The 55,704-nt window shown below is 58.7% G+C and carries 56 protein-coding genes and 5 pseudogenes (1 of these 61 only partly in view); 27 read left to right on the forward strand and 34 right to left on the reverse strand.

Annotation, left to right across the window (positions count from 1 at the left end; all coding sequences use genetic code 11):
- Window positions 1-187: 187 nt before the first annotated feature.
- Window positions 188-583 (reverse strand): PRC-barrel domain-containing protein, encoded by a 396-nt coding sequence (locus OCK02_RS24095; RefSeq protein ID WP_263815237.1) that lies wholly within the window; start codon window positions 581-583, stop codon window positions 188-190.
- A gap of 313 nt (window positions 584-896) precedes the next feature.
- Between OCK02_RS24095 and OCK02_RS26285 the strand changes: the two genes are divergently transcribed.
- Window positions 897-1,136, forward strand: a complete 240-nt coding sequence (locus OCK02_RS26285; protein ID WP_412178913.1) for a DUF1515 family protein — start codon at window positions 897-899, stop codon at window positions 1,134-1,136.
- Window positions 1,137-1,796: 660 nt separating this feature from the next.
- Here OCK02_RS26285 and OCK02_RS24105 read toward each other — a convergent pair.
- Window positions 1,797-2,198, reverse strand: a complete 402-nt coding sequence (locus OCK02_RS24105; RefSeq protein ID WP_412178914.1) for a septal ring lytic transglycosylase RlpA family protein — start codon at window positions 2,196-2,198, stop codon at window positions 1,797-1,799.
- A gap of 147 nt (window positions 2,199-2,345) precedes the next feature.
- Between OCK02_RS24105 and OCK02_RS24110 the strand changes: the two genes are divergently transcribed.
- A complete protein-coding gene (locus OCK02_RS24110) occupies window positions 2,346-2,636 on the forward strand; it encodes a YMGG-like glycine zipper-containing protein (RefSeq protein ID WP_263815238.1) in 291 nt (96 codons plus the stop codon).
- A 138-nt stretch (window positions 2,637-2,774) separates the two neighbouring features.
- On the opposite strand, the pseudogene OCK02_RS24115 reads toward OCK02_RS24110, so the two are convergent.
- The 6 genes and pseudogenes from OCK02_RS24115 to OCK02_RS24140 all read right to left on the reverse strand — a co-directional run.
- A pseudogene (locus tag OCK02_RS24115) lies at window positions 2,775-2,992 on the reverse strand (hypothetical protein); the annotation flags it as partial.
- Between the two features lie 61 nt (window positions 2,993-3,053).
- Window positions 3,054-3,410: a hypothetical protein gene (locus OCK02_RS24120; RefSeq protein WP_263815239.1), complete on the reverse strand. Its 357-nt coding sequence runs from the start codon at window positions 3,408-3,410 to the stop codon at window positions 3,054-3,056.
- 352 nt (window positions 3,411-3,762) lie between these two features.
- Window positions 3,763-4,491, reverse strand: a complete 729-nt coding sequence (locus OCK02_RS24125; protein ID WP_263815240.1) for an SOS response-associated peptidase — start codon at window positions 4,489-4,491, stop codon at window positions 3,763-3,765.
- A 27-nt stretch (window positions 4,492-4,518) separates the two neighbouring features.
- Window positions 4,519-4,743, reverse strand: a complete 225-nt coding sequence (locus tag OCK02_RS24130) for a hypothetical protein (RefSeq protein ID WP_263815241.1) — start codon at window positions 4,741-4,743, stop codon at window positions 4,519-4,521.
- Window positions 4,744-5,407: 664 nt separating this feature from the next.
- Window positions 5,408-5,644 carry a hypothetical protein gene (locus OCK02_RS24135; protein WP_263815242.1) on the reverse strand — a complete coding sequence of 79 codons (237 nt, stop codon included), beginning with the start codon at window positions 5,642-5,644 and terminating at the stop codon, window positions 5,408-5,410.
- A gap of 122 nt (window positions 5,645-5,766) precedes the next feature.
- Window positions 5,767-5,989 (reverse strand): annotated as a pseudogene (locus tag OCK02_RS24140) (DUF3008 family protein).
- A 305-nt stretch (window positions 5,990-6,294) separates the two neighbouring features.
- Here OCK02_RS24140 and OCK02_RS24145 point away from each other — a divergent pair.
- Window positions 6,295-7,511 (forward strand): IS3 family transposase gene (locus tag OCK02_RS24145; protein WP_412178919.1). Its coding sequence is split into 2 segments (ribosomal slippage): window positions 6,295-6,624 and window positions 6,627-7,511, totalling 1,215 coding nucleotides; the frame shifts between segments, so codons are not numbered across the junction.
- 81 nt (window positions 7,512-7,592) lie between these two features.
- Here OCK02_RS24145 and OCK02_RS24150 read toward each other — a convergent pair.
- The 3 genes from OCK02_RS24150 to OCK02_RS24160 form a co-directional block, all read right to left on the reverse strand.
- A complete protein-coding gene (locus tag OCK02_RS24150; protein ID WP_263815243.1) occupies window positions 7,593-7,871 on the reverse strand; it encodes a hypothetical protein in 279 nt (92 codons plus the stop codon).
- Between the two features lie 123 nt (window positions 7,872-7,994).
- Complete coding sequence (locus tag OCK02_RS24155) at window positions 7,995-8,906, reverse strand: sialate O-acetylesterase (RefSeq protein WP_263815244.1); 912 nt, start codon at window positions 8,904-8,906, stop codon at window positions 7,995-7,997.
- Window positions 8,907-9,416: 510 nt separating this feature from the next.
- Entirely contained in the window at window positions 9,417-9,857 is a 441-nt protein-coding gene (locus tag OCK02_RS24160) for a pyridoxamine 5'-phosphate oxidase family protein (RefSeq protein WP_263815245.1), read from the reverse strand.
- A gap of 163 nt (window positions 9,858-10,020) precedes the next feature.
- Between OCK02_RS24160 and coxB the strand changes: the two genes are divergently transcribed.
- The 5 genes from coxB to OCK02_RS24185 are packed head-to-tail and all read left to right on the forward strand — an operon-like array spanning window position 10,021 to window position 15,646.
- Window positions 10,021-11,025 carry a cytochrome c oxidase subunit II gene (coxB, locus tag OCK02_RS24165; RefSeq protein WP_263815246.1) on the forward strand — a complete coding sequence of 335 codons (1,005 nt, stop codon included), beginning with the start codon at window positions 10,021-10,023 and terminating at the stop codon, window positions 11,023-11,025.
- Complete coding sequence (gene ctaD / locus OCK02_RS24170) at window positions 11,022-13,541, forward strand: cytochrome c oxidase subunit I (RefSeq protein WP_263815247.1); 2,520 nt, start codon at window positions 11,022-11,024, stop codon at window positions 13,539-13,541. Before coxB ends, ctaD begins: the two co-directional genes overlap by 4 nt.
- A gap of 4 nt (window positions 13,542-13,545) precedes the next feature.
- Window positions 13,546-13,926 (forward strand): hypothetical protein, encoded by a 381-nt coding sequence (locus tag OCK02_RS24175; protein ID WP_263815248.1) that lies wholly within the window; start codon window positions 13,546-13,548, stop codon window positions 13,924-13,926.
- Complete coding sequence (locus OCK02_RS24180) at window positions 13,923-14,561, forward strand: cytochrome c oxidase assembly protein (protein WP_263815249.1); 639 nt, start codon at window positions 13,923-13,925, stop codon at window positions 14,559-14,561. The genes OCK02_RS24175 and OCK02_RS24180 overlap by 4 nt, the downstream gene beginning before the upstream one ends.
- On the forward strand, window positions 14,555-15,646 hold the full coding sequence (locus tag OCK02_RS24185) for a c-type cytochrome (RefSeq protein WP_263815250.1): 1,092 nt from the start codon (window positions 14,555-14,557) through the stop codon (window positions 15,644-15,646). The genes OCK02_RS24180 and OCK02_RS24185 overlap by 7 nt, the downstream gene beginning before the upstream one ends.
- Window positions 15,647-15,702: 56 nt before the next feature.
- Here OCK02_RS24185 and OCK02_RS24190 read toward each other — a convergent pair whose 3' ends face one another.
- From OCK02_RS24190 to OCK02_RS24205, 4 genes are all read right to left on the reverse strand, one after another.
- Complete coding sequence (locus tag OCK02_RS24190) at window positions 15,703-16,143, reverse strand: PPC domain-containing DNA-binding protein (protein ID WP_263815251.1); 441 nt, start codon at window positions 16,141-16,143, stop codon at window positions 15,703-15,705.
- Between the two features lie 1,095 nt (window positions 16,144-17,238).
- Complete coding sequence (locus OCK02_RS24195; RefSeq protein ID WP_318530155.1) at window positions 17,239-17,781, reverse strand: exodeoxyribonuclease III; 543 nt, start codon at window positions 17,779-17,781, stop codon at window positions 17,239-17,241.
- Window positions 17,782-17,935: 154 nt separating this feature from the next.
- The gene (locus OCK02_RS24200; RefSeq protein ID WP_263815253.1) at window positions 17,936-18,181 is read right to left on the reverse strand and encodes a DUF2934 domain-containing protein; all 246 of its coding nucleotides are present in this window, start codon (window positions 18,179-18,181) and stop codon (window positions 17,936-17,938) included.
- A gap of 355 nt (window positions 18,182-18,536) precedes the next feature.
- Complete coding sequence (locus OCK02_RS24205) at window positions 18,537-18,668, reverse strand: hypothetical protein (protein ID WP_263815254.1); 132 nt, start codon at window positions 18,666-18,668, stop codon at window positions 18,537-18,539.
- 1,038 nt (window positions 18,669-19,706) lie between these two features.
- On the opposite strand from OCK02_RS24205, the pseudogene OCK02_RS24210 reads away from it, so the two are divergent.
- Window positions 19,707-19,902 (forward strand): annotated as a pseudogene (locus OCK02_RS24210) (hypothetical protein); the annotation flags it as partial.
- A 310-nt stretch (window positions 19,903-20,212) separates the two neighbouring features.
- Here OCK02_RS24210 and OCK02_RS24215 read toward each other — a convergent pair.
- From OCK02_RS24215 to OCK02_RS24225, 3 genes are read right to left on the reverse strand one after another with little or no spacing between them, the layout of a single operon-like run.
- A complete protein-coding gene (locus OCK02_RS24215) occupies window positions 20,213-20,497 on the reverse strand; it encodes a DUF982 domain-containing protein (RefSeq protein WP_263815255.1) in 285 nt (94 codons plus the stop codon).
- Window positions 20,498-20,548: 51 nt separating this feature from the next.
- Entirely contained in the window at window positions 20,549-21,346 is a 798-nt protein-coding gene (locus OCK02_RS24220) for an SDR family NAD(P)-dependent oxidoreductase (RefSeq protein ID WP_412178915.1), read from the reverse strand.
- Between the two features lie 11 nt (window positions 21,347-21,357).
- Window positions 21,358-22,527 (reverse strand): zinc-dependent alcohol dehydrogenase, encoded by a 1,170-nt coding sequence (locus tag OCK02_RS24225; protein ID WP_263815257.1) that lies wholly within the window; start codon window positions 22,525-22,527, stop codon window positions 21,358-21,360.
- Window positions 22,528-23,368: 841 nt separating this feature from the next.
- On the opposite strand from OCK02_RS24225, the pseudogene OCK02_RS24230 reads away from it, so the two are divergent.
- From OCK02_RS24230 to OCK02_RS24250, 5 genes and pseudogenes are all read left to right on the forward strand, one after another.
- Window positions 23,369-23,854: pseudogene (locus OCK02_RS24230) on the forward strand (ferritin-like domain-containing protein).
- Window positions 23,855-23,987: 133 nt separating this feature from the next.
- Entirely contained in the window at window positions 23,988-24,434 is a 447-nt protein-coding gene (locus OCK02_RS24235) for a hypothetical protein (protein WP_263815258.1), read from the forward strand.
- An 87-nt stretch (window positions 24,435-24,521) separates the two neighbouring features.
- Entirely contained in the window at window positions 24,522-25,421 is a 900-nt protein-coding gene (locus OCK02_RS24240) for a PhnA-like protein (protein WP_263815259.1), read from the forward strand.
- Window positions 25,422-26,259: 838 nt separating this feature from the next.
- Window positions 26,260-26,511, forward strand: coding sequence for a DUF982 domain-containing protein (locus OCK02_RS24245; RefSeq protein WP_263815260.1), 252 nt, complete (start codon window positions 26,260-26,262; stop codon window positions 26,509-26,511).
- A gap of 55 nt (window positions 26,512-26,566) precedes the next feature.
- Window positions 26,567-26,728, forward strand: a complete 162-nt coding sequence (locus OCK02_RS24250) for a hypothetical protein (RefSeq protein WP_263815261.1) — start codon at window positions 26,567-26,569, stop codon at window positions 26,726-26,728.
- 175 nt (window positions 26,729-26,903) lie between these two features.
- Here the strand turns inward: OCK02_RS24250 and OCK02_RS24255 are convergent, their stop codons facing one another.
- The 4 genes from OCK02_RS24255 to OCK02_RS24270 form a co-directional block, all read right to left on the reverse strand.
- Window positions 26,904-27,059 carry a hypothetical protein gene (locus OCK02_RS24255; protein WP_263815262.1) on the reverse strand — a complete coding sequence of 52 codons (156 nt, stop codon included), beginning with the start codon at window positions 27,057-27,059 and terminating at the stop codon, window positions 26,904-26,906.
- A gap of 915 nt (window positions 27,060-27,974) precedes the next feature.
- Window positions 27,975-28,169 (reverse strand): hypothetical protein, encoded by a 195-nt coding sequence (locus OCK02_RS24260; RefSeq protein WP_263815263.1) that lies wholly within the window; start codon window positions 28,167-28,169, stop codon window positions 27,975-27,977.
- A 651-nt stretch (window positions 28,170-28,820) separates the two neighbouring features.
- The gene (locus tag OCK02_RS24265; protein WP_263815264.1) at window positions 28,821-29,540 is read right to left on the reverse strand and encodes a Crp/Fnr family transcriptional regulator; all 720 of its coding nucleotides are present in this window, start codon (window positions 29,538-29,540) and stop codon (window positions 28,821-28,823) included.
- A gap of 209 nt (window positions 29,541-29,749) precedes the next feature.
- On the reverse strand, window positions 29,750-30,634 hold the full coding sequence (locus tag OCK02_RS24270) for a LysR substrate-binding domain-containing protein (RefSeq protein WP_263815265.1): 885 nt from the start codon (window positions 30,632-30,634) through the stop codon (window positions 29,750-29,752).
- 121 nt (window positions 30,635-30,755) lie between these two features.
- On the opposite strand from OCK02_RS24270, the gene OCK02_RS24275 reads away from it, so the two are divergent.
- From OCK02_RS24275 to OCK02_RS24290, 4 genes are all read left to right on the forward strand, one after another.
- A complete protein-coding gene (locus OCK02_RS24275) occupies window positions 30,756-31,526 on the forward strand; it encodes an SDR family NAD(P)-dependent oxidoreductase (RefSeq protein WP_263815266.1) in 771 nt (256 codons plus the stop codon).
- 31 nt (window positions 31,527-31,557) lie between these two features.
- Window positions 31,558-32,502 (forward strand): hypothetical protein, encoded by a 945-nt coding sequence (locus tag OCK02_RS24280; protein ID WP_263815267.1) that lies wholly within the window; start codon window positions 31,558-31,560, stop codon window positions 32,500-32,502.
- A 256-nt stretch (window positions 32,503-32,758) separates the two neighbouring features.
- Window positions 32,759-33,454, forward strand: a complete 696-nt coding sequence (locus OCK02_RS26290; protein ID WP_412178920.1) for an MFS transporter — start codon at window positions 32,759-32,761, stop codon at window positions 33,452-33,454.
- A 38-nt stretch (window positions 33,455-33,492) separates the two neighbouring features.
- A complete protein-coding gene (locus OCK02_RS24290; RefSeq protein WP_263815269.1) occupies window positions 33,493-33,735 on the forward strand; it encodes a DUF6894 family protein in 243 nt (80 codons plus the stop codon).
- A 354-nt stretch (window positions 33,736-34,089) separates the two neighbouring features.
- Here OCK02_RS24290 and OCK02_RS24295 read toward each other — a convergent pair whose 3' ends face one another.
- A complete protein-coding gene (locus OCK02_RS24295) occupies window positions 34,090-34,443 on the reverse strand; it encodes a hypothetical protein (protein WP_263815270.1) in 354 nt (117 codons plus the stop codon).
- 176 nt (window positions 34,444-34,619) lie between these two features.
- Between OCK02_RS24295 and OCK02_RS24300 the strand changes: the two genes are divergently transcribed.
- The 5 genes from OCK02_RS24300 (at window position 34,620) to OCK02_RS24320 (ending at window position 39,475) form a co-directional block, all read left to right on the forward strand.
- Window positions 34,620-35,366, forward strand: a complete 747-nt coding sequence (locus OCK02_RS24300) for a BON domain-containing protein (RefSeq protein WP_263815271.1) — start codon at window positions 34,620-34,622, stop codon at window positions 35,364-35,366.
- A gap of 1,130 nt (window positions 35,367-36,496) precedes the next feature.
- On the forward strand, window positions 36,497-37,672 hold the full coding sequence (locus tag OCK02_RS24305; protein ID WP_318530306.1) for an FAD-binding oxidoreductase: 1,176 nt from the start codon (window positions 36,497-36,499) through the stop codon (window positions 37,670-37,672).
- A 10-nt stretch (window positions 37,673-37,682) separates the two neighbouring features.
- The gene (locus tag OCK02_RS24310) at window positions 37,683-38,528 is read left to right on the forward strand and encodes a TIGR02587 family membrane protein (RefSeq protein ID WP_263815272.1); all 846 of its coding nucleotides are present in this window, start codon (window positions 37,683-37,685) and stop codon (window positions 38,526-38,528) included.
- 8 nt (window positions 38,529-38,536) lie between these two features.
- Window positions 38,537-38,947 carry a TIGR02588 family protein gene (locus tag OCK02_RS24315; protein WP_263815273.1) on the forward strand — a complete coding sequence of 137 codons (411 nt, stop codon included), beginning with the start codon at window positions 38,537-38,539 and terminating at the stop codon, window positions 38,945-38,947.
- Between the two features lie 96 nt (window positions 38,948-39,043).
- Window positions 39,044-39,475, forward strand: a complete 432-nt coding sequence (locus OCK02_RS24320) for a hypothetical protein (RefSeq protein WP_263815274.1) — start codon at window positions 39,044-39,046, stop codon at window positions 39,473-39,475.
- 200 nt (window positions 39,476-39,675) lie between these two features.
- On the opposite strand, the gene OCK02_RS24325 is transcribed toward OCK02_RS24320, so the two are convergent.
- From OCK02_RS24325 to OCK02_RS24345, 6 genes are all read right to left on the reverse strand, one after another.
- Window positions 39,676-39,960, reverse strand: coding sequence for a DUF982 domain-containing protein (locus tag OCK02_RS24325; RefSeq protein ID WP_263815275.1), 285 nt, complete (start codon window positions 39,958-39,960; stop codon window positions 39,676-39,678).
- Complete coding sequence (locus tag OCK02_RS24330) at window positions 39,936-40,466, reverse strand: CBS domain-containing protein (protein ID WP_263815276.1); 531 nt, start codon at window positions 40,464-40,466, stop codon at window positions 39,936-39,938. The genes OCK02_RS24325 and OCK02_RS24330 overlap by 25 nt, the downstream gene beginning before the upstream one ends.
- Window positions 40,467-41,266: 800 nt before the next feature.
- Window positions 41,267-42,655: a PQQ-dependent sugar dehydrogenase gene (locus tag OCK02_RS24335; RefSeq protein WP_263815277.1), complete on the reverse strand. Its 1,389-nt coding sequence runs from the start codon at window positions 42,653-42,655 to the stop codon at window positions 41,267-41,269.
- The gene (locus OCK02_RS24340) at window positions 42,652-43,098 is read right to left on the reverse strand and encodes a DUF2231 domain-containing protein (protein ID WP_263815278.1); all 447 of its coding nucleotides are present in this window, start codon (window positions 43,096-43,098) and stop codon (window positions 42,652-42,654) included. The genes OCK02_RS24335 and OCK02_RS24340 overlap by 4 nt, the downstream gene beginning before the upstream one ends.
- A gap of 438 nt (window positions 43,099-43,536) precedes the next feature.
- On the reverse strand, window positions 43,537-43,938 hold the full coding sequence (locus OCK02_RS26295) for a divalent metal cation transporter (protein ID WP_412178916.1): 402 nt from the start codon (window positions 43,936-43,938) through the stop codon (window positions 43,537-43,539).
- 416 nt (window positions 43,939-44,354) lie between these two features.
- Entirely contained in the window at window positions 44,355-44,561 is a 207-nt protein-coding gene (locus tag OCK02_RS24345) for a hypothetical protein (protein ID WP_263815279.1), read from the reverse strand.
- A 150-nt stretch (window positions 44,562-44,711) separates the two neighbouring features.
- Between OCK02_RS24345 and OCK02_RS24350 the strand changes: the two genes are divergently transcribed.
- Together OCK02_RS24350 and treZ are read left to right on the forward strand one after the other, a co-directional pair.
- Complete coding sequence (locus OCK02_RS24350; protein ID WP_263815280.1) at window positions 44,712-45,500, forward strand: SDR family oxidoreductase; 789 nt, start codon at window positions 44,712-44,714, stop codon at window positions 45,498-45,500.
- 14 nt (window positions 45,501-45,514) lie between these two features.
- Entirely contained in the window at window positions 45,515-47,308 is a 1,794-nt protein-coding gene (gene treZ, locus OCK02_RS24355; RefSeq protein ID WP_263815281.1) for a malto-oligosyltrehalose trehalohydrolase, read from the forward strand.
- Window positions 47,309-47,345: 37 nt separating this feature from the next.
- Here the strand turns inward: treZ and glgA are convergent, their stop codons facing one another.
- The 3 genes from glgA to OCK02_RS24370 form a co-directional block, all read right to left on the reverse strand.
- Window positions 47,346-48,854 carry a glycogen synthase GlgA gene (glgA, locus tag OCK02_RS24360; RefSeq protein ID WP_263815282.1) on the reverse strand — a complete coding sequence of 503 codons (1,509 nt, stop codon included), beginning with the start codon at window positions 48,852-48,854 and terminating at the stop codon, window positions 47,346-47,348.
- 770 nt (window positions 48,855-49,624) lie between these two features.
- Entirely contained in the window at window positions 49,625-49,978 is a 354-nt protein-coding gene (locus OCK02_RS24365) for a GFA family protein (protein ID WP_412178921.1), read from the reverse strand.
- An 85-nt stretch (window positions 49,979-50,063) separates the two neighbouring features.
- Window positions 50,064-50,555 (reverse strand): ferritin-like domain-containing protein, encoded by a 492-nt coding sequence (locus OCK02_RS24370; RefSeq protein WP_263815284.1) that lies wholly within the window; start codon window positions 50,553-50,555, stop codon window positions 50,064-50,066.
- Window positions 50,556-50,701: 146 nt separating this feature from the next.
- Here OCK02_RS24370 and OCK02_RS24375 point away from each other — a divergent pair.
- A pseudogene (locus OCK02_RS24375) lies at window positions 50,702-51,288 on the forward strand (cysteine hydrolase).
- A gap of 473 nt (window positions 51,289-51,761) precedes the next feature.
- Window positions 51,762-52,247, forward strand: a complete 486-nt coding sequence (locus OCK02_RS24380; protein WP_263815285.1) for a sigma-70 family RNA polymerase sigma factor — start codon at window positions 51,762-51,764, stop codon at window positions 52,245-52,247.
- A gap of 445 nt (window positions 52,248-52,692) precedes the next feature.
- Here OCK02_RS24380 and OCK02_RS24385 read toward each other — a convergent pair whose 3' ends face one another.
- Both OCK02_RS24385 and OCK02_RS24390 read right to left on the reverse strand, forming a co-directional pair.
- A complete protein-coding gene (locus tag OCK02_RS24385; protein ID WP_263815286.1) occupies window positions 52,693-54,945 on the reverse strand; it encodes a xanthine dehydrogenase family protein molybdopterin-binding subunit in 2,253 nt (750 codons plus the stop codon).
- Window positions 54,946-54,954: 9 nt separating this feature from the next.
- Window positions 54,955-55,704: the 3' portion of an FAD binding domain-containing protein gene (locus tag OCK02_RS24390; RefSeq protein WP_263815287.1), read on the reverse strand. The gene runs 267 nt beyond the window's last position; 750 of the gene's 1,017 nt are visible here — the last part of the coding sequence; its start codon lies off the right edge, out of view — the gene reads right to left on this strand; it ends in the stop codon at window positions 54,955-54,957.

Raw genomic sequence — 55,704 nt, forward strand, 5'->3', positions numbered from 1 at the left:
TCTCCTTCCATGGGCGAAGTGAATCACAGATCAGCCCAAACGGGAATCCCGAATCCGGTTAGATGCGAAACGCTTTAAATTAGGATTCTATAAACTTTGACGTAGCCACTCCAAGTTTGCCCTTAGATCCGATACTGGATCAGTTTTCAGCCCGCCGCCGGCACGGCGGGCTACCGGTAGAACGAGTTCAGCGTTCAAACCGACCCTCGTACTTGAACTCGGGCGCCTTCTCCAGCTCCTCTTTGGTGGCGTTCATCACGGCCGTCCACTTCTTTTCGTTCTCAAGGTACGTGATTTTCACCGCAGAGGGACTGACCATAACGTAATGATCGCCCATACCGAGAAAGCCACCGACAGACATGATGAAACCGCTTAGCTTGCCGTCGGCGATCACAACATCTTTGATCTCCCCGATGGTCTCACCGGCGTCATTTGTCACGTCGAGATCGATGAGATTGTAGCTTAGGACGTCCGTCGGCTGAACAGTAACGAAGGTCTCGGTTGTCGTCGTTTCTGCGGTCTGCGCGTAAGCGATACCGCCGAGTAACGACGCCGCGGTGAGTCCAATTAGAATGCTTCGCATAGTCGGCCTCCTTCTGCTTTTCCTGGTTTTCAAACGCGATCCCGACATCAAGGTTCCGGGCGACTGGATGGGCGTGTAGATGCACGGCGCCTGTCCACCGCGCCCCCGGCAAATAAGCTAAAACGAGAATTGGTGTTAGGCTTCAAGATCCCGTTACCTGATGTCGCCGAGCGAAAATGGCGCCTACGTTCACCGGCAGCTCGGCGAAACTCGACGAGGGCATGCGTGGCAACCGCTGCAGCGGATGGAGGATACAGCTGCGATCCGTCTGGGACGCGGATGTTTGTCTTGGAGATGAAGCCGGCGACGTGACGTGAAGCGTTGGAAGTTCATGGGAACTGGCTTCCTCGGCGTTATCCGCATCGGCGGTATGGTGCTTGGTGTCACCTTTGCCGACGCCCCGCCGCATTGGCTTGGTTGGTGTCGGCAAAGGCACGTCGTGTGTTTTAATGTAGAATGCTTCCGCGCTTGTGAGCACTATCAAGCCTGGAATCGGTGTGTCGCCTGTGGCTGGTGGGATCGGCGATCGCAAAGTAGACGGAACTATCCCTGACACCGGCCCTGTAGAGAAGCATCATGCGACGAGCGATTTCATCAGCAGCGGCAGATCTCTTGGCAATGTGCGCCTTCAGACACACAGAGTCAAAAATTTCCTCGAGCTTGGCGCGGTCGTCTGAACAGTCGCAGTCAGTGGAGCTTATTGAACTTGTCATCGACATCATCTCCCAAAGAAAGAGTGTGCGCCGCTGCAGCGGTAGGCGCAACCAACTTCAGCGGTAACAACGTACCTTAAATCGGCTGTCCCTGTGAGGGATGTTCCCCGCGCTCCGCGGACCAAGGTCGTGAAGCCACTATGAGCGAGGCGTTACGGCTGCGCGGCGCCGACAGGTTCATATTCAAGTCGGTGGCGGAATCGACAGTGGCGTCACCGGCGCGGGACATCATCTACAACTTCGGCCTCGATGGTGGTGACAGAATGATGTTTCCTCCATCGATGAAAATAATAACGCCTCGAGATTCAACGGAGACGAGCTTCGCTATGAAATCCGCTCGGGCGACGCCTTTGTCGGTGTCACTCATAACGGAGATAGCCAAGCCGACATCTCCATCCGACTGGACGATGAGCTGCATCTGCTCAGGGGCGACTTCATCCACTGGGCGCATACGGTAGATCGGCCGGTATCATAGCCGGATTCCCGCCATTGGGGGCGGGCTACCAAATCGGGCGGGCTCCCATAGATTGGCGCAACAGCGGGTGCCAGGCAGTATCCTCAATGTCGTCGAAACAAACGCGGGCGTGCCCCGCCGATATCATCCCGATCTCCAACGCCGCAGCCTTGGAAAGGTCCAGCACGCGCCCGCGAACGAATGGGCCCCTATCATTTATCCGCACAACGACGCTCTTGCCGGTTTCAGAGCTCGTGACCTCAATCTTTGTACCCAGCTTCATCGTCTTGTGTGCGGCTGTGAGCTGCGTCGGATCCATGCGTTCGCCGGATGCCGTTTTCGACGTCAATGCGTACCACGAAGCGCGGCCGCAGCTATGGATGGCCTCGGCTCCGACTGGTAGAAATGCGAACATAGCGACCAGGGCCGCGATGCGAGGTCTCTGCATCTATTCCTCCATGCAGTCGTGGAGGCCCTCTGTCTTCGAGGGTCGATTTAGGGAACGCTAATGCGCGGGTTGGGTTCCGCCCAGGCTCTTATATTGCCTTGGTTGACGGGACGCCTATATTCTTGCTCAATCAGGGAGAAGAACGCCATGGTACGCAACATCGGCATTGCATTGATTGCCACAGCACTCGTCGCGGGATGTGCGTCGTCAGAACAAGATAGGCGAGCGGGAACGGGAGCGTTGGTCGGGGCGGCTGGCGGTGCTCTCGTCGGGCAGGCGGTCGGTCGCAATACCAAAAGCACCATCGTTGGTGCTGGCGTCGGCGCGCTCGCGGGCGCGGCAGTTGGAACAGCAACGACACCGGCAGGATCGCGAAACGGTGACCTCTGCCGCTATCAGGATTCGCGAGGACGTATCTATACGGCCCCCTGCCAATGACGCCTGTTTAGCCCCCTACGCCCGGACGGCCATGCCGTTGAGTGGCGCCAGCGAACATTGTGGGGACGGTCGGCCCATTGCAAGGCCGACCGATGTGATGGCGAGGAGCGAAAGGGCATAACTGACCACGAGGCATCGATCGCCGCTCAATGCACTGCCGGCGGATCCCCGCGCTATCGTGGCCAGAAACTCGTCGATCGCATCCCTATCGGTCGCGAAACCATCTTCCCACTCGAACACATCCACTCTTTTGGTGACTACCTCGCGGCGCCAGTCATGTCGGTGCCAGCCCGGCGAAAAATGTTCACGAGGACGGTGACGCCATCGGGGGTAAACTCACCCGCCCGTTCGGAGTGCGTTCCTCAGCTTTTGCATCAGTTTCCTGACCGCTAAACGTGTGCATCCAGCGCGATCTGTCTACTTGCATTTATCCTGAGCTTCGGCGGCTGCTGTTCTATCGCCCTTCTGCTGAGCAACAACGTCCTGGCCGGATGTGGCAAGATCGCTGCTTTCGCCCATGGGCATAGCGGTCCCGTCCTTCTGCGCCGTGTTTGGCAGCGCGTCCGAGCTGGTTGTCGTTGTGCCGGTTGCAGATTTGGTTTCGACTTGCGACCCCGATGCACCTTCGAGCGGAGCATGGGTTCCATCCTTGGCAATGCCGCTGCGTGCTTCTTGGGTTACCGATCCGGTATTGTCTACGCAGTCTGCCAGGCTCGGCGTGTAGATAGAGGCTGCCAGCACAATCGCAGCCGGGATTGAAACTTTGAGTTTCATAGCTTTTCCTCCTTTGCGAATAACCTTAACCGCCTGGAGGCCTCTATGTTCCACTGCGCCAATGGTCGGTGAACCGGCATCCGCTCGAATATCTCGAGCGTATATCGTTGGGCCGCTGCAAACCTCATGCACAGCTCACCCGCGCCAATGCTCGCACCGCAAATCAAGATGAACTTTCGCACATTTCTACTATTCTGCGCTCTTGGGCTGGGCGCGGGGAAGCGATGAGCGGGACACGAGGCGAATTCACCAGGGCGAAACAAGCAGGATTGCTGGCGCTTACCCTACAAGACGATGAAAGCTGCCATGTCGGGAACTTGCTTTCCATGACACTTCAGGAAACGAACCAAGACTATCCAGCCGGCATTGGCGGTGGCACGAGCACAAGGTCGGCGTCAGGTAACGGACGCTGGAGCCCCTTTGCCTCTTCCCAGGGCGCCGTTAGCCAGGTTTCAATTTCGTCTCCGGCTCGAAGGACTGCTGGCATCGCCTTTTGATGGATTGGAGCAACCACGCCGTTGGGCTCAGTCGTCAGAAAACCGAACAGGTCGGTGCTGATCAGCCCTTCCTTGATCTTCCGAACGCTCTCCCACCGCGGTACCCATATCCCGGCGAAGAACAACAGCGGCTGCGTTTCGTCTGCCGCGAACCAGGCATTCGGAGTCCTGCCACCCTCAGCCTTACTGGCGGGATCAGGCTCGGCAAACCGTGTGAAGGGGACAACGCATCTATTCTCCACGCCTAGCCAGCGCGTCCAGTGCTTGCTTGAGGTATTGCGGACGTTCGTCGTTCCTCCATCCGGCTCCAACTTGAGCAGTTCGTCGAAATCGACTTCCTTGCCTTTCGCGCGGAGCTTGTCAGCGCGTTTGGCTGCGGCCTGGTAAAGCGCCTGTTTTGACGACGGCAATCCCCACCGCACCATGGCCGCTTCCCGGCCGGCAGGCGTGTTGCGGATGATCGGGGCCTTGTAGTCGGGATAAATGTCGAGCGACGGCTCAAGATTACCAAGGCTGTCGATCATCGCGCGCGTGGCTTGCAGAATCGCAAGCTGGTTTGTCGTAATGTTGTAGAGATTGCACATGCTGATCCTCCTCCCTCCACGGTGGCGTTATTGATCCGCGTGTGTCAAGCGGCAGAAAAAGTCGGAACACAAGCGATCGCCTGACGTTTCTTCAGTCCTCGCTGACGCGAGACATTCCCACAAATGAGGAGTGTTGTTATGGGAAATCAGCAGCAGGAACGACCCGACCAAAGGAAGGACCAGCAGCAGCGGCGGAACCCGCAGCAGCAGGACCAGCAGCAGCAGCGCCAGCGTCGCGAGCAGGACGACCAACAAGGTCGCGAGCGTAAAGACGACCAGGGCAGGCGGTCTTCTGAAGATCGATAGTTCCGCCAAACAATGCAAGGGGAGGCCGATTGGCCTCCCTTTTTTACCCCCGGACGTCTTTTCAGACGGGAACCTTCACGTTTTTGATCGTCACCAGGTGGCGGAGTGTCATTTTCACCCGTTCCGCCGCACTCGGCAGCACGAGGGTCGCCGTCATGGCTTCCTTCTTTCCGCAGCGGGTGCAGCGGAAGTTTCCCTCGATCTCAAGGACAGACACGTCTCCCGACAAGGTAGGTGATATCGCCAGCTCGATAAAAGTGGGTCAAAGTGCGGTATCCGCATCGGACTTTGACAAGCTGGCCGACCTCCTCGACCTTGGACAGGCTGTGCATCGTGGCGCACGCCAGGGAATATTTCGCGGACGTGTCCGTCAGGGATCTTGAAGCTCGAAGCGTGGCCACCAGCCGCGTCGCGGCTCATGACACCCTCAGTCAACGCAACTTGCCGCCCAAGATGGTGGCAATCGGCAAGAAAGGTTTCCACAACGGCGCGTGTGTCACCGCCGCGTAGGCGAGGATGGCTTCGAGCTCGCTCACTTCTGGCGGCAGAACACAGGTCTACATCTCCTGCGGGATAAAATGCTTGCTGGGCACGCCCCGCTTCGCGATGGTCAGTTTGGACGTTTCTTTCGCGAGCGTTTGATCGTCTTCTCCATCTTCGCATTCTCCAGCGTAGCCAGGATGTGGTGGTCGGCGAGCGTCGCGATCGCCGTACAGACCTCCATCTCGTCCCATCCGGCGCGCATTGCCCGCCAAATGAGATCTTGAAGCTCGGCCTCCAAAGCCTGTTCACACTTGATGAGCCTATCCGCGGTGAGCGGCTGACGAGGCGAGATGATATCGTGCATGACATCCTCCATTGCGAGGTGGATAGCGCAGGAAACCTGTTTTACAAATGCAGCTAGCGCACTGCCCATTCCCAAGCGCAGCATTGCGTCGTCGAGCTTGGACGCACCTCATGATTGGCGAACTAGACTTCTCTACAAGAGACTCCAGAGGCAGTTAGAGCATCACAATTGACGTGATCGGGTTTGCCCTCGTGCCTTGTCGAAGCGAACTCTTTTAATTGCTTTTCACTCATCGAGTTTTCCAGTTCCTTGGAAGCCCTTTGAGATCGCTCTTTTTGATCTCGCCGCTTTTCGCGGTTGGCCCGCGCCTGCGGCTTTCTATCGTGCCTTTGACGTCGCTGGCATCTGTAGCCTCCCTTCAATCAGGAAGTAATACCGTTTTGCCACTTCGGTTCCGCGGAAAGCTGGAACAAAGATACCGTGTCGGAAGCCAAGCCGCCAAACTGAGGATTGGAAAATGGATCACATAAATGATGCTCGAGTTTCACCCGCCGAGCTGACACCGGATATCCTTGAAGATGCTACCATTTACGGGGTCACCGCGTTGACACAGGACCCACTCGAGGACATGAGCATGTCGATCAGTTGGTGAACGAATATGGCGCCCTGCTTGTTCGGCGTCCTGTCGAGCAGGCGCCAGTGTGCGGCATTTGACGTCGTCGATATGTTGCCAGCTTTTCGCGGGTTCGCGTACCTTGCGGCGATGGAGCACAGCAGAGAAGCTGGCGATCATCCACGAGACCTATGAGGCGGACACGACGGTGAGCATCGTCGCGCGTCGGCACGGCATCCAGCCGAACCAGTTGTTCGCCTGGCGCAAGCTGGCGTCCCAAGGGGCGCTGACGGCGACGGCCGCCGAAGAGGAGGTAGTTCCGGCATCCGAGTACCGGGCGCTTCAGGCCCAGGTGAAGGAGTTGCAACGCCTGCTGGGCAAGAAGACGATGGAGAGCGAAATCCTGAAGGAAGCCCTCGAAATCGCCGGTGGCCCAAAAAAACATCTGTTGCGCTCGCTCTCTCTTCCGAGGGGAATTTTGGAATGAAAACCGTCTGCGAAACTTTGGGTGTTGCCCGGTCGAATATCGCCGCGCGTACCGCAGGCTCCCCTTCCAGAGCCAGAGGCCGCCCACCACTCCCGGATCGGGAACTGGTGGAGGACATCAAGGCCATCATTGCCGACATGCCCACCTACGGCTATCGCCGTGTCCATGCCATCCTGCGCCGTAACGCCCGGAAAGACGGGCGTTCGTGGCCCAACGCCAAGCTCGTCTATCGAGTCATGAAGCTGCACAACCTGCTATTGCTGCGCCACACCGGAGCGGCCGATGATCGTCTCCACGACGGTCAGGTCGCTGTCGAACGTTCGAACATCAGATGGTGCTCCGACGGCTTCGAGATCGGCTGCGACAACAAGGAGAAGGTCCGTGTCGCCTTCGCCCTCGACTGCTGCGACCGTGAGGCCATCGCCCATGTCGCCACCACCGAGGGCATCAAGAGCCAGGACGTGCAGGACCTCGTGATCACCGCCGTGGAGAACCGCTTCGGCCGCATCAACATGCTGTCCGAACCCATCGAATGGCTCACAGACAACGGCTCCTGCTTCATCGCCAGGGACACCGCGTCCTTGCTGCGCGACATCGGCATGGAACCGTGCACGACGCCGGTGCGCAGCCCGCAATCGAACGGCATGGCCGAGGCCTTCGTCAAAACCTTCAAGCGCGATTACGTCGCGGTGAACCCCACCCCGGATGCCGAGACCGTCATGGCGCAACTGCCGTTCTGGTTCGAGCATTACAACAATCTTCATCCGCACAGCGCCTTAGGATATCAATCCCCGCGCGAGTTCATCAGCTCGCAATCTCAAACCTGAGCATGTCCGGTCTTTTGGGGGCAACTCCACCTGGCGCTGGCGCATTTGTGTCAAATGCTACAGCTAAAAGCAGTGACGAAGCTAGTTCGCGTCAGCGCTGCGGCCCATGACTGGTACCGTCAAAGCCCGGATCTTTGAGATTACCAGATCGAATGTCTTGGGTTCTTCCAGCAAAGCCATGTCGATGTCGCCCTTCTCAAGGGAAACCAGCATATTGGCTTTGAATTTCTCCGCCGATTCGGCCCCCTCGTGCGCTGCGATATGGTAAATTGCGTATCCGATGCATAGGTATAGGGTGTTCAAGATGATCTTGATCTGCCCAAGTTCTTCCCCGGCCACGCCGTCTGTTTGGTATGCCATCTTGAGACCTCTTGCATTTGAATGATCGCGATGGGTTGGTTATTTTAACTCTCGAGGTCCCGTAACAGTTCCCATTCCCCCCGCCAGCAATGGCCGGGGTCGCCAAAACTGGCCACCCTCCACTTAGTGCTCGAAGAGCAGTAGTCTGGCCCATGCTCGCGACACTTTCTCCGTGCCGGTGCCAGCAAGGTGGCAATCGTCATAACGATCGGTTTCGCCGAGAAGCGTGTCCGTATTCACTCCAGCCCGCAGGCCGTCTCCACTTCTAGAAAGGGCAAGTTGAGCCCGCACAATTGAATTGTCGGGAACGTGTGTCTTGAAGCCTCCATTGCTGGGCTCCAGGCCTTTTGAGGCAATGGTGATGTGTACGGGCGCGCCGATCGCTTGCTCACGCAGGGTATTGACCATGGAAAGAAATCGCGCACGATAGTCATCCGCGCTTGTGCCCTTGACGTAATCGCTCTCCCCTTGGTCCCATATGACGGTCGTCACGCGATAACCGACGGCTTGAAGCTGCCTCGCCGTCTCGACCAAAAGTCCGTTGAGGTCGCCACCCTCCGCCCATCGTGCAATCTCCGAGCCGGAATACGCCAGAGGCACGATGACCACGTTGTCGAACTCTCCCGATGCGATCAGCAGGTTCGCCAACTGCGTCCAATACTCTCCCTTTGTGTCGGTCGAACCAAGAAGTGGAGACGCTGCCACAAAGCAACGCTTTCCGAAGAAGTTGATGACCCGCGCACCATATTCCGATCTGTACCGCTGTCCGGCGTCATTTGCAGCGTTGGATTGGCCAAGGACCAATAGAACGGCAGTTCGATTGGTTTGCCGTGGGCAGGAGATAGCGGTCTTGCTTTCGTCGGCAATGAGGCGGCCGGTGCTATCGAATACGTATCGACTTGCCTCCGCCGCTCGAAGCTCTCCTCTGAGTGCCAAGAGCTGAGGCCAAGGGAAGACATCGTGGCGGTAACTCAGGCCGCCGCCAAAATACACCGCAAGCAGGGCGATCAGGCCAGAGGCGATTCTTATTCGCATCTCACTAACTCTGCTGACTATGTCAGTGCATGTAGGTCGCGTAAGCGATGGTCCGCCGCTGTCGGCGGCAGGCCAATATAATCTGTGCTGGTCAATTTTTCCACTGAAGTGTCTGCGCCTAACCCCTTTGACCGTTGGCGGCCACAGGTCGGTCGTAGAGGTCGTCATCGCGCGCGAACGCGGGCACGCTCCGCGGCTCACCCGCATGCGGTCAGACGCGATCATCGGCTTGTTAGGTCAGACCCTCAGCGGCTCCGCAGGTGGGGCGTGGCCGGTTGCTGCCTTAGGTTATAGAGGGGTAGAACCAAGACGCGGCTATTTGCCCACCAAACCGCCAAGAAGACAGGCTGGAGGATTGCGCCCAAGCTCAGTAGGTGATCGAGACGTCCGTCAGGTGTGTTCGAAAATTTCGGACAATGATTGCACTTTATCCTCCCATTGGTTGTGGTGTTGCATGAACGGTCCATCGAGGAGATCGTTCCCAGCCTGGATTGCGGATTCTTCGGCGTATTATCGAGCTAGATCGATCGAGCCGTTCTCGTTGCCGTCCCAGTAGTCTACCTGTTTGGCTACGACCTTGATCAGAACCAGTCCTTCGGTGTCAGGGCCATCGGGAAACCACCGGTCGAGTCCGTCTGTCCAATGCTGCAGGAATACGGTCTTGTCCTTGGTCAGTACGGCATCGCCCTGGACCGCGATGAAGATTCCGGGCTTTCCAAGGGGGGAGGGAGCGCCAATGAATGTCAGCGAAACGGCCGGTGATCGTTTGATATCCTCGATCTTCCGGGTGTCCTCGTAGGAGAAGAACCAGCAGTCACCATCGAATTCGACCTCACCATTGTTGCTCATCGGGCGAGCCGAGATCCCACCGGTCTGACTCTGCGTGGAAAGCATCACGAAGTCGATGTCCTTCATTTCCTGTGCGATGTCCTGAAGCGTAAGATCAGTCATGAGAACCTCCCGATACTTTTCATCGCCTCGCGACGGTGGATCCTTCTGGCAATAACGCTGCTGGTGGCGCGACGTTCCGGGCATCGCCCACGGTTGGGAGCAAGGGCGCGGCTGATGCCCGCAACCTTGCCGAGGCGATGCAGCGCTCCATATCGCCCAATGCATGACCGATCGCAGCAAATGTAAAATACTCGGACAGCTTCCCACGGCGGTGCCGCTCGTCCTTGCCGGCTGCACCGGCAGGCAGTCGGCACTCGATCCTGCGGGACAGGAGGCGGCAGAGGTCCATCACCTGTTCGTGGTGATGGTCATCGGAGGAGGATTCATCTGGCTCGCCGTCATTGGCCTGTTACTGCATTCCCTTCGTGGCCAACAACGTCAAACCTGGTCGGAGGAGGGCGCGGGAAGGCTGATTGCCTGGGGCGGTGTCGCCTTTCCTGTCGTCGTACTCTTCGCGCTCCTCGTCTACGCGGTGTGGCTGATGCCCTCGGTCCGGCCGTGGCTCGCCCGCACCGTCCCCGAACCCACACTGATCGAAGTGACCGGCGAGCAGTTCTGGTGGCGGATACGTTATCCGGCCGAAGACGGAGTGGCGGGGTTCGAGACGTCAAACGAGTTGCGGCTGCCTGTAGGCGAACGCGTCGCATTCTCTCTCCGTGCTGCGGATGTGATCCACTCCTTCTGGATACCGTCTCTGGGAGGGAAAATGGACATGATCCCCGGCCGGACGAACGTGCTCTCGCTCTTGCCGACAAGGACCGGGGTGTTCAAAGCGCCATGCGCGGAATTCTGTGGGACCTCGCACACCTACATGGCCTTCTCGGTCGTGGTGATGGAACGCGAGGCCTATGACGACTGGCGGCGGAAGCAGGCGTCGGGAAATCAGCCTGAAGGCAGCGAGGGCGAGGGACTGTTCACCCATCATGGCTGCGCGGCCTGTCATTCAGTCAGGGGGACCACGCCGGTCGCAGGGCTCGGGCCGGATCTGACCCATTTTGCTGAACGCGAAACCGTCGGCGCAGGAACGCTGGCAAACACGCGCGAAAATATTGAGCGGTTCATCCGCGATCCGTCCGCAATCAAGCCCGGCGCCCAAATGCCCGCCTTCGACATGGTGCCGCAAGGCGAGATTGCTGCGATATCCGAATTCCTGGCGGGGCTGCGATGACCGACGTCAGTTTCACGGAGCTAAACCGGGAAGAGCGCGAGGCACAGGAGCGGGAACTGCGCGAAATCTGGCGGACACCATCGGGCTGGCGCTACTGGACGTCTGTCAACAATACTGAGATCGGCCTCTGGTACGGTGCCGCCGCTTTCATTTTCATGCTTTTCGCAGGCGTTCTGGCCCTGCTTGTCCGCGTCCAGCTCGCAGTCCCTGAGAATGGGTTCCTTTCGGCCGACGTCTTCAACCAGGCCTTCACGCTGCACGGCACGGTGATGATGTTCCTGTTCGCCGTGCCGATCTTCGAGGCCGTCGCGATCTTTCTCCTGCCGTCGATGCTGGGGGCACGCGAGCTGCCATTCCCGCGGCTGTCCGCCTTCGGCTTCTGGAGCTTCGCGCTCGGCGGCGTCTTCGTGTGCGGCTCGATCTTCTTCGGCGCAGCCCCCAGCACAGGCTGGTTCATGTATCCGCCGCTTGCGACTGACAAAGAGTATTCCGGGATCGGCGCCGATATCTGGCTGCTCGGGCTGTCCTTCATCGAAGTCGCCTCGATTGCCGCGGCGGTCGAACTGATCGTCGGCATCATGAAGTGCCGGGCACCGGGCATGCGCATCAACATGATGCCGCTCTTTGCCTGGTATCTCCTGATCGTGGCCGGGATGATCCTTTTCGCCTTCCCGCCGCTGATCGCCGGCGACATCCTGTTCGAGATGGAGCGGATGTTCGACTGGCCGTTCTTCGATGCCGAGCGCGGCGGCGATCCGCTGCTGTGGCAACACCTCTTCTGGATCTTCGGACATCCAGAGGTCTACATCATCTTCCTGCCGGCGATCGCGATCATGGCGATGATCGTGCCCACCTTCGCCCAGCGCCCGATCGTCGGTTACTCCTGGATCGTGCTTGCTGCCGTCGGCACCGGCTTCCTCAGCTTCGGCCTGTGGGTGCATCACATGTTCACCACCGGGCTGCCGCAGATCTCGCTCGCCTTTTTCTCGGCGGCCTCCGAGGCGGTCGCGATCCCGACGGGGGTGCAGATATTCGTCTTCATCGCGACGCTGCTCGCCGGACGCGTGATCTTTTCCGTGCCGATGCTGTTTGGGGCCGGCGGCCTTGCTATCTTCGTGATCGGCGGTCTGACGGGCGTCATGGTCGCGCTCGTGCCGTTCGATTGGCAGGCCCACGACACCTACTTCGTCGTCGCGCATCTGCACTACGTTCTGATCGGCGGCATGCTGTTTCCTGTTGTCGCCGGCATCTACTACTATTACCCGCTCATCAACGCCCGGAGGCTCTCGGACTGGCTCGGAAAGATCGCGTTCTGGCTGATGTTCGTGGGCTTCAACGTCGCATTCTTCCCCATGCATCTGTCAGGCCTGCGGGGCATGCCGCGCCGGGTGTTCACCTATCCCCCCGACATCGGATGGGACTGGTTCAACCTCATCTCCACCATCGGAGCCTTTATTTTTGCCGCGGGTGTCGCCGTCGTCGTGATCGACGTCGTTCGGCCGAAGCATCGACTGCCGAAGCAGGAGATGAACCCGTGGAACGCCGGTACGCTGGAATGGATCAGCGAACCCGAGGAAAGGTGGGGCGTGCGTTCGATCCCGATCATCAAGAGCCGTTACCCGATCTGGGATCAGCCAGGCCTGCTCGAAGATATCAAGGCGGGGCGCTACTACCTTCCGGACGCGCAGGACGGGGCACGCGAAACCCTGGTGACGTCGGTGCTGGACGCGCGTCCCCTGCAGTGCCTTCGGGTCGGCGGCACGTCGATCCTGACGATGGTCGCCGCATTCTCGCTCGGTGGTGTCTTCGTCGCGCTGACGTTCCACTGGTGGATTCTGACGCTCGTCTGCGCGGTCCTCACGCTCGCCGCGATCATCGCCTGGCTCTGGACCGGGACGGCGGAAATCCCCCGTTCGGAAGAACGCGACATCGGTCTCGGCAAGACGTTGCCCCTCTACAGCTCAGGACCGCAATCCGTCGGCTGGTGGGGGATGTTCATCACCATGGCGGGCGACGGCACGGCCTATGCCAGCCTGATGTTCGGCTACTTCTTCTACTGGACGATCCATGACGACTTTACCGCCGGGCATGCCGGGCCGGGTATCGGCTGGCCGCTTCTGGCCGCGGGCCTTTTCGTGCTCGCCTGGTTCGTGATGGTGCTGGCGCGCCGCGTCAATGCCGCTGACCGTCCGGCAATGACACGTGCGGCGCTGATACTATCGGGATTGCTGACTGTGGCCGGGTGTCTTGCCGGGCTGGCCGGGCCGCATTTCTACGCGATGGATCCGACAGCGCACGTCTATCCCGCAATCGTCTGGGTCATCGCCATCTGGATAGTCGTGCATGGTGCCGTGGCGATCGTCATGCAGGCCTACTGCCTTGCCCGCAGCCTTGCCGGGCGAATGAGCGCGCGGCATGACATGGATCTGCAGAATGTCGTGCTCTACTGGCATTTCCTCGTCATCACGGCCATCACGTCGTTCGGCGTGCTCGGCCTGTTTCCGGCGCTGAGGTGACGCGATGCGGTTGTTCCCCAAGGAAGTCGAGAGCCTTTGGACGCTGTTCACTGGACCGACCATCTGGGCGGCGCATTTCCTCGCGTGCTATATCGCCGTGGCGATCTACTGCGAGAAGGCCGGGGCGGCCCCAATCTCGTTCGCGCAGATGCGTTTTTTGCTCGTTCTGATCACGCTTCTTGCCCTTGCCGGCATCGTGCTTTCGGCCTGGCTCGCGTGGCGCCAATGGGGGTTCGGCAGCGGCGATCCACCGCACGACGCGCCGACCCGCGAGGACCGGCTGCTGTTCCAGGGCTTCGCGACGCTGCTCTTGTCGGGGCTCAGCTTCGTCGCCGTGATGTTTGGCGCGATTCCCCTGGTCCTCATCGAGGCGTGCCAGCCATGAGGACCGTTGCGCTTGTCACCGGATGTCTGTTGCTCGCGATCCTGCCTGTCGTGCTCTACGCATCCTTCGACGGCGGTTCGTTCACCGTGCACATGGTCCTGCATATGGGCACCGTTGCCGTGGCAGCACCGCTTCTCGCCTACGGCCTGATCGGCACGGGGCTCAAGATCCCGCGGAAAGACGTTTGGATGACCCCCATCCTCGCATCGGTAGTCGAACTGATCGTGGTCTGGCTTTGGCACGTTCCGGCACTCCGGGCGATGGCGGATGCCAGCGCTTACGTCTCGGTGCTGGAACTCTTCAGTTTTCTCGTTGCTGGCTTGCTGCTCTGGATTGCCTGCCTTCGGCCAGGGCGTGACGGCGAGGGGCGGCTGGCCGGCACGATGGGGCTTCTTTTCACCTCGATGCACATGACACTGCTTGGCGTCCTGCTCGCCCTTGCGCCACGCCCCCTCTATGGCGGGCAGGAGGTCAGTTGCTTCGGCATTCCGCTCGATGCGTCGTCCGACCAGCAGATCGGTGGCGTGGTGATGCTCGTCGTGGGAGCCGCGTCCTACCTCATCGGCGGGGTCGCTCTTCTTTCCGGCGTGCTCCGGATCGAAGTCGAGCTTGCGCGCGAGGACCCGCTATGGTGATCGGACTGAAGCATATTGCCGCCCTGGTTGTCGGAGCCCCGCTGGCTGGATTGGTCATTGCCTGGTCCGGCGTGATCGGCATCGGCGCAAGCTCCGGCCATTGGAAGGTCACCGACTGGTTCCTGCACTGGGCGATGCGATCCTCTGTCCGCACCGCGGCGATCGGCGCCGACGTTCCGTCCTTCCACGATGGCATGCTGCCGATGGCGGCGGGGCACTTCGAGAGCGGCTGCGCCCTCTGCCACGGTTCGCCGGCGATGCCTCCGCCTGCAAGTGTCCGTGGCATGCTGCCGGTGCCGCCTGATTTGAAGCAGGTCATCCCGACCTGGACCGACGCCGAGCTCTTCCAGATCGTGCAGCATGGGGTGCGCTTCACGGGCATGCCATCATGGCCCGTCGCGGAGCGCGAGGACGAGGTCTGGGCCATGGTGGCCTTTCTCCGGCGCTATCCGGAACTCGATGCCGCATCCTATCGACGCCTTGCGGGCCACGCAGCCCATCAGTCCCGCGACCAGGAGCGGGTGCTGGACACGTGCAACGGCTGCCATGCGCCGGACCGGCTTGATCGTGACAGCCTCATCCCCCGTCTCGACGGCCAATCACAGACCTATCTGAGGGATAGTCTGGCGGCCTATGCGGAGGGAACGCGGCCGAGCGGCGTCATGGCCGTCGCTATCCAGTCGCTGAACGAGCAGGAGCGCGAGGCGCTGGCGGCGCATTTTGCGGACCGGACCGCGACTGGAGTGAATACCGCGACACCGTCGGAGGAGATCGGTCGGGGTGAACGGATCGCACGATCCGGGGATCCCGAACGGCGCGTTCCAGCTTGCCTGTCCTGTCACGACCGGCAAAATGCCAATCCCGCCTATCCGAGGCTCGCCGGACAGCCTGCGGCCTATCTCGCCGCCCAGCTTCGCCTGTTGGTCGAAGAAAAACGGGGAGGCGGACCCCATCGCGCGCTGATGACAAAGGTCGCGGCCAATCTGGACGAACGCGACATCGAGGCCGTGGCCACATATTTTTGGGCGAGCGATCCGGGCGCGAAGGCCGTTAGCGGATCCGTGGACGGCAGTGCAGGCCAGTGATCACGTCACGCGGAATTGCCGCACTTCGAAACACAATCTCGCCGCAACGCTTAAATCTAGTCGAGATCGATGAGGGCCAGACCAAGGTCGCGCCTGTGCTTGCGGCGCAATCGGGCGGGCGTCTCCCGGATGACAACCTCCAAAGTTGGGCGAACCTGTCCTTCAACGAAATGTCCGCCCCTCGTACTACCGTCCGACAGACCCAGCACCGCATGCAGGTGCAGGCTCGCGCTCCCGTCGTCTGCAATCGCGACGTCTCCCATGAGGCTTAGGGCCTCCGATTGCTCGTCAACCTGAATGTTGCGGTATTCCTTTGTCCCGAACTCGAAGAACGCAATCGTGGCGGACTGGAATGCGCCAATTGCGGTAACTGAGGCGGCCGCGATCCGTTGTTCGTTCGCGAACGTTCTGATACTCGAGAAGGCTTCTTCTCCAGCCTCCAGGACAAGAATGAAGACCCGCTCGCCCGCGTCTTCGGCCAAAAGTTTGTGTCTCATGCGATCGGTCCTTCTCAGTTTCTCTCTCCAAAACCTCCGAACCGCTCTTCGGGTTCCCATCGGTTTCCTCTGGGGAGCGTATCTGGAAATTTGTCTTCATCCGCCTCGTTGCGATTTTATCAACGATCGGAAGGAGGCATTGAGATGGCTATTCCCTGAAAGACCTGGACGAAGTGGAAATCCTTGGGCTGAAGTGTATTGCAGACGGTTACGTCCATGTCGTCCCGACGGCTATAGCCGAACTGTTGCATTCGCTATGCCAGCGTAAAAGGCGGGGTCAGGCAAGCCGGCGCGCGAGCTATCCTGTCCCGCCTCTGCCGAAGGTCCACCAGAAAAGGCCCGGATCCGAAAAGGCGCTGCCGATTCAGCCGATGTTCGACACTCCGTTAATGTGGCTCCAAGAAGCTGAAGGTGGCCCTCATCACAGGCGGCGATTCGAGGCTAGGCAGGTCGGTTGCAACCCTTCTCGCGTCGGGAGAGCTGACCCTGCCAACATCCATCTCGACGAGCGTGAGGACGCGGAGGCTACCCGCGCGGCGGTCGAGAAGGAAGGCGCGAGATGCGTCGTGATCAACGCGACGTGAAGGACTCGGCGTTTTGCAGACGGCGGTTGAGCAGACGGTCAAGGAGCTCGGCGGACTGGACGTATTAGTCAATAAGGCCGCCTTCCAGCTGCATACCCGCTATATTGAGGACCTGTCGGATGTGCATTCGACGAGACGCGAAGGCCGCGGTACACGAACAACGGGCTGCGAGAATCAACACAGGCTCGGTCACGCAGCTGAAAGGGGGTCGAAGGAACTGCCAGACTACTCCATGACTAAGGGTGGAATACGCGCATTTGCCCGCGCCCTCGGCGCGCAGCTTGTCGAAAAGGGAATTCGCATCAACGCAGTGCTCCGGGGCCAGTCTGGACCTTGCCCAATCCCTCTGGCAAGTCCGTAGAGGACGTTGCAAAATTTGGTGCCAACACGCCGATAGGCGACCGCCGCAGCGACCCGCTTCGTGATACCATCGTTACGGCAATGATCGCAGTGATCTACCTGTTTTTCTGGACACCGGACGAAGCTTCTGAGATCCTCCCGGGATCGTAGGTTATGTCAGCAGGTCCCTGCGTGGCACATCGAGTTCGATGATGACGGGGGCATGGTCGCTGGTCGGCCACCCTCTCGGCTGTCGCTGAACGGCCTTTCGCAGCCAGGGCGGGGCCAACGGGCTCAGCAGGACGTGATCGATGCGCAGCCCCGCATCGCGCTCGATGGAATCACGCCGGTATGTCCAGAAGATATAGAGGCGATGTTCGGGATGGAAATGCCTGATCGCGTCGGTCAGCCTTTGAGCCAGTAGTTCTGCAAACGCCTCTCTGACCTCAGGTCGGAACAACGCGTCGTCCCGCCATCGCTCGGGCGCGTATACGTCGACGTCCGTGGGCATGACGTTGAAGTCGCCGATCAGCACGGCCGGAATGTCCAGTCGCAGGAGTTCGCCCGAATTCGTTAAGTCGACTCGAATTTCGGGCCCGGTGCGGGGTTGCCAATGGGCAGCACCCCGCCGACGGTCGCCTCGATATATCGGATATGGCTGCCTCCCCGGTCCTATATCGCGTGAGGTAAGGCTCCATGTCCTTTTCTCCAAGATCGCGACACCGTTCCAGCTCTTCTAGCCATGCCAGACGGCCAGGTAGTCTGCCTTTTCTATTGCTCGCCACGGGAACTTGTTGTCCGTCGCCTTTAACTCCTGAAGGCAGACCACATCTGGGGGCTCCTCAGCCAGCTATCGCAGGTGATGATTGTCATCGCTCGTCTGCTGGCGGCAGAGCGTCGCTGGCAAAGTTATCTCCGCGAATCTCCCGCTCGGCCTGCAGCCAATGTTCCTCATGTCGACCTTCTGGCATGCCATCCTGTTCCCAAATCTCGAAAGCACGCTGCCTGATACGTTCGGTCAAATCGGCTGCATCATCCGGGCCGTGCGTTTCAGGATTGAATGCAGGGTCCAAAGGCGTGGAAAGCGGGTCTTGCAAATTCTTGGTGATGGGCATCGCGCTGATCCTCCTTGTTCGCTCTATGAACTGGCTTGTGAACCGGATGTTCCGTCGCGAGACGCCCGTTGTGTTCGTCTGCCCTGTGGCGCCTTCGAGAAGCTTCGGTGTAAGCTCTGCGAACTGACGGCTTACGTGATTGGTGTGGTCAATCTTGTTTGCTGAGCCTAGCTATTGCTGAGGCGGGAGACGCGTCCTCATACTGGTCATCGCGTTGCAGCTCGCTGATGGTTACAAAGTAGACATGACGCAATGACGCACACAATAATCGCAGTTGCGTCACAGGGAGCGCATCATTCCCGTCCTATCCGCTATTTCTGCCTCCGAAGACTTGGATCAAAAAGTTAATGAACACTCAGATCTTCTGCGGAATGTGGCGGTGCTCGGCGTAGAATGCAAAGACCAACTGCCCAACGGGTTCGTGATCCGGCAGCCGCCGCACGAGCCGGGTTTCCTCGATGTCCAGGGCGACCACGAAATCCGGCAAGAGGGAATAGCCCTTTCCAGTGATTCAAGCGTGTCTCACGGCCCTCGAAGTTTGAAATGATGCAGGGAGCTGGGATACCGGACGGGCATCAATCATCGCACCTCGAGCGATCTCGTTGCAGTTGTTGCCGCGGCATGTTCCAAAGAGGCGATGTGTTCATCGACAATACGAAGCCCCATTCACGGCGCCGCGATGTCAAACCTGAACACATTCGGCAGGGTGGTGGTGGTTGGGACGATCGCTCTGGCAGACGGCTTCGACCAGCCCGATATCGGCCTAGGGCACTTTAGGAAAACGCTCATCACCCGCGCCCGGATATAGGATTCCTGCTCGAACCACGAGGCCGAGTGTCAATCGGCACTTTCCGATCTGCTGGCGTGGCATAGGCAGGGACTGCTCCAGACGAAGGAGGATATCGCCGAAGGGATCAAGACTGTGCCCCACGCCCTTGTCAGGATGTTGAAAGGAGAAAACTTCGGAAAGCAATTGGTCAAATTGTGATGCGGGCTGGTCGGAGCCGTTCGAGCTCGGCATGACGACAATGGGGCCAATAGGAGTTCAAACCGCAAGTCTTCACTGCGCCCGCATTTCGGTCGTTGCGTCGGGCGTCGATGACTGCGATTAGGGACGGTGGTAAGAGAAACCCGTCCTTCCCTCAGGCGGCCCCGCCAGGCGCCGATCGCTCTGTGGTAGCTGTCCATGCTGGCGCATGAACGGCGCAGCTCGGCCAACCCAATGTCTCGCGCGATTCGGTCCTTGAAAGAGCCTGCAGGACAGACGCTCAATAACATTTCTTCGCTTGTATGCGCTGCGATCGAGCGGATAGGCCTTCATTCGTGCCCCCGACGACGGGATGACCGCCTGTATACGGGCCAAGCCAAGCTCGAAAACTGTCGGCATCGTATGGCGCGATCTTCTGCCAAGCAATGGATCTTGCTTGTCCTTCCCCCACGTGAGGTGCCAATCGCTTGGGCCCAATAATCGAACGTGGAAACTTCCACCTGGTTTGCCGGTTCCCCTCTTAGAAGGAGAACGATCATGGGTATGGACAGACCGAAAGATGGAGCACCTGGCACGACCGATCAGTCCCCACGGTGGGAGGGACCGGAATCCAATCGGTCGCGGATATCTGCCTGCCAAGGACGATCCGGATATGGATCGCGATGCTGTCGTCGAGAGCAACCAGGATTCTGAACGCAGGGGTCCATCTGACGCGATGAAAAAGCGAGACGATGCCAGAGGTCAGTACGCGCCGTCGCAAGCCGATCGAACCAGTACCGGGATTGCGAGCGCAAAGCCGACTGTGATTACAGGATCGGAGGATGTAAGGCGATCCGCTCGTACCGCGGCACGCCGCTTGCGGTCGCTCGCGAGGACTTCGTTGCTTCATGCCTTGAGGCCGGATGCCAGCAAGGGCGATGCAACTGGTCTTCAAGAGAGCAAGCTCCGGAGGCGCCCGTTCCGCCAAATGGGGCAACCGCACGGCGGCGGGCCTCCCGCCGGCTTCACTTTTGCAGAAGATAGCTGCTGGAGCGGCCGGCAGGCTAGAGGGGTAAATTTCCTTCACGATACGGAATACGCGCTTCCTGGCAGGCATACACAAACATTGTCCGCGCATACTGCGGGGTCTGTCGGCCACAAAGGGCAGCAATGCACGCACGTTTTGCGCTCAGAAATCGATCGCGATGCACGCCGTCCGGCCAGGCATGCATCAACGCGGCGTGCGCTTCCTCTGGTCCCCGAACGACCTTTATCAACCGTTGCGGGGTAGTGATACTGACCGGCATGCTCCAGTGAGCCTTCATTTGTACGGCAACAACTTCGCCCATGATGGAGTCCTTTTCTGTTTCCTCAGCGCAGTAGAAGGCCTACTCCTCGGCTTATTCGCCGGAACCCGGTTCGGCCATTTTGCGATGCTGTTTCGCTAAGGTCTCCGCCGGCGTGACGTTGGCCGCAGCAGACATCAGCTTGTTTTTCCACCCGGAAACGACGTCCCCATCGCCTTCCAACATCGCATCGAAGCCGACTTTCGCGACGAAGGATGGATCGTCCTTGTACGACTGGCCGATCGAGGTGTCCAACATATCGGCGCGTTCGAAAAACTCCGTATCGGTCGCCCCGGGCATGAGGCAGGTCACGGTGACGCCCGTATCCTTCAGTTCCTCCCGCAGGGCGAAGGAGAACGAATTGATAAACGCCTTTGTGCCGTTATAGACGGCCTGGAACGTGCCGGGCATGAAGCCTGCGATCGAACCCGTCAGCAGGATTCGCCCCGAACCGCGCGACCGCATCTGCTGGCCAACCTGCTGGACGAGATACACCGTACCAACGATGTTCGTGTCGATCACGCGGCGGGCCTCTGCGAAATCCTGGTCGAGGAAGCCCCTGCCAAGCCCACGTCCCGCATTGGCCATAAGGAGGTCCACCGAACGTCCATCGGCCTCGATGACCTCCGTCAGGCGATCAACACCGTCGGTGGTGGAGAGGTCGGTCTCCACCGCCTGGACCGAGACGCCGAGGTCCTGCAAATGTACTGCCATGTCGGCGATCTTCGGTTCGTCAGCGGCGATGATGAGATCATAGCCCTTGCCGGCGGCGATGTTGGCGAGTTCCAGACCGATACCACTCGATGCCCCGGTTACGACCGCCAGTCCTTTGGCTGATGGGGGATGTTTCATCGTCATTCTCCTCAAGGTTTGAGGACGACTTTGATGCAGCCGTCCTTCTTCTCCCGGAACGTCTTGTAGAGTTCCGGCCCCTCCTCCAGCGGCGCACGGTGGGTAATGACGAACGAGGGGTCGATCTCGCCCCTCGCGATGCGCTCCATCAAAATCGGCAGGTAGTGCTGAACGGGTGTCTGCGCCATCTTGAAGGTCAGGCCGCGATTGATCGCCGAGCCCATCGGGATCTTGTCGAGGTAACCGCCATAGACGCCGACGATCGAGACCGTTCCGAAGTTCCGGCAGCACTGGATCGCCTCGCGCAGAACATGCGGCCTGTCGGTTCCCATGAAGGTGGCGACCTTGATGCGATCTATCCGGGAATCCCAGCTTGCCGAAGGATCGGCTTCGGTCCCGACCGCATCGATGCAGGCGTCCGCACCCCGCCCGTTGGTGAGTTCCATGACCTCGTCATAGATGTCCTTGTCCATGAAATCGAGCGTGACCGCGCCGGATGCCTCGGCGAGCGTCAACCGCTCGGGCACTGTATCGATGGCGATCACCCGTTCGGCGCCCAAGATGAAGGCTGATTTGATGGCCATCTGGCCCACAGGCCCGCACCCCCAGATCGCGATGGTGTCGCCGGGCTGTATGTTGCAGAATTCGGCTGCCATGTAGCCGGTGGGGAAGATATCCGAGAGAAAGAGAACCTGTTCGTCCGTCAGCCCATCGGGCACCTTGATCGGGCCAACGTCGGCGTAGGGCACGCGCAGGTATTCGGCCTGACCGCCGCTATAGCCGCCCAGAAGATGTGTATAGCCGAAGAGGCCGGCCGGCGAATTACCCCACATCTCCTTGACCTTCTGCGGCTTCGGATTGGAGCGCTCGCAGCCCGAGAAGAACCCGCTCTTGCAGAAGAAGCATTCGCCGCAGGCGATGGTGAAGGGCACCACGACACGGTCGCCGACCTTGAGCTTCTTGTTATCCTTGCCGGCCTCGACGACCTCTCCCATGGTCTCGTGCCCCATGACGTCGCCGCTGTGCATCTCGGGCATAATGCCATTGAAGAGGTGCAGGTCGGAACCGCAGATGGCGCAGGCAGTCACCTTGATAATTGCGTCCCGGCCATCTTCAATCTTCGGATCGGGAACGCTTTCGCAGCGAATGTCGTGCTTGCCGTGCCATGTCAGTGCCTTCATTGCCGTTGCCTCAAAATTTCACGCGCACATGGATGGTGCTCCGCAGCAGGGTCCCAGGATTCCGTCACGCGCGAGGGAACGTGTCGCTCGGCGTAAAGGCCAAATCGTCTGCAACGGAGATTGTTCCCCTTGCCGGACCGATCGTGCCTTTAGGAATGGATAGGGATCGGGAGTGCAACAATCGCGGTTCGATATTTCAGGCCTTTGGCGCATAGCGGACATCGCCCGGTTCATCAGGAAGCGCTTGAGGCAGAGGTCATTCCTCAGCGGAGGAGAGCCACTGCTCGGTGCACATCACTTCCATCTGAACGGAGAGGCCGATTTCCTAGAAGCTCCAAAGCAGGGTCGTGCGTTGGTCGGCCATACTGCGGACTCCTTTAGCAGGATCACCTTGTATCCAAGATCGACCGCACCAAGGGCCGTTGCCTGAACGGATACACCGGTTTCCTCGGTTACCTTTAGCTTTCCGACACTTTCCCGCGAGTTGGCGCTTTTCTCAACGAGTGAGCGCAGGTTCAGCATGCCGTCAGTCATCGGTGGCCTTTCCGTCTGTGCTTGAACAACCCGACTCTACCGGAAAAACACTGGTGACCTCCGCTACCCAGCTACACTACGCCGCGAACATGATCTGCGCTGCATCCAAACAGATGTGGCTCCACCTCGTCGTGCACATTGACCGAGGCCTCTCGTCCGCTTCTCCAGCTCGGCTTTTCTGGAGAAACAGCGGTTGACCAGGAGAGGTCCGTGCCGACGCTCAAATCGAAATTTCGGATGGGAACAAGGACCCTCTTCCCGGGTTTCTACACGGAAACTTTCGTCCTTCAGGAGGAACTTGTTGATCATGCCCGGCCAGAAGACACTGGACGACCTGTTCTTGGATAAGCTCAAGGACATCTATTATGCGGACAAACAGATCTTGAAGGCGTTGCCTAAGATCGCGCGTGCCACGCAATTCGAGGAAGGTAGAGCCGGTTTCCTCCAGCACCGAGACGAGACCCAAGGTCAAGTCGAGCGGCTTGAAGAGGTGTTCGAGATGATCCGGAACCCGCACGAGGTAAGACGTGCGAAGCTATCCAGGGAATCATCTCTGAAGGCCAGGAGATTATCGAAGAGTTTAAGGACTCCCCTGCGCTGGACGCCGGCCTGATTTCGTCCGCGCAAGCGGCTGAACATTATGAGATCGCGAGGTACGGCACGTTAGTCGCCTCGGCCAATAAGTTGGTCCATATGCGTACGGCTGTTGAAGCAGAGCCTTTCGGAAGAAGAGGCTACCAATAAGAAGTTGACGCAGCTCGCCTTGTCGGCGCCGAACGCAGAAGCTGCGTAAATGTTCAGTTGCGGCGACCCCCGTGGATGTCGTCCTTGGAAGTCGACTGATGTGAAGCGCGCGAACGGCGATGCGACTTCCGGGATCGAACTGAGGGGGGCGCTGTTGAGCACTTCGAAAAGGGAGAAGTAGTATGTCAAACGCGTCCAGAGTTGGAAATGAGCCAAAGAACACTGGCACGAGCGATTCGTCCTTCGGGTCTTCGGTCGAAAGCAAAGCGCAGATGATGGACGCGGAAACGATTGCGCTAAAGGATGTCGGCGAACCGCTCAATATCTATTTGCTTGCACCCGTCGCCGCGCCCGACGACCCGCGCTGGCAGAACTCTCCAAAACAAGGAAAGGTTGTGGTGGCAGCTCGCACGACCGGTGATGCCAGGATCGTCGCGGCTGCGCGCGAATTGGACTTCATGGAAGTCGATGCTGCTCCAGCGGGAGATGTGACCACGGCAGCCGCAAGTTCATTCAGGTCAGAAAAGCTTTACACTGTCATCGAAATCGAACGTGGACGTACGGATGTTCAAAGAGGTGTTATCTCGGGAGACATCGCGGTCAGCGCGATCAAGCCCGTTCAGGAGTGACGCGAAGGAAGCGCCCTAGGTCGCCTCTTGCGGCCTTATCTCGTTGGACAAATGCCGGCGCATATGCATGTAGCGAAGGAGGCTCTCATGTCAGAAATCGCAAACGTCAGAAGTTCGTCAACAGGCATTGCCCACGTCAGTTCGCAAGCCACCGCAGCGTTCAATCGAATTTCGTGGGGAGCGGTATTTGCAGGTGTAGTCGTCGCGCTGGCAACGCAGCTTCTCCTGAACCTGCTCGGTGTCGGCATAGGATTTGCCGTTCTCGATCCGGCGGGTTCGGACAACCCGGAAGCGAGCACATTTTCGATTGCGGGAGGCATCTGGTTCATCGGAGCCGGCATTCTTGCTTCGCTTGTGGGCGGCTACGTGGCAGGACGACTTTCGGGAAGGCCAAGCAGCACTACCGGCGGGTATCAGGGCCTGACGACCTGGGCGGCCACCACCTTGGTGATACTTTACTTGCTGACCACCTCCGTCGGTACGCTGGTTGGCGGCGCGTTCCAGGGTCTCAGTTCGTTGATCGGCGGCGCTGGCCAAGTGGCGACCGCAGTCGCCACCGCAGTTGCTCCTGCCGTGGAAAACACTGCCGATCCGTTTGGTGCAATCGAACGCCAAATACGCGAGGCTAGTGGAGGGAGTGATCCGCAATCGCTTCGTAGTGCTGCCGTGTCAGCTGTTCGCGCAGCAATTACGACTGATGAAGCGAACGCCGAAGACGCTCGCAATAGGGCGGCCGATGCCGTGGCTCGAGCCCAGAATATCCCGCTGGATCAGGCCCGTACGCAAGTCCAGCGATATGAAGAAGGCTATCGCGCGGCTGTTGAGGAAGCAAAGCAGCAAGCGGCGCGCGCTGCGGAGGTGGCTGCTACCACCCTATCCACAGCGGCAATTGCCGGGTTTTTATCGCTGGCGATTGGGGCCATTGCTGCCTGGCTAGGAGGCATGGCGGGAACGAAGAAAGCCATTGTGGTCGATGAAGACCACTGAGGGAAATTTGACGGGCTCATCACCAGCGTCGCGGCGGAAGTCCCAGACCGAAGGCCGTGAATACTTGAACTCGACGATCCATCCAAGGCGGCGGTCAGCAAGTTGGCCCGTCGCCTGCAAAGGATCATAACACCGGACCCCGGCCCACATCTCAATCGGCCCGCGACACAAAATGTTCTCACCAGGTATCCGGCAGTCGCAGCGCTGACGTTCGCTCTATCGTACCGATGCATTTTCTATGTCGAATGGTGCGCATCGCGCGGTTGAAGGCTGCAGCTTGCCTCGGGGCGGCCGCGCTAGCCAATACATGCTGACCTTGGTCTCGCTGATCCTGGAGACCTCGCGCAATGTCAGCATCCAGCCATCCCCTGATCGACGGTATTGGAGCGTCGGGGTTCGGTTAGAGCTCGACGATGAACGGATTGGTCTAGCGACACACTGATGTTTTAGGCTCCTTCGTGAGCGCGACGATATCGTACCAGACATGGGGGGCAAGTCGTCCAATGTTCAGTGACCGGCTTCGCGAAACGAAGTGATTGGTCATCTAACGTCGCGTCTGCCTGACTATAGATGCCTGGAGTTGCCGAGCAATTGGTCCCGGAAACAAGGTCCGCTACAGCAGCATGCCATGGGCACAACGATTAAGTTCATCATCACGACCCGACCCGTATGAGCTATCACGACCACACGGATGTGCGCCAGCGGCAGACGGCACGCGCCCGCTCGATGAAGTCGTCGATGTCGGCTGCAAGTATCGCTATAGACCTGTCTTAATTGGAACTACATTCCCCGCCGCCCGTTTTGCCACTTAGGCATGCGAGGCGATAGGAGGCTGACGATGGATGCAATATTGTGGGACGAGCCGGTTCAAATTGAGCTTCGCAAAATTGGCCACTATCGTGTTGTGACGAGCACGCGGGAAGCCGTGGAATGCTTGATGGTGCGGTGGCCGAAAAACGGCGGGCCCGCCCAAGCAGCCGCACGCCGCATCTGTTTTGACGTATTAGATGGGAATCTCCCGCCGGAAGCTGCCCGCCAGGCGTTCGTCGACGCCGCAGTTGAGGCTGGCATCTATGTCTGCTCGAAATGAAACCGGAACATCCTCGTCCATGAGGGAGTTGCCCCTCTGGAAAGGAGCCCCTGCCATGAGCCTGCCTGTGAACCCCGGCGACGATATCCCGCCGCCACAACCACCGCCGATCGATCCGGCCCCGCCGGTCGAAGAACCTGATCCGCCGAGACTTCCAGACGAAGATCCCGTCCCGAACCCGGACGAAAATCCCGATCCGCCCCAAACGGTGAAATAGCTCGAGTGCCTCATTTGGTATGGCCAAACTTTCGTCCTTCTGTGCGATATACCACTCATGGACCAAATAAGATGGACCATGGCTGCACGCTGGAGAGCTCAAGCTTCGCGAAAGATGCAGCACCGCGAGGCCGCCAGATTCCTGATCGAAGACTGGCGGTCGAGCCCGGTCTTACTCACTTCGCAGCCCGCACGGCTTGGCTGAAGGCCTTGACCGGCTTCATCAGCGCGATCATGTCCCTTTCAAATAGCTGATCGATCGCGGTCTTGACCACGCCGGTGCTGAGGTTCGCCCAGCGCACGATTGCGTCGCGGTCGAGCTGGAGCACCATCGTCTGACAGCGCGAAAAGCCGCAGAATCCGGCGTGCGGAACGGGCTCATACCCGCCTGCTACGGCCGTCCGCCCGTGGCGCCTTGCTTGGCGGCACTGACGGGGTTCGCGAGCCGAAAAGCGGCCGCTGCGCGCGCAGGGCCGCGACCTCGCCGGCTGTTCGGCCGATCGCCGTGCCGATCGAGGCGGGCGTCACCCGGCGCTCGGATCCTGCGCGACACGCACGAATGGGCGCTCGGCGACCGAATCCGGCTCAGCGCCGACCTCTTCGCAGCCGTCAGCGCCGGGCTCTGGCGAGACGCACCTGCCCGACGCGATCGCCGCCTGCAACTGGCCTGGGACGAGGCGAACTATTTCGCCACCGGCTTGCCTGGAAGAAGTATGAAAAGCAGGCGAAGCTGGTCGCGGCCATGGACGCGCGCATGCAGCGCGCCGAGGAGATTGCCCTCTTCGTCCCGTCGGCCGGGGCGGAGTTCCCGAAGGCCTCACTCCGGGACTGACCGGCGCCATCGGGTTGTGGCCGGCCGGTAAGGCCGAGGAACAGTTCATGCTCGCGGTCCGTGACCTGATTGGCGATGACCGCGGCTTCGGCGGACCGCGCTTGCTGCCCTCCTGAGATCCCTGTGACGACGGGTTGCCTGCAGGCCGATCGCGTCGGTCGGAGAACCCCGCCTGCTTCTGAACCTAGATATCCGAAGCCTGCGGATGCCATATCTTCGCACGCACCTTCCTCGTTCGGAACCGGTGTAAGGTCGGAAGCTACTGGAGGAACGGCGTCCGGCCGGGTTCCTCGCCGGGGTGGTCCGGAATGTCCGCAGGGAGTCTGGTGTTTCCCTGGGCGGAATTTCGACAGGCTTTTTGGGATCCTTCGGCCCGAGCTCTCCTTTCAATAGGGCAATATCCACTGAAATTGTTTCAAGGAGAGCGACCGCCCGCGACAGCTCCGGGATCTCGCGGTTCGTCTAACGCGAGTGAGATGTGGCTTGGCCCTGTCGTGTACGATATTTCTTTTGGGTCCAGAATTGGCCCCACAAAGTAAAATGCAGCCACACCCGCGATCGTCATGATGATCGCTACGATAACGGCAATCGCAATGGGCTTGCTGGTCATGTTGAACTCCTTCGGAGAATTCAACTGCGAGAGCGGAAGTTGGTTCCCCGGGCGACTGGCGCTGGCAAGTGGTGCTCTGGTGACGCGCCCAGCGTAGTCAGTCCGGGATGCCTCCGTGGGCCGCCCGGTCGTTCTCCTATCATGTTGAACGAAGGACCGCCAAACATGTCAAAATTAATGGACGCGATAGCGGTGGAGGTACAAACTCCATCATCGGTTCCAACTATCTGGCAGGAACGACAGGGAGGTGGCAGTTCTCGCCTCAACTGGGAGAGGGGAGCTTGAATGTCTACCTCCTTCGTCTACGACGCGGCTGGCTATCCCGTTTTTCCGGGTAGTAAGAGACACAATAAAATGTTTGATCCCAACGACCTCAATACTCTTCAATCTATCTTTGACAGCTGTTTGGAGGAGTGCGACCTTGCTCGCGAGAGTGAAGCGGCAGAGGCTCTAGGAAGCGCCATCATCCGGCTTTATTCGCAGGGGCAGCACAATCCTACCGTAATTAAGACAATGCTTATGGCGTCGTTTAGACGGCGGAAGTGAGCACGTACGCAAAACGATGGAGAACGGCGGCACGCCGCGATCAGTTGCGTTGCTTCGCAGGGCATCTCCGCTTGATCGACATACTGGCCAGCTCCGAACAACGTCTCATCGCGGTTCTCGGTGCAGGTTCAGGTAGTCCGGATCAAACTCGGCTAACTTCTCAAGACGATCCGCATCAAGGACGGTGACGGTCCGCTGCGTCCACTGGAGCGCATTCTCACTGCGGAGTAACTTCAATGTCTTGTTCAAGTGAACCAACGAAATCCCTAGAATATCGGCCATTTCATACTGCGTCAGCGGAAATGAAAAGCTGCCCTCGGTGACGCGACCGACGACATTCAGCCGAACGAGAAGTTCACAGAACAAATGAGCCAAATGAGATTTCTTCGAGCGCCTGCCCATGGCGACGATCCATTCGCGATGAATAGCGCCATCAACGAGCGTCAGGAGCCATAACAGCCGCGTCAAATGCGGCTCCGTCTCAGTCACCCTCAGCAAATCGCTGTGATCCACCAGAGCGACATGACAGGGCGATAAAGCCAAAATCCCGTGGTCCATTTTCTTCAATGGAAAGGCATGTAAATCGACGAAATCACCAGCGATATGGAGGGCGGTAATCTGTCTCGAACCATCGTCGACGATTTTGTAGCGCGCAGCGAATCCATCGACGAGCAAAGTGCTGAAAGTTGGCCGCGATCCTTCCTTCACGAGATCCTCATTTATGGAAAATCGTCGGTCGCGCACGGCGATTGAACGCAAGAGGTCCTCCTCGTGATTGGTGACGACATCGCGAGCACGCAGATTGGCAATCAGGGAATTGATCATGGATGTATCTCCAACACCTCTTTAGGCTGTGAACCCATAACTACCAAATGACCGGCATGAGTGGATTCCTTTCCTGGCCGCTTTTGGTTATTTAGATGTGAAATGCGGACGTCTGGTCCAATCGCTACGACGATCGCGAGGTTTGCAGCGCTAGCTCACGGCAATTGCAACACGAGGCCGATGGTGCGCGAGCACCAGCTAGTCGGCGCCTAGGCAGAGAATTCTGCACTTATAAAGTCTATGAACGCTCGGACCTTTCTTGGAACGATCGGTGCGCGGGGATAGATGACCGAGACTGTGCTGGGCGCGGGCTTGTATTCTTCCATCACCGGTACCAGCCGACCGGCCTCGATGTCGGGTCCTGCGATGAACCCCGCAAGAATGGCGATACCTTGGCCGGCGAGAGCTGCATGATACAATGCCGCGACGTTGTCCGAATTCAAGACTGGATCGACTGAGACGTCCGCGGAACCGTTTGGTCCGCTGAATCGCCAGCGCGCACCATGAACGAAGGTAGAGAAGTGCAGCATGCGGTGTGATTGTAATTCGTCCGGGTGAATAGGGCTTCCGTGGGCCTCGACATAAGACGGAGAGGCTACGAGGAAACGGTCGTTCTCTGCGATCTTCTTGATCCGATAATCGCCGCCGCTTTCGCTGGCGCCGATACGCACGGCGGCATCGAAGCGGTCGCTCACAAGATCGACGACATGATCACTGAAGTGCAGATCCAAGCGTAGATGCGGATAAGTGCGCATGAAGGCTGGTAGGCGCGGCGCGACCTGGGTCTGGCCGAATATATTCGGCAGGGCGAGGCGCAGCATGCCGGCCGGTTGGTCCGCGTAGCGCGATACGGCAGCGCGGGCGTCGTCGAGTCGGGAAAGGACGTCTATTGCGTGCTCGAAAAAAACTGTGCCTGCTTCGGTCAGCGTCACATTACGAGTGTCGCGGTTCAGCAAGCGCACCCCCACTTCAGTTTCGAGCGCCTTGATCCGGCGGCTGAGGACCGAGGGGTGGAGGGCAAGCGCGCGGGCAGCGGCTACGTAACTTGTCTTGCGGACGACCATGACGAATTCCGTCAGGCTCTCGCTCGCCAATGGCCTTTCCATACCAAGCCCTTATTGTTGCTAGTGCAGCATCAGTTGATGGCATAATAGCCCATTAATTGTCAGGAGAAAGACGCCCATCTCCCCTTTCATCGGTTGAAAGGAGAGTTGAATGTCGGATTTAGCAAGTCGCATTGCATTGGTCACGGGAGCCGGTTCCGGCATTGGTCGCGCAGCAGCGGTCGCATATGCCAGGGCTGGCGCTCGCGCAGTCGTTCTTGCCGGTCGCCAAACGCGTGCGCTGGAAGAGACCGCCGAGCTTGTCGACGCCCACGGCGCTGTTTCACTGATTGTCCCAACCGACGTCTCGGCCAATGTCGATGTTGAGAACTTATTGGCAACGACGCTTCACAAATTCGACGCCATCGACGCGTGCTTTAACAATGCGGGCACTCTCGGCAGCTTCCTGCGGGCCAAGGACATGACCGAAGCCGACTTCGATGCGACCATCTCGGTCAATCTGAAGGGGGTATGGCTATGCTGCAAGCATCAGATGATCGCCATGCGCGCGGGAAAAGGCGGATCGATCGTCAACACGTCCTCATGGCTGGCCCATGGCGCATTTCCTGGGTCGTCGGCTTACTCGGCGTCGAAGTCGGCGCTTGACGGGATGATCCGTGCGCTCGCGCAGGAGGGGGCACCTGATGGAATCCGCGTCAACAACGTCAATCCCGGCATAATCGACACGCCAATGTTCCGTCTCGCCGCAGCCGACAACGACGCCACCCGCCCGTTCATTCATCACACGCCTGCCGGTCGTCTGGGGACGCCCGAGGACGTCGCGGATGTGGTCGTCTGGCTGTCTTCAGACGCCGCGAGGTTTGTGACGGGCCAAAATATCCTGATCGATGGCGGCTACACCATTCCAGGCCACAGAGCCTAGACCCCAATCAACCACGGAAGGAGAACCAAGCATGATCAAAATATTGACATCCCTCGGCTGCGCGATGCTGCTGACTGTGGGGGCTGCAAATGCCAGTACTTCGTCTGATCGCCTGGAACGGATCGCCTTGCCCGAGGGTGGTGTCTATCCGAACGGCATAACCCATGCCAGTGACGGCACGCTGTATGTTGGTCAGATCACCCAAGGCGGCGTCTTGCGACGCTCACCAGGTGGCGAATGGTCGAAGCTACATGAGGGGGCGCCGGACATTTTTGCGGGCACATCGCTTCGGTTAGACAGAGAACGCAACGTACTTTGGGGTGCTTCCCCCGATTTCCTTCCGGAAGGAGAACCCCGCACACCGCGCATCTTTGCACTGGATGCGAATACGGGCGAGGTGCTTCAGACCACGCTGCTCACGCTTGGCTTCACCAATGATATTGCGGTCGAGCCCGAAGGCACCATTCTGATTACCGAAAGCAACGGCGGGAGGTTGCTGCGCCTTGCTCGCGGCAGCGCGGAATTCGAAACCGTGCTGCAGGATCACCGGCTGACCGATGAAACCGGCATCGGCGCAGGCGGTATAGCACGGGCCGACAACGGAACGGTCGCAATCGGCAATTTCAGCTCTGGCCGGCTCTACCTCTACGAGAATGGCACCCTGCGGGAACTGGAACTCCCACGAAGAATCGAGAATCCGGACGGCATGCGGTTTGCGCCGGACGGGTCATTGATCCTGCTCGAAAGCGCCGTGCAATCGGGTAACGGCCGGGTGCTGCGGATTGCCGAACCGCTTGCCGCCGGTCAACGCAATATCGAGGTGATTGCGGAAGGGCTGATAAGCCCGGTCAACCTTACGGTTGCTGACGATGGAACCGCCTATGTCACCGAGTCGCACATCAGGCACCGGATGGTCGATGGCTTAGAAGATCAGCGTCCGAGCTCCTTCCACATAGTTGTGGTCCCACTGAGCTAAGAAGGCGGCTCGCGGCGGCAATCAATGTCGCTGCGAGCCTGCACCACGCTCAGCACGTTCACGCGCGTTGGTCTAGCGTCGCTATCAGTTGCTGGCCTGATACGCCTGCAGCGCCGATACCGAATGGTACCGGCGGCCTCGACCGGCAATGGGTCTGCCCTGCTACCACGAACATATCGTTTTCATACTCTTCTGGCATTCAGGCGCAATGCACAAGATGATCAAGAGGGGCCTTGCATTGCTGCTCTTTGGCCTCATGGCAGGCGTTGTCGTTGATCGCTTGCGCCGGCGGTCCTTGCTGATCGCCACGGATGCCGCTAACAGCTGCCTTCTTTCCATTACCGCGGTACAGGCAATGTTGGGACTGCTCACCCCCGCCTTGCTGGCCGTCCTCGTCTTCCTTCTCGGCACGGCTGCGGTACTGCAAGGGGGCGCCCACCAGTCATATACGGCCGACCTTCTTCCGCCGCACCTGCTCGCTGCTGGCAATGTCAAACTGAGCCAGACATATACCCTCGCACAGACATTAGGGCCTTTGCTGGGCGGAATTCTCGTTCGTCTCGCCGGCGCTCCGCTTGCAATGCTCGCCAATGCCGCACTTATGGCACTTCGGCGCTGCTGCTCTTACGTGTTTCCAATTTGCCAGGGAGCGCTCAACCGAGCAGATATCGATCCTCGCCGACCTGCGGGAGGGAATCGCTTGGGTGTACAGGCACCGGGTCCTCGCGCCTTATGCGTTTTGCCTCCACGTCTGGTTTTATTTGAACAGCGTAGCCGGAACGGTATATATTCTCCACGCATCAAACCTGGGTTTGGACGCTGCCGCGATTGGAATGACCTTGGCATGTGCTGGCATCGCAGGTGTTGCTATGCTGTCCGCAGATTTCATTTCAGGGACTTTATGCGGAATTGCCGGTGGAACAAAGACTTCGCGGACGGATTTGAGGGGTGAGAAAAGGTCCTTAAGGAGGCCATGGCGGAGGCCGCGAGATGAGCCGTTACTATTTTCATGTCAGGACGACTGATGGCGTTGAAACCGATCACGAGGGGATCGAGTTCGAAGATGTACAGGCAGCCGAAGTCGACGCTAGAGCGAGCTTATTTGAAATGATGGCGGACGATCTAGCGGCCGGGCGAAAGACAAAGTTCCTGTCAATCGAGATAGCCGACGGTCTGGGCACACTCATCGTAGTTGTAGATGCACGTGACGCAGTTAACGGGAGGTCGATGTAGATGCGGCACTTATTTTGAGTTGCCAGCGTCTATATCGACGGGCCGGCCTGAAACCCGAGGTACAGAGTAGACCCTGCGTTCAGAAAGAACACCGCGCTTGCGGTTCGCATCCAACCAAATTTCTTGAAGCGCGACGCTTCCCCCTCGACTGAGTCCAACAGCAAAGAGCTCCATTGCTACCAAGGGGTGGCGCTTTAAAAGACGCGTCACCACGCGAGCAAGTGCCGCAGCGGCGGCGTGGCTTTTCACGGTGTTGCCCATGTGGCGCAAAAAAAAGCGTTCCAGTTGACTAGGTTTGGCCGGTGGCGACGCCCCACTTAATGCACGGCGGCGCCTCGCTGAGGGTCCGTCTCATTACGCGCCTCCTTGCGACGCGCCTTTTGCATCCTTTTTGATTTTCTTCGGCAGTGCCGCGTGTGCGCTCTCTTGGATAACTTCAATTGCTGCATGCACTGCATTTCCAATTGCCTCACTGGCTACCCCTGCAGCCCGGGCGCTCTTCCGTGCACCTTTCTGCGCCGTGTCGGCTATCTGCTCCCGCTCGCCAAGCAGGACAGCCGCTGCCGCGCCAGCACCGGCCGTAAGCGCATTTGCGAGGATACCCCGCCCAATATCGCTCCTAATCAATGCCGCAAGAATCTTAGATTTGCGAATCGTCTTCGGCACCTTGTACCCGACAACTCTCTTGGGAATTCTATGCTTTGCCATAATAAATCCTCCGTTTAACCGAAACGCCGAAGGACGATCACGGTTCCCCTTCGGACGGGAAAGCCTGGAAACGTTCCTCGCCGGGAATTTTTTAACTCAGCGTGGAACCGGCGGAGGCATAAGCTGTTCGCACTATGGGCGATAGGCCCAAAAATTCCGCTAGCGGAGGAAATGAAATGGCAAATGATCACTATCGCCGGCAAGACCAATACGAAGCCGGACAATTCAGCCGTAGCCGCGACCACGAACGCAATGAAAGGGGTTCACAACCTGGGTCCTGGGAGGGCGATGACCACCGCCAGCGTCAGAGGTTCGGCGGGAGGGAATGGGAGGACGACAGCGGCTCGGGACGGCGAAATTTCGGGGAGACAGATGTGTCGTGGAACCGTGGTACGTCGTTTGGTGAACGGGTCGGCGGTGGCTTTGGCGGACAACGCCCGGGCCGCGGTTTTGGCGAATTTGAAAGCGACATGACCGAGCAAGGGTATGGTGATCGTGGCTTCAGCGGAAGCAGCGGCATGGGACACCGAGATCCCGGCTCAAATTACGCCAGTCGAGCGGCCCAATTCGGTAGGCAGGCCACCGGTCAGTTCCAGGGCCGAGGTCCAAAAGGATACGAGCGCACGGATAGCCGCATTCGCGAAGATGCCTGTGATCGCCTTTGTGACGACGCGGACGTCGACGCGACCGAAATCGAAGTGAATGTTGAGAAGGGCGAGGTCACTCTCAGCGGTACGGTTCAGAGCCGGGATCAGAAAAGACGGGCCGAAGATTGCGTTGAGGAAATCTCCGGCGTGAAGAATGTTCAGAACAATCTGCGCGTTTCGCCCAAGTCCTCTTCCGAATCCGATTATCAAATAGCCGGCACTACGACGACCTCCGACGGAGCAAACCAGTCAAGTGAGGCCAATAAGACTCGCTGATAATTTGGCTTGGCAAGGCGATCGCCGCGCAAAAACAATTACTTTAGCCCCGCGTTTGACGCGGGGCTTTCTTCTGGAATACGCGTCATCCCACGCGACTGCTGCCGCGCTGGGACTTAATTCGTGCCGTCCGTTTCCGTGGTCTGGCTGTCGCCGCCTGTGCTGGAGGGAGGCGTAGGGTCCCTATCGGTAGGTGCAGAACTGGCCGGATCGCTTTGAGATGGCGCGCTGGAAGGTGAGGTCGGATCTGTTACGGCCGGCTGCCCGATGGTATTCTCAATCTCGCCGTCGTGAGCCTCACCCCAGTACTCTGCAGCCACCCAAGCGACCGCAGCGAGAACCAACGCACCGGCGAGCACGACGGCCACCGGCCGGCCCAAGGGACCGGGTCGCGTTGCCGCTACACCTACCTTAACTGTCTCCTCGGACGTGCCCGGGCTAGTTACATCGCTGCTGCGTGGTTCTTCCATGGCGATTCTCCTTGTATCTGGGTGTCTCAGAAACTGCCGCCTTGTGCAATTGTTCCGGAAGCGGTTCATCGCTCCCAGCGGTGGGACGCTGCATTGATCCGGTGCCTCCCCTTTGCCGGCGCCGCGATAAGAAGAGGGTTGCTTCGTGGGCGGTACTCGTTGCGACGCTGTCATGTCGGGCATCGCGCTGCTCTGATTTTCTGCGGAATGCTCGTCTTCTTTCTGGATGCAATCCGCGCACGGCCGCTCAGCGATTCGCGCGGCCCTTTACCCGAGAAAAGAGCCAACCCTGAAGCCCAAAGGGGCAGGCATCTCGATTGTTGGGCCTCGGACGAAGCCGGTCTGGGTTCGCTTTGACCGCCATCTGCGGCGCAATTATTGTTTGGCGCCTGCAACTCAAGCGACAGCCCGTGGTAGGCTAGCGTGCCTATCGGGACAATTTATTCGGACCGACAACGCGCTCCAAACCAGTTCGTTTCGCTTAACGACACAACAACATGTGCACTTCGTCCTCAGTGGCCTGGACGGTAGCCATAGCGAGATGCTCGGCTATTGCAACGAATTCGCCGCTTTCGCGTTGTCGCCATCGGAGAACTGTCTGCTGAGAGGTGTGAGTTGCAATCCCTGACACGAAAACGCCAGCTCCGCTCAAATCGACCCTTGTGGGCGGTCACGCCTCACATCAGCGTGCCGGCCTTAAACTGCATCCCCGACGTCTCGATCGATGTGCTCATCGTTGGGGCGGGAATAGGCGGTGCATTAATGGCGAATGCAATGCTCGGGACCGGCCTTGGCATCTTCGTCATCGACCGTCGACGACCTGTGCACGGAAGCAGCATGGCCAGCACGGCCATGATCCAGCACGAGATCGATGTGCCACTGCATCGCCTTGTCGCGATCAAGGGGATCGAGCCAGCACAGCGTGTGTGGCAGCGTTCCGCCAAGGCAGTCGAAGGCCTCGATGCGCTGGTCCGTCTCCAGGGACTGGAGTGCCAGTTCGCGCGGAAGCGGAGCCTCTATCTCGCGGGCGAGAGTTACGGCTCGAGAGCGCTGAAAGCAGAGTGTGCGGCGCGGAGCGACGCCGGGATTGCAGTAGAGCTTTGGACCCAAGCAGAATTGAAAGTGAAATTTGGCATCGAACGGTCCGCCGCCCTCGTTTCGGACATCTCGGCCTCCGCAAACCCGGCGCAATTGACCGCAGGTTTGCTCAGAAGGGCCCGGGCAAATGGAGTCGAGATCGTCGAGGGCGTCGAAATCACCGATATCGTCAGCCTGGACGAAGCCAACGTCGTCGCGACATCGAAGGGCCAACTCGTCAGGGCGAGGCACGTCGTGTTCTGTACCGGCTACGAATTCCTGGCCGCGGTCGCGAACACAAGCCATAATACCGTCTCGACCTGGGCAATGGCAACTCGCACCCGCCACCCGCTGCCGAACTGGCTGAAGGACTTCCTCGTGTGGGAAGCCTCACAACCATATCTCTATTTTCGCGCGACGCCCGACGGCCGCATCGTCGCGGGAGGGGAGGACGAGGAGGACGAGACCGCGTTTAACGACCCGGGAAAGCTGGAACGCAAGGCGAGCCGGATACGCAAAAAACTCGAGGAACTGTTGGGTCAGTCAATCGAAGAACCCGCCTATCGATGGGGCGCCGCGTTTGGCGTAACATCCGACGGACTTCCGATGATCGGTGCCGTCCCGGGTCTGAAAAACGTGTACGCAGCCATGGGCTATGGCGGAAACGGCATCACGTTCAGCCAGATCGCCGCGGAGATGATCTCCTGCGCGATATTGGGGCACAAGGATCCGGACGCCAGTCTATTTCAGTTCCGTTGAGCGAGGTTACATGCCCAGTCCTGGAACAGGTCCGGATTTCGACCACAGACGCTTCGTCGTCGGCCTGTCGCGCGGGGTCGCGGGCGCTCTCCTTTTCGCTCTGCCGATGTTTCTGACGATGGAGATGTGGGAACTCGGGTTTTACATCGACCGGACCAGGCTTCTTCTCTTGCTGACCGTCAACGTGCCGCTGTTGATCATCCTCGCCCGCCGCATCGGGTTTGAACGGACGTCCTCCTGGCGCGAGGCAATTCGCGACGCCGCGATCGCCTATTTCCTCGGGATGCTGGCGAGTGCTGCCATCCTTGTAGCAATCGGCGTTCTTCGGTTTGGCCAGGCTGCCACCGAGATCGTCGGCATGGTCGCGCTCCAGGCCGTTCCCGCGAGCATTGGCGCCTTGCTTGGACGAAGCCAGCTCGGCCAGCACCAGGACGACAAAGACGGGGAATGCCCGCCTGCCGACGCCAGTTATGCCGGCGAACTCTTCATGATGGCGGTCGGAGCCTTGTTCCTGGGCCTCAATGTCGCTCCGACGGAGGAAATGATCCTGCTGTCCTACAAGATGACCCCGTGGCATGCGATCGCCGTCATCCTTGCTTCGATCGCGCTCATGCACGGGTTTGTCTACGCGCTCTCGTTCTCCGGCGGGCATGGGCTGGAGGAGGGGACGACGGGCTGGCATGCCTTCGTGCGGTTCACTGTTCCCGGCTACCTGGTGGCTTTCTTGGTCAGTGTCTATTGCCTCTGGACTTTCCATCGCTTCGACGACACCGATCTTGTCGAGGCGGCCATAACCGCGGGGGTACTCGGATTTCCGAGCGGGATCGGCGCTGCGTCGGCGCGTCTCATTCTATAGGTGTACCGATGACAACCCTGTCAAATCCGAAGTCGACCGAGAAGAGCAACCCTCATTGGATCGAGTGGCTGACGGGTCTGGTGTCGCTACTGTTCGTCCTGGCGCTGATCGGGTACATCGGCTGGGATGCCCTCGGTCCCCGAGATCCCGCACCGGAACTCTCCGTTCGAATTCTCGGCACGACCGGGGAGGGCGCCGGGTACCACGTGCGGTTCGAGATCGCCAATACAGCCAGGGCGACAGCGGCCGGCGTTGTCGTCAGGGGCGAAATCCTGGACGGCGATCGGGCGCTGGAGACGATCGAGACGACCTTCGACTATGTGCCCATGAATTCCACGGCGAACGGAGGGTTGATCTTCCGTACCGACCCGGCATTACACTCGCTGCGGATTTCTGCAGTGGGATACAGTGATCCGTAGTAACTCTGGTGAAGGCGTGCGGCGGACATCACCCGTCAGCAATTCATCACGTCGATACTCGTTAGACATAAGCCTGTCCCCCAAGCCTTGAGCCTTTTGGCTTATGCCAACTGGCCGGTCGAAATGGGGGGCAGTTCATCCATATCGTCGGCATTCGACGCCGTTCAAGTTGCAGCTTTGCCACGTTATCCGAAACGGTCATCGGACCGCGCGGCGCACAGCGGACACACAGCGTCTCGAAAGACGCAGTTCCATCACGGCGATCTGAACAATGTGGAAGCTGAGGCCAGCGTCATTTCCCAGTACGAGGTCCACATTGCGGCGCTTGAAGGCAAGATCGGCCAGCTCACCATGGCTGAACAGTTTCCCAGGTTCATCGAGCGGATTTACAATGCCAAACGGCTGCATTCAGCCTTTGGCTATTTGTCGCCATCGAATCTCAACTCGCTCAGCAGGCGGTTTGACGCGTTTCAATGGCCCAGCCCGAAGGTTCACTCGGCAAGAGGGTTAAATTTGCACGCCGAGTAGCAATCCGACGTGACGCACGTCCCTGAGAACAACTTGGAACAAGAGCTCGAGGACGATTTCATCGACGTGAAGGTGGCGGGGCGACCCGTAGTCCCGCTTGCTTGTTCCAGGCGAGATGACGTGGAGGATGACCGTGGCAGGACCCGACCGAAGCCCAAGGCGGCGGCAATTTGCCTCCGATCCCGAGATCTTCTCCAGTATTAGGTCCAGCTCCTCACCTGAAACCCTGCCTCCTTGGCTGCCCGCACAAAGGCTCTGCGTGCCATCTTGGGGTCTTCGAGGCCACGAAGTGCATTATCGCATGCCTTCAGCGCCGTCTGCCGCGCTAGCTGATCGCAGCCCCACCAGTATCGCCGAAGGCATAAGATCGCGTCACGGCAGCTGGCAACCCGAAGGAACCGCTTTGGTGTCTCGATGAATACGACCTCGTCCCATAAGCGGTCACTGGCAAATATTGACACTACACTTCCTCCTGCAAAGCGCATTCTGCGGTTGAACGCGCCAGGATGCCCACCGCACGATGCTCGCTGTCCAATACCACTATGCTTGAGCAAGAAGCTCGTTTGATTTTCCCTACGGCGGTGCGAAGTTCATCGGTAGGTGCGCAGGGCTCTTCAACTGGTGTCATGAACTCCATGACCGCGGTGGTGTTAACGCGGCCCGATGCTACCACCGCTGTCACAATGTCCCGGTCCCGCACGATACCGATAATGGTACCCACGCCCGGAGCTTCCACAGGGAGCAGGTCAATGTCGAGTTCTGCCATAAGCCTTGCGGCCGACTGGGCAGAGTCACTTGGGGAAATGGTGGCAAAACGCGTTTGCATCACCTCGCTCACATATGTCGGTCGTGCACTCATGAGATTGTCCCCATTGATATCGGCGGGCACGCTAATTTGATCTAGGGCATCGCTGGCGAGCGTCAAATCCACCTTAGCCGGTATAATCACCTGCGCGGAATATGCCTGATCTGCCGTCGAGATTTCACTCATCGCATTTCTCCTGCGAGTGTGTCTTAACGCTGCGGCGCCCAAGATGTTCCTGAAGATGTTAATTGGTCCGGGGACACGTATGGATTTCCCGGTCCATGGAAGTGGTTCTCCGACCGGTTTTGTACATGTGATCGGTGCGGTTACGTATCACGTCCTTCGATGCGGCTCGAGTACGATCGCTGGCCGGTATGGAGCTACGCGCGGATCTGGTGCAAATCAACGGCATATGGATCAAGTGCCACAAAGCTCGACATCTGCAAAAAACAGGATCAATGAGCCACTGACAGCCAGGGCCAGAGGTGACGGCGGCCATCTGCGGTGCCAGCCTGTCGCACCAGTCCTAGTTTCACTAAACCATTCAGCGCCGCGGAGAACCTGCTCTTGAGGGCGGACGCCAACCGGACCGTTTCGCGCCCTAAGTCGGCCTCGCTTGCGAACTTATCGGCAATCTCCGCTGTCGTTGCCGGGCGCTTGGAGCGGCGCAGGATCTCGAGGATGGTATGACGGTTATTCCTGCCCTTGAGGAGTTCGGTACACGGCCGCTCGCGGTTTCGCGTGAGGAGGAACGGCATGCCTTCGAAGGCGGCCCAACCCGTTCAAAGCCATGCTCATAAACCCTGATCACCTGAATGCGGATTTCTGCGCTTCGAGGACGGCGGCCTCGCGCCGCAGCTCTTCCAACTTCCCGTCGATTTTCCATAATGCCGCATTTTTTGCGGCGACATACTTCGCCTGCGGAGCGCATGACAGCAAAACCAGAAGAATAAAAACCCGTCCCCGCGCGAATGCAGCGCGCCCGCTTATTGGGGCGTCTTGCCTAGTCCAACGCGATCTGTCCCCAGTGGCTGCGACAGGATTGTCGAAGCTTCGGATGATATTCGCCAGACGGCGTTGCCCGCGTCATCGGCAACAAGCAAGGCGCCGGTGCCGTCCATTCCCAAGCCGACGGGGCGACCCCGAGCCTGATCACCGTCAATGAAGCCGGTTACCAAGTCCTGTGCCTTGCCAGATGGCTTTCCTTGCTCAAAGGGGATGTAGACGACCTTGTAACCGTTGAACGTGTCACGATTCCAGCTGCCATGTTGGCCGACGAATGCTCCCGACTTGTAGGCGGCAGGCATTGCGGAACTCATGCTGAATTCCATCCCGAGCGCGGCGACATGGCTGGACAGCGCATAGTCGGGCGAGATTGCCCTTTCCACCATATCGGGCCGCGGCGGATAGACCCGCTCGTCGACATGGTTTCCAAAATAGCTCCACGGCCAGCCGTAAAACCCCCCCTCTTTCACGGACGTCATATAGTCAGGCACGAGATTTGGACCGAGTTCGTCACGTTCGTTGACAACAGTCCAGAGCTCTCCGGTTTCGGGGTGAAAGGTCAGACCGTTGGGGTTGCGAAGTCCCGAAGCAAAAGTGCGGGACAAACCTGTCCTCCTATCCACCTGCCATATGGCCGCCCGCCCTTTCTCTGCCTCCAACCCGTTCTCGCCAACGTTCGAGTTCGATCCAACGGATACGTAGAGCATCCGGCCGTCGGGGCTCAATGCGAGATCCTTTGTCCAATGGTGATTAAGTGGCCCCCCAGGGAGGGGCGTCAGCACAGTCGGCTGAGCCGTAATCTCGTTCTGTCCAAGTTCGTAGGGATAGCTAACGATTGCGGCGGCGGTCGCCACATAAAGTATGTTGTCGATCCAGGCCAATCCGAACGGCGAATCAAGTTTTGCAAGCAGGTCGTGACGTTCATCCACTATCCCATCCCGATCGACGTCGCGGACGAGAGTGATCAAGTTCGTTTCTTTCGACTCACCGTCACCACCACGGGAAAGGGACATGATCCAACCACGAATGAAATCCTTGGGACGGCTCAGTGGCTTGCCCTCTGGCGCCTTTGACTGGACAATCAGAACATCTCCATTTGGAAGCGTATGCAGGGTCCTTGGGTTGGCAAGGTCGGTCGCATAGGCGGTGACGGCAAGTCCGTCCGCGACGGTGGGCGTTTCGCCATCGTTCCAGCCAATGACTTCGGCAACTTTCAGGTCCGGAAGCAGTCCGCGTTGCGGTTCTGGCAGGACCGGATCAGGACCGATTTGCTGCGATGGATCAAAACCCCCATCTTGAGCCACCGCAATCGCTCCAAACGCTGCCGAACAACAATAGAGCAAGGGCACGCAGAGAAAGGCGTGCTTCATTGTTCGGTCCTCCACTCCAAGCATGAATATTTTCGAGCAGATACAATGGCTACAGCGACTGACAGGAGAACAGTCGCGGCCGACAATACCAACCCGTACGGCACGACGGCGGTCCAGCCATCGCTGGCATGAACCAAGCTATTCACAAGCGCTAGAGCAAGGATTAATAAATAGAGCACAGTCGCCGGCAGACCAGCCCGCAAGGGGCGCGTGCGACGGCGAGCAAGGTCCAACAAGCCAGCTATGATCCCTAGGACGCCGAAGATAAGCCCCGCGAAGAGCAGCCAAGACGAGAAATTCAGCCACATCAGGTTTCCACCGCTCTGCCAGAATGCGAGGTCGGTTAACAGTGCCAGAGTAAAGCACACAAGTGGAAACGGCACGAAAAACGATTGCAAAGGATATGCAGCTGAAAAACCGTTCGAAGATGAATAGACAGCCATTGAAAGCTCCGAACACCTTGCCTCTACCGAGCTAAAGCGATCTCAGTGATGATTTGTTCCGTCTAACCCCCCATAACTTCATGCTCGCGGTCGGTTAGGGCATGGTCCGGCGCAAACATCCCCATCATCACACCCGGTCACCAATACCGAGATTGGACTTTGGTACGGTCGGCCAGGGCTGCTTAGCCTGTTGGTTCGGGCCCAACGGGCTTGAACAATGACCCGGATTCGGCCGATACAATCAGGTCTATACGTACCCCGGCACAGGCATGATGTTCCTGTTCGTCCGTGCCGATTTTCGAAGCATTTGATCTTGCCCATGCTCGCCGCGAATTGCCGTTTCCCGGTTCGGTGCCTTCGTCCTAGAGAGTTTCTTGCTGGGTGGCGTGTTCGTCTGCGGATCGATCTCGATCAATGCCGCGCCAAACGCAGGATGGTTCATGTACCCCCGATCACCATCAGTGAGCAGGCGGGGTACCGGCGCCGACATCTGGTTGCCCGGCAGTCGCGATCCCAGTCGCAATTGGCTTGCCGCAAATCTCGCTTGCGTTCTTTTCGGCCGCATACGAGGAGGCCGCCATCGACTCTCTGACGACGGAGAGCTTCAGCTACGTCCGCCGCCCTGCTCACTTCCGTCTTGCCGCCAGCATGAAGAGTGGCAGCTGTACGCATGATGATCGCGATACCAACGAGGTTGGAAATGGCCATCCCGATAAATGTACCCCACCGAATTCGTTTGAGTTCGGCGCGTGCGTGTTCAGGAGCTTCCTTTATCGGTTCTGCTTCCTCATCGGCTTCAATTTTCCACACTTTTGGCTCGCCAGAAGAACAGGTAAGCACTCCTGCCGAAGATTGTGACGATCATCGTAAAGCTGTCACCGGCCAGCGGAAAGGTTGGCCACACAAACCCGTTTAGCGTTGCTGGCCAGTCGATTTCGACGACGAATAGTACGGCGACCTAGGTCAGACCAACAAAGGTCAGCCATTTCGGATAGCGCGGGCAAGTTTTGTAAGAGAAGGCAATCTGAAGGGAGAGCGACAGGACGGCGAACAGCGATAGTTTGCTGGACACGACAGTCGCCATTTCTCCGGCCGCTCCCATACCGGCCAAATTGTCCCCGTGTTGATCGCGTTTGGAGCGGAAAACAGCACCATAGGGCCAAGCAATGTAGTTTTTGGCCGGATCCGAACCGATATTGCTTGCTAGTCCGAATCCACTAACCTGGCCGATGCGTGCATTGATAAGTTGAATAGGGTCATCCCGGGATAGGTGACACCATTGTACACAACTTGTTGAAGCCGAATACCGCGCCGGCCCGGGAAGAGATTGCGCTCGGATCGCTGTCTGCCGCGCCGGTGATGCGTGCCGGCCTCAACTGACGAAAAGCCGCCGCCCGTCGAAAGCGGCTGATTTGCTTTGTATTGGCTGTTGGCGTGACCTTCCTGGTCGGGGTTTCGACCATCGACGCATCCTCCCCGCCAAGAACCACGAAGGCAGCTCAGATTTCCGGAGTTTGTGTCGAGAGCGGCTGGGCCATGCCACACGCGACAAGATTGGTCAGCGTCCCGGAACCAACTATCGATGGAAGTGTTACCTAAACCTGGAGGGTATCATGGCAACAAACACGCTCGAAGGGAAAATCGCTCTTGTTACCGGCGCAGGCTCTGGAATTGGGCGCGCGGTGGCGTTTGCTCTGGCTCGGGAGGGAGCGGCAGTTGGTCTCCTCGGACGAACCCACAAGGAACTCGAGAGAACAGCACAAGAGATAGCTGCAGGCTCTGGATTGACGTTCTTACTATTGGCTGACGTCTCGGACGAACATCAGATGCGGAGCGCATTTGCCGCGTTTATCAAGAAGTTCGGACGACTCGACATCCTCGTTGCAAATGCCGGCATCAACGGTGTGTGGGCACCCATCGATGATCTCAGCCCCGATGAATGGGATAAGACGATAGAGGTTAACCTTCGAGGTACATACCTCACAATGCATTTGGGCGTTCCGCATATGAAGGCCAATGGCGGCTCGATTATCATTGTCTCCTCGATAAACGGCACGACGACATTCACTACTCCCGGGGCCACAGCCTATACGGTCACCAAGGCCGGGCAGGTCGCGATGACAAAACAGTTGGCACTCGAACTGGCACGCCATCGCATCCGCATCAACGCCGTTTGTCCCGGCGAGATCGAAACCAACATCGACACCAGCACCGACATGCGGGGCGAAGAGGAAACTGCCGTTCCGGTGATCTGGCCCGAGGGGCAGGTGCCGATCACGGGCGGTGTGCCTGGCAAGGCCGAGGATGTTGCCGAAGTCGTGGCATTCCTCGCCTCAGATCGGTCAAGGCACATTACGGGTTCTCCGATCTGGGTGGACGGCGGTCAGGGTTTACTGCGTTAGACATGGGACAGGATATGACCAGGAGCCAAGATGGACGCTGGGGACCGGCTTGGGGGCCAGACGGACAAGTTCTGTTTCAGGTATGGGCCCCCTCAGAGAACGAGATCCGCCTCCATTTGGGCGGCAGGGAGCTTTCCATGGCAAAAACGGAAGCAGGCTGGCACCGAGTGGTCGCCAAGGCGAGGCCGGGCGACGCCTATGGCTTTCGACTATCTGACGGCCGCATTGTTCCTGATCCCGCCTCCAGAGGTCAGGCCAGCGATATCAACGGCCCATCGCTGATCCCAGACAAAAAAGACTATTCTTGGCAGACCGCAAACTGGCAGAGCCGACCCTGGGATGAGGCCGTCTTCTGCGAAATTCACATCGGTACGTTTACCCGGGCGGGCACTTTCCGCTCCGCGATGGAGCGTCTGAGGTCGTTGGCCGACCTTGGGGTCACGGCGATAGAACTCATGCCCATTGCTCAATTTCCCGGAAACCGTGGTTGGGGTTATGACGGGGTGCTGCAGTATGCTCCGCATAGAACATACGGTTCGCCCAACGAGTTCAAGGCCCTCGTGGATGCGGCTCACGATGTTGGCCTGATGGTATTCCTCGATGTCGTCTACAATCACTTCGGCCCTGTAGGAAATCATCTACTGTCTTACGCGCCCGAGTTCTTCCGCAAGGAGAGCACGCCCTGGGGAGCCGCCATGAACTTCGGCCAGTCGGCCGTTCGCAGCTATTTCATCGAGAACGCAGTATACTGGCTTACCGAGTTTCGCCTTGACGGCCTTAGACTGGATGCGGTGGACCAAATGGAGGACGACAGCCCTATTCACATCCTACAAGAGCTCTCCGAAAGTACCCGACGCGACGTTCCCGGACCACGACGCTACTTGGTCACTGAGAATCCGGCGAACAGTATTGAGTTGCTTGATCACTCTTGCGGACCGTTGTTTGACGCGGACTGGAACGACGATTTCCACCATTCAATGCACGTGGCTGCCACCGGCGAAGGAGGAGGGCACTACGCACCATTTTCTAAAAAACCCTGGAAGAGCTTGAACGCAGCGCTAGCGTGCGGCTATGTGCTGGAAGGACGACCTTTACTTGCCTCGCCAACCCCAGGGCGCAAGCCGCCACCGCGTGCGTTCGTTCATTACCTGCAAAACCACGACCAAACGGGCAATCGGGCACTTGGCGAAAGGCTGATCAGTTTGATTGACGAGGAAGCCTATGGCTTGTGGCTCGAAATTCTTCTTCTATCTCCACAGATCCCGCTTCTCTTTCAGGGCGATGACTACGGCGAACACAAACCGTTTCACTTCTTTGTAGACACTGATGATGATCGGGCGGAAGCTATCTGGGACGGCCGCGCGAAGGAGGCCGATAACTTTGGCGGGCTTCCTCAAGGCAAGACGATCGCAAACATTCCCGATGCAAATAACCCTGCCACTTTCCTCAAAAGCAAACTCCGTTCGACAGTAGACGCCCCATACCAAGATCGATTTCGGGGGAAATTGAGAAGCCTGCTTACGGTGCGAGGCGGGAAGGTGGTCCCTCTGCTAAAGGAAGTACAACCTGGTGTCGTCGTTGTTGAGAATGATGGCATTGTCGCCGTCAATTGGCCGCTCGCGGACGGCGTTTTACAGATGCGCGCGAATTTCACCAGCAACAACGTCGATTTGCCGTTGTGGCCGGGCTCGTTTTTGCACGCACGTGAAGTACAGAAGTGGAGTGACGGCTCAGTTATCCTCGGCAAGTACGGCTTTGCGCTGGTCCGCTCCGGGCAACAGCCGTCGCGGATCGAATCCGGAGGGTAAGCCACTCAACGGGTGGCGCCGTTGGTTGAGCCTCTTACTAACCCGCGCTAGCCTTCGTTGAGGTTTGAAGCCTACGTGCCACGGGTGGGACGGAAAGCGGAACAATGCGCGGTGAGAGACGGGACATCTCGTGAAACATTCGCGCATAGCGCCGTGCACTGCATTGCCAGGTGAAATCCGCAGACATTCCATGCCGCTGTAGTTTCCGCATGCTTTCGTGGTTCTCATGAATTTCAAAGGCCCTGTCGATAGCATGCTTGAGTTCATCGGTGTTCACAGGATGGAATTGAATACCAGTCGCCGTTTCAATAGCAGTCGCAGCGTCATTGGCGTCAATGATGGTCTCACTAAGTCCGCCTGTTCTCCCGACGATTGGAATGGCTCCATAACGGAGCGCGTAAAGCTGGGTGAGGCCACATGGTTCAAAGCGGGATGGCTGGATCAAAAAGTCCGATCCGCCAAAGATGAGATGGGCAAGGCCTTCATTGTACCCGATCGAGACGGCGACCTTCTCTGGATATTCCTTCGCCAGATTGGCTAAACCGTCCTGAAGGTCCCGATCACCTTGGCCGCAGACAATGAGTCGACCCCCGGCCTGAACGAGGTGTGGCACCGCCTCGATAAGGAGGTCTATGCCTTTCTGCCAAGTGAGACGGCTCACGACGGCAAACACTGGACCCTGCGGATTGCCAAAGTCAAAGAGTTTCGTGAGATGCTGCCGGTTGAGGGCCCGACGCGTGAGTTTTTCGGTGTCGAACGTTGCGACCAAGCATGAATCCTTGGCCGGATTCCATACCTCCGTGTCGATGCCATTGACGATTCCTTTAAGCTTGCTCCTGTTGGCACGCAGCACACCTTCCATTCCCATGCCTAGAGTTTCGCTTAGGATTTCACGCGCATAGGTCGGGCTGACTGTGGTGACGATGTCTGCAGTTTGTATCCCCGCCTTTAGAAAACTGGCGGACCCATAATATTCCAAGCAACCAATGTCATAGGATTTCGAAGGCAACTGCAAGTCGCCAAGCCTCTCAAAGGAAAATTGCCCTTGAAAGGCCAGGTTATGAATGGTGAGCATCGTCGGGGTTGTGCTCTCGAGCTTGTGGCGCAAATATACCGGTGTCATTGCGGCCTGCCAGTCATGGGCATGAACCACGTGCGGTCGCCAAGGGTCCAGTTCGCCATCTGCGAGCAGGGCGCCGGCGAGCGACAACGCGGCAAATCGTTTCCAGTTGTCTGGATAGTCGAAGCCATTTTCGTCCACATAGAGTCCACCTCGGCGGTCGTAAAGGTCAGGCGAATCCAGGACGTAGAGTTCCAGTGCCTCGACTTCAGAACATAGCAAACGGCATTTCACGCCGAGTAATGTGAGTTCGGCAAGAACGCTGGCATCGCCAAGCCGTTCAAGTACCCTTGGATAGCCCGGAAGCAGGGTTCTTGTTTCGACCCCGTGAGTTGAGAGGGCTTTGGGAAGTGCCCCGGTTACATCTGCCAGGCCTCCGGTCTTGACCAGAGGGAAGAGCTCCGAAGTGACCGAAAGAACTTTCATGGCTTGCCCCTAAAACGCTGCGAAACGACTGGCTAGAAACTGCCGCAGATGCGGGTCTGTTCCCTGCACAAAGTGAAGAATCCGAGAGTTTGAAATGGGAAAGCTCAATTTAAGAATCCGCCGACGCGGCCGCGTTCTAGGATCTTTTGAAACGGGATGGCTTCGGAATGCCGTTCGCTATAGGTTACCTTTGCACCAGCTTTCTTTTTGAGCCAGATGATCGGTTTCGCTGACAGCTGCGCGTGAATTCATCGCACAATCCGTTCCTTGCAGTTTGCTTCACCAAGTCTTGCGGCAAGCGCGTGGGACGGACGCCTGCGCGACGGCCTCAATGCCAGGGAGATCATCGAAGATTGGAGAAACGACAACACCCTGAACCGCCCGCATGCGAGCCTCCCGGCTTGTCCTCTTATGAGTTTGGCAACCCGATCATGACGAGACCCGAATCTGACCAGAGCAAACTTATAAACGCGGACAAACAGGGGAGCATGTACGACCTTCATCAACGCCCGTGGGCCGTTACTGCTGGTACAGAATTCAGTTCCGGTTGTACGTATACGACTAGATTCAATGGAACGCAGTGTCGGTTAACGAGGTCCGAGCAGCGTTGCAGGGACCTTACCGCCGCCCATTGGAGTTTCATCAGTGCTCGTAAACGTCGGCAGACACAGCAAGCTGCACGTTTCCTCAGGCCATGTGAGGCTATGGTAGAGCAGCTCGAACCGGTACCCGCGCCGACACCTGGTCTGAGCGACCGGAGTTTCAATGCGCTATGCTCGAGATATCACTCGATCATGCCGGCACTGGTCGACTCCTCGAACAGGTGCAAGCCAAGGCTCCCGTCGCTTGATCCACAGTTCGTGTGTGCGAGGCAATGCCGTTGGCGCGATTTCGCCATATGAAAACAGCCGCGAGCCGCCATTGGGGCAGAAGTGTCGGCCACGGTGAACTCCGGTTGCTGTGGTCGAGAAGGCGGACGCCGGCCAAACACCAAAGAAGGTGAACGCCGATCCGCTCTCCTCACGGCAGTCGGTACAGTGACAGATGCCAATCCGTTCAGACGAGCACGGCAAGCGGCACGTCACGCACCCGCATCTACAACCTCCCGCTTGGACAGGAGCGATTTCGTTCCCGATAGCCCTTTGGCTCGTCCTTAATAGGAAGGTCACGGCGAGCGGCTATTTCGTGATGGCCGCTCGCCAGACACATTCAGGCGGCTTTTGCGTTGGCGGCTGTCACCGCGAGCTGTGTCAGCTTTTTGTCAGTTGCCTCTTCTTCCGAAAGGCTCTGCTTCAAAAGCGGCACGGCATCCTTCAACCCAAGCTGCTTGGCCCAGGCGATCAACGTGCCGTAGCGGGCGATCTCATAGTGTTCAACGGCTTGGGCGGATGAAATGAGGCCGGCGTCCATGGCAGGGGAGTTTTTGAACTCTTCCATAATTTCCTGGCCTTCGGCAATGATGCCTTGGATGGCTTCACAGGTCTTGCCGCGAGCCGGCTTGCCGAGCATTTCGAAAACCTCCTCGAGGCGTTCGATCTGGTTTTGCGTTTCGTCGCGATGCTGAAGAAAGCCGGCTTTGCTTTCCTCAGATTGGGCCGCGCGCGCCATCTTGGGCAGCGCCTTCAGGATCTGCTTTTCCGCGTAATAGATATCCTTGAGCGTGTCCAAGAACAGGTCATCCAGGGTTTTCTGGCTAGGCATGATTTATCCTCCTAGGTTCGGAACGAATGCGCCAGATGAACACTTGAGAACGGCTTGTTGTTCCGAAGAGCGGAACCCTGTCGGTGGATTTGTAGTTTCTGAGCTGTGGTCCGGCTCTTTGAGTCCACCTCGGAAGGATCGTCACCATGCACCCAAAAAACTGGATCCATCTCTGCACCGACATGCAACGCATGTTTGCCGAAGACACGCCGTGGCAGGTTGCCTGGATGCCGAAGGTCTTCGATCAAATTGTCGAGGTGGCCACCCGGTGCACGGAACGAACCGTTTTCACGCGATTCGTCCCACCGTCGAAACCGAATGACATGCCTGGCATGTGGCGCAACTACTATGAAAAATGGCCTATGATGACCAGAACGCGATTGGAACCCAGCTTAGTCGATCTCGTCACTGATCTTAAATGCCTGGTGCCGCCGGCGCGTGTGTTTGACAAGAGAACCTACTCCCCGTGGATTGATGGCCGGCTGCACAGGGACCTGTCGCAGAAGGGGATCGAAACAGTGGTACTTACCGGCGGGGAAACCGATGTCTGCGTGCTTGCGGCGCCCTTGGTGCGATCGATCTTGGATACAGGGTGATTCTATTGAAGGATGCGGTCTGCAGCACCGCAGACCCGACCCACGACGCGGCAGTGGAACTGCTTAGCAGCCGGTTTTCGGTCCAGATGGAGGTGATGCAGACCGAGCAGTGGCTTTCATCCATGCGCCTGCGCTAGAAACGTTTCAAGGGCAGCCAGCGAACGACCAGCTCCTGTAGAAGTTGTTGTTGTAGTTTGATGCGATAGCCTTTCCACCAAGTGCCGGTCGACGCGTTCCATCACTCTCGAACAGTATCAATCGGTAGCCACCTTCGACCCGCAAGCCTTCAACCGGTGCGCATGTTCACTCCGCCTGCAGATGGTGACAGGCGGCGAGGGGCGCCTCAGCAATAGTTGTCATCGCTCCGAACCTCGTTCGATCGCTCGAAAGGTCTACGTCTAGCAAGCAAAATACGGCGGATGGCAGAAGGCGGACGAGCTTACCCGGCAGGTCTACGGCTCTACCGTCAGGAATCCTCGTAGCGGGCTGTAAGCCACTCACTGCCGTAAGGCTCGCAATCCATTCTGCGAGAAAAAAATGCATGCAACGGGGAACCAAGACTCCGCGCTGACATTTCGCTGTGAGTTCTTTTGCCCATCGGAGTTGGCTCATGTGCCCGAACGTGACGCGCGAGATCGTTGAATCCATACCCGCGCTTCGGCGGTTTGCCAAAACCTTACTACGCAACCGTTCCGACGCGGATGACCTTGTCCAGGAAACCTTGGTCAAGGCTTTGGCTAACCTGGATAAATTTCAACCTGGTACAAATCTCAAGTCGTGGCTCTTCACAATTATGAAGAACACATTTTGCACCCGGGCCAGGCTCGCAAAGAGGGAATCTCCTGGACAGAATGAAGACTGCGGATCCATAGCCGTCTCCACGCCTCCAAAACAGGAATGGAGCGTGCGCATACTTGAGTTGGAACTAGCACTCGCCCGACTTCGCCCCGATAGCAGGGCCGTGATCGAACTGATTGGCATTGAGGGACAAACCTATGAGGCAGCGGCAGCACAACTAAATTGTGCGGTCGGCACGATCAAAAGCCGTCTCAGCCGCGCTCGCGCGCACTTAGCGGGAGAGATTGAGCGCCCTTAGAAGAGACGGATGTGCTTCGGCTACCGCTCGTGTATCACTTCCACTTGGCGCAGTTTCAGTACCAAACATCGGAGGGACCCGCTCGATATTGAAGAGCGTGCGAAGGGAGGATCCCTTTCGGTTGCCGCGCAACTCGGATGAAGGACAAAGTTACCGCAGCCTTCGCCACGGCGGCAGAAGCGAAAGCGGCCCCATATGTCTGCGGTTTGAAAAAAATGTCTTGCGCCAATTCCCGCGGCAGGACTGGGGAGGGATTTATGCGAACCGCGAGCAGTCCGTGGCTCTTGGCATGCCCACAGCGGGTCACATGGCCGCTGTGGGCATAGGTCGTTTCGGCGATGGAGAGCATCGTCTCCGCGAATATTGCGGGCAGTTTGAGGCTCGTCCCGGTCGATGCACTCGACCTCGGCGTGAAAGCGAAGCGGGGTGGTGGCGACGTGATCGGTCATTGAACGGCCTCGCTTTCCAAGATCTTGTCGATCGTGATCGGTAGTTCGCGAATGCGTTTGCCGGTCGCATGGAAGATCGCATTCGACACAGCGGCTGCAACGCCGACGATGCCGATCTCGCCGAGCCCCTTAACGCCGATCGGGCTTGCCTTGTCGTCGTTCTCCTCGACAAAGATCACATCAATGTCGTGAATGTCGGCATGGGCTGGCACATGATACTCGGCCAGATTGTGATTCATGATGCGGCCGGTGCGATGATCGATCATGCCCTCCTCGTGCAGAGCCATGCCAATGCCCATCACGACGCCGCCGAGAATTTGGCTACGCGCGGTCTTGGGGTTGAGGATCCGGCCGGCGGCGATGGCGCTCACCACGCGCGTGACACGCACGACGCCCAGCTCTTCATCGACCTTCACCTCGACGAAGACCGCTGAATGGCTATAGGCGGCATAACGCATCGTCGACAGCACATCGGGCCCGACCTTGGCGAACTCCTCGACCGCGTCGAGGCCCGCAGCGTCCATGATGTCGGCAATGGCCATGCCGACCTGGTGATTGGTTTCGAGAACGAGGCGCTTGTCGGCGATTTCGACCTGATCTTCACTTGCCTTGGCGAGCGGCGAATTCTCTATCGATTTGGCATGGCCAAGAAGCGTCTTCACGATGGCTTTCGCAGCCGCCTGCACGGCGGAGCCGGTAGTGGCGGCCGTCCACGAGCCGCCTTCGACGCCGGTCTTGGGCAGATCGGACTTGCCGATATCCACCTTCACGGCCCCGATAGGACAATCGAAAACTTCCGCGGCGAGTTGGCCGAGGATCGTGTAGGTTCCTGTCCCGATGTCGGAGGCCGCCGCGCTGACGGTGACCGTGTCGTCAGCCGACAGGCGCACCTTCGCTTCGCCCTTTGACATCATGGCTTCCCAGATTCCGCCTGCCATGCCCCAGCCGACAAGGTCATTGCCCTCGCGCATGGAGCGCGGCAGGGGCGAGCGCTGTGACCAGCCGAAGCGCGCCGCGCCTTCGCGGTAGCAGGCATGCAACGCCTTGGAGGTGATGGCCTTGTCCTGGTTCTGGTCGCGGTGCACGAAGTTGCGCACCCGCAACTCTAACGGATCGATCTCGACCTTGTAGGCAAGCTCGTCCATGGCTGTTTCGAGTGCTGTGATACCGCTCGCCGCACCGGGGGCGCGCATATCGCCGGGCGTTGCCAGGTCAAGCTTGGCGATCTCGTAGGAGATCTTCACGTTGTCGCATTTGTAGGCGAGACCCGACCAGTTCGCGACATTCTCCTGGTAATCCTCGTGGTGAGACGTGGCGTGCACCGCATGGTGCAGAACGGCCTGGAGATGGCCTTCATCATCTGCCGCCAGCGATACGGTCTGCACGCAGGACGGTCGCCAGGTGAGGTAAAACATTTCCCGCCGCGTCATCTCGACCTTCATCGACCGGCAGAGATCGAGGCTTGCCATCACGGCAAGGAAAAGGTGGTGCTTCGGCCGCAGCGCCTGGCCGAAGGCGCCACCGATAAACTCGTTTTTCACGATCACCTTGTCGGGGTCGAGGCCGAACACGCCGCAGACGTAGTCGCGGCTGTTCTGCGACCCTTGAGTCTTGTCATGGATTGTGAGCCTGCCGGAATCCTCAAAGAGCACGGTGGCCGCGAACAGCTCCATCGGATTGTGATGTTCTCCCGGCAGCACATAATCGGCAGAAATCTTGTGCGGTGCCGCGGCGAAAGCTGCCTCGGCATTGCCGCGTGGCGGTGGGGGGAGGAACTGCTTCATGCGGGCGACCGGCGGCTCGTAGCTGTTGCGCTGCTCCGCCACGATGTCGGTATGCGGAGTTTTGGCGGCATAGTGCACATGGATCAAGGTGGCGGCGTCGCGTGCGGCCTCCGGCGTTTCCGCCACCACGAAAGCGACAGGCTGGCCATCGAACAGCACGCGGTCGTTCTCCAGTGGGCGGAACGGATGGCCGGGCAGCGCCACGGCATCCTTCCATTTGCTATCCCAATAGGCCGTTTTCGGCCGGTTCTCATGGGTGTAGATTTTCACCACGCCCGGCGCGCGTTCCGCTGCGCGCGTATCCAATGCAAGGATTCGGCCAGCCGCGACGGTGGCGAGCGCCGCATGGCCGAACAGCATTCCAGGCGCGAAGTGTTCTGCTGCATATTTGGCCTGCCCTGTCACTTTCAGCGGTCCGTCGATGCGCGAAATCGCCAAGCCAGCGATTTTTGAACGGTCGAGCATGCTTGCCTCCTACTGGATTGCCTTGATCGTCTGGCTTTGGGGCGTGCCAACCGCCGCCTGGCGCAATGCGCGCACGATCGCCTTCCGGGCGAGGGGAATCTTGAATTCGTTGCTGCCAAGCCCCTTTGCCTCGAAGAGCAGGCGGTCGGCCACGCGTTGGAATGTTACATCGTCGGCCGGCTCGCCGAAATGTTCCGCTTCTGCGAGAGGATCGCGCCAAGGCTTGTGCGCCACGCCGCCAAGCGCGATACGAAGGTCGACGATGCGGCCGTCTGCGATTTCCATCGCAGCGGCCACTGACACCAGCGCAAAGGCATAGGACAGACGATCCCGCAGCTTGAGATAGGTGTAATGGCTCGCAAAACGATTGTCTTCCAGACGGATACCCGTGATCAGCTCGTCGTGCGCAAGCGTGTTGTCACGCTGCGGTTCGTTCCCCGGCAAGCGGTGAAAATCTACAAAGGCAATGCCCCTTTCACTGTCCGGTCCCACGACCTCCACGGTCGCGTCCAGTGCCGCGAGCGCCACAGACATGTCCGAGGGGTGAACGGCGATGCATTTGTCGCTGGCGCCAAGGATGGCGTGCATGCGGGTGAGCCCGCCAATGGCCGCGCAGCCGCTGCCCGGCTCGCGTTTGTTGCAGGGGGTGGAATTGTCGTAGAAATAGGAACAGCGTGTCCGCTGGAGAAGGTTGCCGCCCATCGTGGCGGCGTTGCGCAATTGCGGCGAGGCGCCGGCGAGAATGGCGCTTGCAAGAAG

The sequence above is a fragment of the Rhizobium sp. TRM96647 genome, assembly GCF_025780115.1.
Lineage (GTDB): Bacteria > Pseudomonadota > Alphaproteobacteria > Rhizobiales > Rhizobiaceae > Mycoplana.

Excerpts from the sequence above, each read along its gene's own strand:
- OCK02_RS24095 (WP_263815237.1), bottom strand. The coding sequence starts at position 583 with ATGCGAAGCATTCTAATTGGACTCACCGCGGCGTCGTTACTCGGCGGT.
- OCK02_RS24105 (WP_412178914.1), bottom strand. The coding sequence starts at position 2,198 with ATGCAGAGACCTCGCATCGCGGCCCTGGTCGCTATGTTCGCATTTCTA.
- OCK02_RS24110 (WP_263815238.1), top strand. The coding sequence starts at position 2,346 with ATGGTACGCAACATCGGCATTGCATTGATTGCCACAGCACTCGTCGCG.
- OCK02_RS24120 (WP_263815239.1), bottom strand. The coding sequence starts at position 3,410 with ATGAAACTCAAAGTTTCAATCCCGGCTGCGATTGTGCTGGCAGCCTCT.
- OCK02_RS24125 (WP_263815240.1), bottom strand. The coding sequence starts at position 4,491 with ATGTGCAATCTCTACAACATTACGACAAACCAGCTTGCGATTCTGCAA.
- OCK02_RS24135 (WP_263815242.1), bottom strand. The coding sequence starts at position 5,644 with ATGCACGATATCATCTCGCCTCGTCAGCCGCTCACCGCGGATAGGCTC.
- OCK02_RS24150 (WP_263815243.1), bottom strand. The coding sequence starts at position 7,871 with ATGGCATACCAAACAGACGGCGTGGCCGGGGAAGAACTTGGGCAGATC.
- OCK02_RS24155 (WP_263815244.1), bottom strand. The coding sequence starts at position 8,906 with ATGCGAATAAGAATCGCCTCTGGCCTGATCGCCCTGCTTGCGGTGTAT.
- OCK02_RS24160 (WP_263815245.1), bottom strand. The coding sequence starts at position 9,857 with ATGACTGATCTTACGCTTCAGGACATCGCACAGGAAATGAAGGACATC.
- coxB (WP_263815246.1), top strand. The coding sequence starts at position 10,021 with ATGACCGATCGCAGCAAATGTAAAATACTCGGACAGCTTCCCACGGCG.
- ctaD (WP_263815247.1), top strand. The coding sequence starts at position 11,022 with ATGACCGACGTCAGTTTCACGGAGCTAAACCGGGAAGAGCGCGAGGCA.
- OCK02_RS24175 (WP_263815248.1), top strand. The coding sequence starts at position 13,546 with ATGCGGTTGTTCCCCAAGGAAGTCGAGAGCCTTTGGACGCTGTTCACT.
- OCK02_RS24180 (WP_263815249.1), top strand. The coding sequence starts at position 13,923 with ATGAGGACCGTTGCGCTTGTCACCGGATGTCTGTTGCTCGCGATCCTG.
- OCK02_RS24185 (WP_263815250.1), top strand. The coding sequence starts at position 14,555 with ATGGTGATCGGACTGAAGCATATTGCCGCCCTGGTTGTCGGAGCCCCG.
- OCK02_RS24190 (WP_263815251.1), bottom strand. The coding sequence starts at position 16,143 with ATGAGACACAAACTTTTGGCCGAAGACGCGGGCGAGCGGGTCTTCATT.
- OCK02_RS24200 (WP_263815253.1), bottom strand. The coding sequence starts at position 18,181 with ATGCCCATCACCAAGAATTTGCAAGACCCGCTTTCCACGCCTTTGGAC.
- OCK02_RS24215 (WP_263815255.1), bottom strand. The coding sequence starts at position 20,497 with ATGGGCGAAGTTGTTGCCGTACAAATGAAGGCTCACTGGAGCATGCCG.
- OCK02_RS24220 (WP_412178915.1), bottom strand. The coding sequence starts at position 21,346 with ATGAAACATCCCCCATCAGCCAAAGGACTGGCGGTCGTAACCGGGGCA.
- OCK02_RS24225 (WP_263815257.1), bottom strand. The coding sequence starts at position 22,527 with ATGAAGGCACTGACATGGCACGGCAAGCACGACATTCGCTGCGAAAGC.
- OCK02_RS24235 (WP_263815258.1), top strand. The coding sequence starts at position 23,988 with ATGTCAAACGCGTCCAGAGTTGGAAATGAGCCAAAGAACACTGGCACG.
- OCK02_RS24240 (WP_263815259.1), top strand. The coding sequence starts at position 24,522 with ATGTCAGAAATCGCAAACGTCAGAAGTTCGTCAACAGGCATTGCCCAC.
- OCK02_RS24245 (WP_263815260.1), top strand. The coding sequence starts at position 26,260 with ATGGATGCAATATTGTGGGACGAGCCGGTTCAAATTGAGCTTCGCAAA.
- OCK02_RS24250 (WP_263815261.1), top strand. The coding sequence starts at position 26,567 with ATGAGCCTGCCTGTGAACCCCGGCGACGATATCCCGCCGCCACAACCA.
- OCK02_RS24255 (WP_263815262.1), bottom strand. The coding sequence starts at position 27,059 with ATGGTGCTCCAGCTCGACCGCGACGCAATCGTGCGCTGGGCGAACCTC.
- OCK02_RS24260 (WP_263815263.1), bottom strand. The coding sequence starts at position 28,169 with ATGACCAGCAAGCCCATTGCGATTGCCGTTATCGTAGCGATCATCATG.
- OCK02_RS24265 (WP_263815264.1), bottom strand. The coding sequence starts at position 29,540 with ATGATCAATTCCCTGATTGCCAATCTGCGTGCTCGCGATGTCGTCACC.
- OCK02_RS24275 (WP_263815266.1), top strand. The coding sequence starts at position 30,756 with ATGTCGGATTTAGCAAGTCGCATTGCATTGGTCACGGGAGCCGGTTCC.
- OCK02_RS24280 (WP_263815267.1), top strand. The coding sequence starts at position 31,558 with ATGATCAAAATATTGACATCCCTCGGCTGCGCGATGCTGCTGACTGTG.
- OCK02_RS26290 (WP_412178920.1), top strand. The coding sequence starts at position 32,759 with ATGGCAGGCGTTGTCGTTGATCGCTTGCGCCGGCGGTCCTTGCTGATC.
- OCK02_RS24290 (WP_263815269.1), top strand. The coding sequence starts at position 33,493 with ATGAGCCGTTACTATTTTCATGTCAGGACGACTGATGGCGTTGAAACC.
- OCK02_RS24295 (WP_263815270.1), bottom strand. The coding sequence starts at position 34,443 with ATGGCAAAGCATAGAATTCCCAAGAGAGTTGTCGGGTACAAGGTGCCG.
- OCK02_RS24300 (WP_263815271.1), top strand. The coding sequence starts at position 34,620 with ATGGCAAATGATCACTATCGCCGGCAAGACCAATACGAAGCCGGACAA.
- OCK02_RS24310 (WP_263815272.1), top strand. The coding sequence starts at position 37,683 with ATGCCCAGTCCTGGAACAGGTCCGGATTTCGACCACAGACGCTTCGTC.
- OCK02_RS24315 (WP_263815273.1), top strand. The coding sequence starts at position 38,537 with ATGACAACCCTGTCAAATCCGAAGTCGACCGAGAAGAGCAACCCTCAT.
- OCK02_RS24325 (WP_263815275.1), bottom strand. The coding sequence starts at position 39,960 with ATGCGCTTTGCAGGAGGAAGTGTAGTGTCAATATTTGCCAGTGACCGC.
- OCK02_RS24330 (WP_263815276.1), bottom strand. The coding sequence starts at position 40,466 with ATGAGTGAAATCTCGACGGCAGATCAGGCATATTCCGCGCAGGTGATT.
- OCK02_RS24335 (WP_263815277.1), bottom strand. The coding sequence starts at position 42,655 with ATGAAGCACGCCTTTCTCTGCGTGCCCTTGCTCTATTGTTGTTCGGCA.
- OCK02_RS24340 (WP_263815278.1), bottom strand. The coding sequence starts at position 43,098 with ATGGCTGTCTATTCATCTTCGAACGGTTTTTCAGCTGCATATCCTTTG.
- OCK02_RS24345 (WP_263815279.1), bottom strand. The coding sequence starts at position 44,561 with ATGGTCGAAACCCCGACCAGGAAGGTCACGCCAACAGCCAATACAAAG.
- OCK02_RS24350 (WP_263815280.1), top strand. The coding sequence starts at position 44,712 with ATGGCAACAAACACGCTCGAAGGGAAAATCGCTCTTGTTACCGGCGCA.
- treZ (WP_263815281.1), top strand. The coding sequence starts at position 45,515 with ATGACCAGGAGCCAAGATGGACGCTGGGGACCGGCTTGGGGGCCAGAC.
- glgA (WP_263815282.1), bottom strand. The coding sequence starts at position 48,854 with ATGAAAGTTCTTTCGGTCACTTCGGAGCTCTTCCCTCTGGTCAAGACC.
- OCK02_RS24370 (WP_263815284.1), bottom strand. The coding sequence starts at position 50,555 with ATGCCTAGCCAGAAAACCCTGGATGACCTGTTCTTGGACACGCTCAAG.
- OCK02_RS24380 (WP_263815285.1), top strand. The coding sequence starts at position 51,762 with ATGTGCCCGAACGTGACGCGCGAGATCGTTGAATCCATACCCGCGCTT.
- OCK02_RS24385 (WP_263815286.1), bottom strand. The coding sequence starts at position 54,945 with ATGCTCGACCGTTCAAAAATCGCTGGCTTGGCGATTTCGCGCATCGAC.